Genomic DNA, 56187 nt, shown 5'->3' on the forward strand with positions numbered 1-56187 from the left:
GGCCTCCCGCCTGCCACCGCACCTGCATTTATAATCGCAGATGCGGCGTCAGGTAAGTTACAAGGGGCTCCGGGAGCCCTCGATAGCTCCCGCGCCCCTCACCAACTGCGACTAGATCGCTTCGCTCTCAAGTCTCCGTATCAGTTTTGACTGCAGACAGGTCAATCATGCCCCCGGGGGGCATTTCGACCTGCCTGCAGCCAAAACTCCCAAAGGAGCGGAAAAACCTCAAATGTCTGCCGTCAGGGCGCCGCCGGGTCGCGCCGCACCGGGGCCGGCGCGTCCTGCCAGCCGCCGCCAAGCGCCTTGAACAGGCTGATCTGCGCATCCGCCACCGCCGCATCGGACTGGGCGAGCGCCGCCCGCGCATCGGCCCGGTCGCGCTCGGCCTCGATCAGCAGCAGGAAGCTGTCGGCGCCGTAATCGAAGCGCAGCCGCGACAGGCGCGCCGCTTCGGTGCTCGACTGCGCGGCGCGGGCGAGCGCCGCATTGCGATCCAGCGCACCGGCATAGCGCGCCAGCGCCTGCTCGACTTCCTTCAGCGCGGTCAGCACCGTTCCGTCGAAGCTGGCGAGCGATGCGTCCGCGCCTGCCTCGGCCTGGCGGACGCGGGCGCGCGCGGCCGTCATGTTGGGGAAGCTCCAGGAGATCAGCGGGCCGAGCGACCAGGAAAAGCCCGCCGGCTTGAAGATGTCGCCCGGTTTCTGCGCGCCGAAACCGACCGAGCCGAGCAGCCGGATCGACGGATAGAGTTCGGCCGTCGCGACACCGACGCGGGCGGTGTCGGCGGCCAGGGTGCGCTCGGCCGCGCGGACGTCGGGGCGCCGCGCGAGCAGGGCCGCGCCGTCCCCGACCGGTACCGTCACCGTCACGCGTGGCGGGGCCGTGCACGTGTCGGCATCGGCGTCGATCGCTTCGGGCGTATGGCCGGTCAGCGCTGCCAGCGCGTAGAGCGACGCGCGACGTTCGGCCTCGAAGCTCGGGATCGACGCCTGGGTATTGGCAAGCAGCACATCGGCGCGTTGCACGTCGCGCTGCGTGCCCCGCCCGGCTTCGAACAGAGTCCTGGTCAGGTCGAGCGTCTGCTGCTGGAGCTTCACCGTCTCCAGCGCGACCGCGCGCTGCGCCGCGTTCGAACAGGCCTGGGCATAGGAGCGGGCCGTCTCCGCCGCGACCGAGACCCGGGCTGCGTCGAGCTGCGCGGCGGCCGCGTCGGTGTCGCCCCGCGCCGCTTCGATCGCCCGGCTCACGCCACCGAACAGGTCGATCTCATAGGAAGCGTCGAAGCCCAGCGAGTAGAAATCGGTCTCGAACGATTTGCCGGTCGGGCTCTGCGTCGCGGGTGTGCGGCTGCGGGTCGCCTGGGCGCTGAGATCGGTGCTCGGCAAGCGCGCGCTGCGCTGCTCGGACAGGACGGCCCGGGCGCGGGCGAGGTTCGCCGCCGCGGTACGGATATCGGTATTATGCGCCAGCGCGTCGGTGACGAGCCGGTCGACCACCGGATCATTGTAGAGCTGCCACCAGTGATCGGGCAGCGGCGTCGCCGCGACGCTGCTGGTCCGCGCGGTCTCGACGAAGCCGGCGGCAGAGCTGCTCGGCGTGGCGGGATGTTTATAGTCAGGGCCGACCGTGCAGGCGGAAAGGGCGAGGACGCTGGCCAACACCCCCATTACCTTCCCAACTGGTGCCCGGCCAACGCCGATAGGCGCTAGGGCAAGGCCGTTTTTGGCCCTCAACCAGACGATTGCTCCTCTCCAGTGGGAGAGGATAGAGAAGCTTGGCAGCTTGCTGCCTAGCGAAACTTGGAGAGGGGCTCCGGGAGTTATCGAGAGCTCCCGGAGCCCCTCACCACCTTCGCCTAATTCCCCCGGAACAAGTCCGGGGTCATAAGGCTCCGTATCCTCTCCCGCTGGAGAGGATATAAACGTTACCTTAGCGCCTATGCGGCCTATGCCGGGGAGCGGGGAGGTGAGGGCGCGACGGCGCATCATGCCGGCTCTCCCGCAGGCTCGGCATGCGGCGTCTCAGGCGTCTTCTTCCGCGGAATCTTGCTCGACACCCAGTCGCCGAACTTCCGGCTGATCACATAGAAGCTCGGCGTGAACAGCAGGCCGAAGGTGGTCACGCCGATCATCCCGAAGAACACCGCCACGCCCAGCGCCTGGCGCATCTCGGCACCGGGTCCGGATCCGATCACCAGCGGCAGCACGCCCAGGATGAACGCGATCGAGGTCATCACGATCGGGCGCAGGCGCTGCTCGGCGGCATGCTCCGCGGCGGCGTGCATCTCCATGCCGGCCAACTCGTTCTGCCGCGCGAACTCGACGATCAGGATCGCGTTCTTCGCGGCCAGGCCGATCAGCACCACAAGGCCGATCTGGGTGAGGATATTGTTGTCCCCGCCCATCAGGTTCACGCCCAGGATCGCGGCAAGCAGGCACATCGGCACGATCAGGATGACGGCGAGCGGCAGCACCAGGCTTTCGTAATTCGCCGCGAGCAGCAGGAACACGAACAGCACCGCCAGCCCGAACACCAGGCCCGCGGTATTGCCCGCCTGTTGCTGCTGGAACGCCAGCTCGGTCCATTCGAAGCGCATGCCCTTGGGCAAGGTTTCCTCCGCCAGCTTCGCCATCGTCTTCAGCGACTGGCCCGAGGAGAAGCCGCGCACGGTATCGCCCTGGAATTCGGCGGACGGATAGAGGTTGTAGCGCACCACCCGGTACGGCCCGCTGTCGTTCTTCAGGGTCATCACTGCATCGAGCGGCACCATCTCGCCCGCCGCGGAGCGCGTGCGCAGATGGCCGACGTCCGACACCTGGTCGCGATACGGCGCATCCGCCTGGGCGGTCACGCGATAGGTGCGGCCGAGGAAGTTGAAGTCGTTGATATAGGTCGAGCCGAGATAGGTGCCGAGCGTCGAGAAGACATTCTCCACCGGCACGCCAAGCTGCTCGGCCCGCTCGCGATCGATATCGGCGAACAGGCGCGGCGTACGCGTGTTGAAGGTGGTGAAGGCGCTGGTGATGCCCTCGGTCTGGTTCGCCTTCATCATCATCTGGAAGGCGGCGCCTTCAAGCGCCTTGAGGCCCAGATTGGTGCGATCCTCGATCAGCATCTTCCAGCCGCCGCCGGTGCCGATCCCGCGCACGGGCGGCGGCGGCACGACCAGGATGTTGCCGCCGTTGATCGCGCCGAACGCGTGGCGCAGCTCGTTGGCGATCGCATCGGCGTGCGGCCGTTCGGCATGCGGCTTCAGCGGGATGAACATCGCGCCGGCATTGGGCGCGGTGGAGAAGGTGGCGCCGTCAAGGCCGGCAAAGGCGACGGTCGCCTGGGTCGACTTGTTGGCCAGCGCGATCTTGCCCGCCTGGCCCATGATCTCGGTTGTCCGCTGCAACGAAGCCCCCGGCGGCAACTGGATGACGGCGATCAGATAACCCTGGTCCTGCGCCGGGATGAAGCCGGTCGGCGTCGCGGTGAAGCGCCAGCCGGCGAGCCCGATCAGCCCGGCATAGACGATGCCGACCAGCGCCAGCGCGCGCACAGCCCGCGCGGTATATTTGCCGAAACGCTCACCCAACCGCTGGAAGCCCTTGTTGAAGCCTCGCGCGAAACGGCCGGGCCAGCCGAGAATGCCCTGGCGCGGCTCGCTCTCATGGCTTGGCTTCAGCACGATCGCCGCGAGCGCGGGCGACAGAGTCAGCGAGACAAAGGCGGAGATCACCGCCGCCGAGACGATGGTCAGCGCGAACTGCTTGTAGAACTCGCCCGAGATGCCCGGGATGAAGCTGGTCGGGATGAACACGCCGCACAGCACAAGCGAGATCGCGATCAGCGCGCCGGACACCTCGTCCATCGTCTCATGCGCTGCCTCGCGGGGGCTGAGGCCCTTTTCGTGCATCAGGCGCTCGATATTCTCGACCACGACGATCGCGTCGTCGACCACGATGCCGACCGCGAGCACCATGCCGAACAGCGACAAATTGTTGAGGCTGAAGCCGAACGCGGCGAGCATCGCCAGCGATCCGACCAGCGACACCGGCACCGCGATCAGCGGGATGATCGTGGCGCGCCAGCTCTGCAGGAACAGCAGCACGACCAGGGCGACCAGGATGATCGCCTCGATCAGCGTGTGGTACACCGCCTCGATCGACGCCTGGATATATTCGGTCGGGTTGTAGGGGATGCTGTACGCCATCCCCTGGGGGAAGCTCTTCGCTGCCTCGGCGATGTCGGCGCGGACCGCGTCGGCGGTGGTGAGCGCGTTCGACCCGGGAAGCTGGGTGATCGCGATGCCGATCATCGGCTTGCCCGACAGGAAGGCGTTGATGCCGTAATCCTGCGCGCCGATCTGGACCCGCGCGACGTCGCGCAACCGGGTCAGCCGGCCCTGGTCGTCGCGCTTGACGATGATCTCGCCGAACTGTTCCGGGCTGGCGAGCCGGCCCTTGGCCTGGATGCCGAGCTGGAAGGCGGTGCCGCCCTGGTTGAACGGCGGCGCGCCGACCGATCCGACCGCGACCTGCGCGTTCTGGGCGCGGATCGCCGCGACGATCTCGTCGACGGTCAGGTTGCGCGAGGCGGCGCGATCGGGGTCGATCCAGACGCGCATATTATAGTCGCGCCCGCCGAACGCGCGCACGCCGCCCACGCCGGGAATACGCGCCATCCGGTCGATGATCTGCGTGGTCGCATAGTTCGACACATATTGCTGCGGCAGCGACCCGTCGGGCGAGGTAAGCGCGATCACCATCAGGATGTCGGGCGAGTTCTTCAGCACGGTCACGCCGACCTGGCGGACCTCGGCCGGCAGGCGCGGCTCGGCGGTGGAGACCCGGTTCTGCACCAGCACCTGCGCCTGGTCGACATTGACGCCCTGCTTGAACGTCACCGTGATCTGCAACGATCCGTCGCCCGTGGCGGACGAGGACATGTAGAGCATGTTCTCGACGCCGTTGATCGATTCCTCGAGCGGCGCGGCAACCGTCTCGGCCAGCGTTTCCGCCGTGGCGCCGGGGTAGTTGGCGGTCACCACCACGGTCGGCGGCGCGATCTCCGGATATTGCGCGACGGGCAGGCCGGGATAGGCGACCAGCCCGAACACGACGATCAGGATCGACATGACGGCGGCGAAGATCGGCCGCTCGATGAAGAAATGGGGGAATTTCACGGGATCAGTTCGCCGTCGCTTCGGACGCCGGCGGCGCCGTGTCCGGTTGCGATGTCGGGCCGGTGTCAGCCGCCTGCGGCTTCATCACGACCTTCTTCGCCTTCACCGCCATGCCGGGCTGAAGCGTCGTGATGCCTTCGATCACCACCGCGTCGGTCGGCGCCAGGCCGGTCTTGACCACGCGCAGGCCCTCGACCTGCGGCCCGGTCTCCACCGGCCGCGGCGATGCCTTGCCGTCCTTGCCGACGACATAGACGAGCTTGCGGGTCTGGTCGGTGATGATCGCCTCGTCCGGCACCAGCATCGCCTTGTAGGTGCCCGAACCGAGCAGCCGCGCACGGCCGAACATGCCTGGCGTCAGGAAGCCGTCGGGATTGGCGATCACCGCATGGGCGCGGATCGTGCCCGAATTGGTGTCGATCGCGTTGTCGACGAACTCCATCCGCCCGTGCCAGCGATAGCCGCTCTCGTCGGCCAGCTGGACCTGGACCGGATTGGCCGTGTCGCGCGAGGAGCCGCGCTCGCCCTTGCGGTCCTGGCGGAGATATTTGAGGTAGAAGCTCTCGGCGCCCTCGAACGAGAACCAGATCGGATCGGTCGAGACGACGCGGGTCAGCACCGTCGTGCCCTCGGTCGCGAAATTGCCCTTCGACACGCGGCGGTCGGAAACCAGGCCGGTGATCGGCGAGCGGACGGTGGTGAAGCCGAGGTTCAGCCGCGCATTGCTGACATTGGCCTGCCCCGCCGCGAGATCGGCCGCGGCGCTGCGCACATTGGCCTGCTTCGTCTCATATTCTTCCTTGCTGATCGCCTGGGCGGCGAGCAGCTTGTCGGCGCGGGCAAGCTCGGAACGGGCATTGATCAGCGCGGCATTCGCCTTGGCGACCTGCGCCTGGGCCTGGCCGAGCGCGGCGGCATAGGGGCGCGGATCGATGGTGAAGAGCGGCTGGCCCGCGTGGACGCGCTGGCCGTTGGTGAACAGCACCCGGTCGATCGTTCCCGAGACGCGCGGGCGAAGCTCGACGTCCTGGATCGCCTCGAACCGGCCGACATATTCGTCCCAGTCGACCACGTCGCGTTGCAGCGGGACGGCGACGGTGACTTGCGGGGCGGGCGGGGCGGGCGGCTTGCCACTTCCCGAGCAGGCGGACAGGGCAAGCGCCGCGGCGGAAATCAGGGAAGCGGCGGGCCAGCGAGAAACAATCGGCATCGGTGGCTCATCCCCTTAGAGGCCAGCTTCTTTTCCGAGCATCCCCGATCTGGTCCTGGGTCTCGCGCCCGGCGTATATCCATGGTGCAAGTGCGAACGTTGCGAGCCGTTTGCAAGACCGATCCAGCCGATTTCGGTGTCATTTTACCGCTAACATATTCAGACAAAAGCGGAACTTTCTTTCCACTTTATTGCTGCCACCCATGGTCCCGTATCCGGCTATTCGTCCAGCTCGCCGAGCGCCGGCACGGTGAAGCTGAACACCGCGCCGCCTTCCGGCCGGTTGGCGGCGGTGAGCGTGCCGCCATGGGCCTCGACGATCCGCCGTGAGATCGACAGGCCGATGCCCATGGCGGACCCGCTTTTGGTGGTGGCGAAGCGCGAATAAAGCCGGTCCGCCAGCTCCTTGGGCAGGCCGGGGCCGCTGTCGCAAACCGAAATCTCGACCATGTCGTCGGCCAGGCGCGATTCGATGACGATCTCGCGCTTGCCCCCGGTCCGGCCGCGCAGCGCATCCACCGCGTTGCGCAGCAGGTTGACCAGCACCTGCTGGATCTGGATGCGGTCGGCGAAGATCGTGTCGGCTTCGGGCTCCAGCGCATAGCTCAGCTGGATGTCGAACTGCGCGGTGCCGAACAGTACCAGCTCGACCGCCTCGCGCGCGACCACCTCCAGCGACTCCACGCGCATCTCGCCCTCGCGCTTGGCCAGGAAATCGCGCAGGCGCCGGATGATCTCGCCCGATCGCAGCGTCTGTTCCTCGCCCAGCTTGAGCAGCTCGGCGACGCGCCCGCCATCCTCGCCGCGCTGGATCAGAATGCGCGCGGTGGCCAGGAAATTGGCGGTCGCGCTGAGCGGCTGGTTCAGCTCATGCGCGAGGTCCGCCGCCAGTTCGCTCATCGCGCTCTGGCGGGAAATGTGCGCCAGCTCGGAATTCAGGTCGCTCATCCGCTGCTCCGCGGCGAGCCGGTCGGAAACGTCGCGGATCACGCCGGTGAAGATGCGGTCCTTGCCCAGCCAGGCCTCACCGATATTGAGTTCGACCGGGAACAGCGTCCCGTCGGCGCGGCGCGCGGTCAGTTCGCGCGTGCTGCCGATCACATGGCGTTCGCCGGTCTGCAGATAGCGTTCGAGCGACGCATCGTGCCCGGTCGCGATCGCCTCGGGCATCAGGAACTTCACGTTGCGACCGATCGCGCTCGTCGCCGCGATATCGAACATCCGCTCGGCGGCAGGGCTGAAGCTGCGGATGATGCCCCTGGCATCGATCACGACCGTCGCATCGGGGATCGTCTCGATGATCGACTGGAGCTGTGATCGTGCCTCGCGCTCGTTGCGCTCGGTCACGTCGACATGTGTGCCGACCAGCGTCTTCAGGGTGCCGTTCGCATCGTAATGGCAGGTCGACGATCCCTCGATCGTGCGGATCTGCCCATCGGGCTGCCGGAGGCGATAGGTATAGGCGATGTGTCTGTCGCGTTTGGTCGCGGCGGCCGCCAGGATCGCCATCACGTCGCGCCCGTCCTCCGGCTCGACCGCGGCGAACCATTGGTCGAAGGTCGCAAGGCCGCCCTCGGGAAAGCCCAGCCGCTGCTCGGAGCCCGGGGACAGCTCGAGCCGCCCGGTCACCACGTCCCAGTGCGATACGCTGATCTTGTGCGCATCGGCCGCTGCGGCAAGTCGCGCCTCGCTCAGTCGCAGGGCGCTCTCGGCCCGGACCCGTTCGGAGATGTCGAGCATCTTGAGCACGAACAGCGGCTCCTTGTCCGGGCGCTCGTGAACCTCGGTGCTCTCCATCACGCTGATCTCGGTGCCGTCGTGCCGCCGCTCGATCAGCTCGCGCTCGGCTGAGCCGATGGGTTGGGGCGGCTCGGCCGGGCCGCTCTCGCCGTGACGCGACTGGAGCAGCGCATATTTCTTGCGGCCGATCGCCTCCGCCGCGGACCAGCCGTAAAGCTGCTCGCACCCGTGCGACCAATAGGTGATCTCCCCGTCAGGCCGGGTCAGCGCGATCGCCGCGACATCGAGCGCCAGCGTGACTTCGTTGAGTTCTTCCTGCTGGCGCCGGAAACGATCGGCCGACAGCCAGAGCAGGAAACCCAGGATCGCGACATTGCCAAGCATCGCCAGCAGCTCGGTCTCGGGCAGCGCGACCGGCCCGCTGCCGGCGCCCCAGCGCGCGGCGAGGGTGGGCATGATCGGCAGGGCGATGACGAGCGGCAGGATCAGCCAGTAAAGCGGGCCGCGGGTACGGCTGGGGGATAGCAGCACCGTCCAGCCGGCATCGGGCCGCCACAACAGGAACGCGGCGGCCAACGCGATGGTGATCAGGCTGCCAGGCAGCGGCGCGACGAACACGCGCAGGATCGTGGCGTCTTCGCCCGGGGCGACGAACAGCAGCAGCAAGGCCGAGGCGACGCCGAAGCAGAAGGCGGCCGACGCGAACAGATTGGCCAGCTCCGCCCAGGCCTGGCTACGCCGCCGGGCGGCCAGCAGCGCCAGCCCGAGAAAGCCGAAGGTGGCGATCGAGTTCGCGACCGGGCGCCCGGGATAGGCACTGTCGAACCGGCTGACCTCTTCGGGGAAGAGCAACAGGTCGATACCCGGGGAGATGCCCGTGATATTCTCCGCCAGCACGCACGCCGCGATCAGGATGGGGACGGCGAGCAGGAAAGGGGCGGCGCGATGCCCGGCGATCGTCGCCCAGAAACCGGCGGCGAGAAAGATATAGCCCACCGCCGACAGCGGCCACATCGGATGGCCGCTGACGCCGAAGCTCTTGAGCGACGACGCGTCGAACACCCATCCGGCAAAAGGTATGCCGCTGAACAAACCGGCCGCGACGATAAGGGTGAGAACAATCTTCCGTTCCGTGGACCCACCGTGCCCTGGACGTGCATGTGATTGTTGTTTCAACCCTTTCGCACCTCCTGTGCCCGGCCGATACCAGCCGGGAGGCTAACACAAACCAAGGGTTCAGGCGAGCTTGGCGAGCCGTGCCGACAGGCTCACCGGAACCGATATGGTTGTTCTTCGCAAACGGCATAGACGAGCGATTCCACCGCCGACTCGCCTAAAGATAGTGAAGCGCCGATTAGGCCTCGCACCGGAATCCCGCCCGGACGCATCCGATAGGTCGGAATCGGTTCCATCTCGGTTTGAGACCACTCCGCATCTTCTGTCAGCATGCGCGGGGCGGTGTAGAGCCAGCCGTCGAACGGGGGCAAGGCGGCATGACGGACAGGGGCTCGGGCTACGCCGCGTTGGACGCGCATCCGGCGAGACGCGCAGCGTCGCGCCCGCTGCGTGACCGCCGTCACGCGTGCTCCTGCAATGACGGTGATAGTGAGCGTGATGGGATGACGGCCGGGGCGGCGGACAAAAATTGCGTAGTGTAGATCAATGATCAATCCGGAAGGCGCGCCCAACAACGCGCAATTGCTGTCGGTCATCGCCCATGCGCGGGCTGGCGCGCTCGACCGTGCCTGGGCGATCTATGGCGCGCTGGATCCCGCGAGCGTCGTGGCCGACCCCGCGGCGCTGGCGGTAAAGGGCCGGCTGCTCAAGGGCATGGCGTTGCAGGCGGAGGGCGCCGCCCGGCTGACGCTCTATGGCGATGCGGCGACGGCCTATCGCCAGGCCGCAGCGGCGGGTGGCGGGACCTATCCGCTGATCAATGCCGCGACGCTGTCGCTGCTGTGCGGGGCGGAGGATAGCGCGCGCTTGCTTGCCGGGGAGGCGCTCGCCCGGATCGCGGCGCATCCCGACGAACCCGAAACGCCCTATTACCGCGCGGCGACCCGGGCCGAGGCGCTTCTCCTGCTCGGTCGCGAGGACGAGGCACAGGCCGCACTGGCGGAAGGCATGGCGATCGCGCCGCGGGCCTGGGAAGATCACGCATCGACGCTCCGCCAGTTCGCGATCATCCTCGCCGCGCAGGGCCGGGACGCCGCCTGGCTCCAGGCCTATCGTCCGCCGCGCTCGCTCCATTTCGGCGGCCATATGGCCTTCCGCGCCGATCCCGCGCCGACCGGCCTGTCGCGCGAGGTCGCCGCGGTGCTCGAGCAGGAGCGCGTCGGCTTCGGCTATGGCGCGCTTGCCGCCGGTGCCGATATCATCGTTGCGGAGGCGCTGATCGACCGCGGTGCCGTGCTGCACGTCATCCTCCCCGGCACGGTGGAGGGCTTCGCTGCGGTGTCGGTCGATCCGCATGGCCCGATATGGCGGCGCCGCTTCGACGCCGCGCTTGCCGCGGCCGAGACGGTGCGGACGGTCGAGCCAGCCGAAGGATGTCCGGACGAGACGATGATCGCGCTGGCCGACGAGATCGCGATGGGTGGGGCGTTGATCAATGCGCGGCTGCTGGCGAGCGAAGGGGTGCAACTGCTCGTCATGCCCGATGATGCCAGCGGTACCGATGGCGCATCGGCCCGGTCTCGCGACGCCTGGGCGCGCGCGGGCCGTCGCCAGGCCATCCTTCGCGCTCCACGCGAGCATACCGATCTGCCGCCGGAGCCGGAAAGGACATCCGCCCGGCACCGCGCCGCCGTGCTGGCGATCCGAGTCGCGCGGGACGATCGGCAGGCCGGGCTCGACGCGCTCAAGACGGCGCTCGAGCAATGCCCCGTGCCCGACGTGGCGCCGAGCTTCACCGGGGAGGACGTTGTCCTCGCCTATGACGATGTCGCACAGGCCGCGCTGGGCGCGGCGATCCTGGCCGCCGACGCGCGGAGCGTCGGCGGCCAATATGGCATCGCGGAAAGGGTACACGATCCCTTTACCGGCCTTGTGCGGCTGGCCGGTCGCGCGCTGGATCTGGCGCGCGCCGCGGCGGCCTCCGCGCCAGCCGGCACCGCCTGCGTCGCCGAGGATTTCGCCGCGGCGCTGGCCGTGGCCGCGCCCGATGCTTTCCGTCCGGAATTCGTCGGGGAGCTTGGCTCAGCTACCGATGCGGCGCCGATCGGCCTGTTTGCGCTCAAGCCGCAGCGATGATGCCGCTCACAGGATCATTTCCTCCAGCCGCTGGGGTGCGACCACGCTCAGGCAGTCGTCGTCGCGACGGATGATGCCGCGCCGCTCGAGCGCGTTGATCGTGCGTGACGCCGTCTCCCGCGTGGTGGCAACGCGCAGCGCGAGGTCGGCGATCACCGGTGCCGGGCGGATCGTCATCGCATCGCCGCTGCGCGCCTGACGCAACAGTTCGGCATGGACTCGCCCAACCGCCGACAATGCGGTGCGCTCGTACATGCGCTCGGTCGTGCGCCGCAGCCGTCGCAACAGCATCCGCGACAGCGCCAGCCCGATACAGCCATATTGCTGCGCGAGCAGCGCAAGGTCACCGGCATCGAGCGTCAGCGTCCGCACCTCGTCGACCGCCACGACATCGGCATCCTGCCGCGCCGCCTCGGCCTCGCCCAGGGCGCCGAACAGGTCGCCGGGGCCGAATTCGTGCAGCAGCACCATCTGCCCTTCGGCGGCATAGAGCAGCGCATGAGCCCGCCCGACCAGCAGCAGGAAAGTCAGCGTCAGCCAGTCGCCCTGGCGCAGGATGATCGCGGTTCGCGCGAAGGAGCGCTGTCGCCCGCGACGGGTCACCTGCTCGGCCACGTCAGCCGGGCACGCGAACACCGCGCTGACGAACATCCGGGCCTCGTCCTGCTGCACCCCGCGCTTCCCCCCAGGCGATGGAGGTGATTGGAGCCCAAGCGGACGGACTTGGCAATCGGTAACGCGTGCTATCGCAGGAACAATCAGGCCAGCCGCTGGTTTCCCCTTTCCTGGACATTCGCCGAAGGGGTGACGGTGGAACAATGAAAAGCGCAGAGAACGGAACGCCGCAGACCAGCAGGTTCGAGTTGCTGGTCCAGAGCGTCACCGACTATGCGATCTACATGCTCGATCCGGCCGGCACGGTGATCAGCTGGAATGCCGGCGCCGAACGGTTCAAGGGGTATCGGGCCGACGAGATCATCGGCGACCATTTCTCCCGCTTCTACACCGATGAGGATCGCCGCGCCGGCGTGCCCGCCCGCGCTCTGGAAACCGCCCTGAACCAGGGCCGGTTCGAGGCGGAAGGCTGGCGCGTGCGCAAGGGCGGCACCCGCTTCTGGGCATCGGTCGTCATCGATCCGATCCGCGATGCCGACGGCAGCTTCATCGGCTTCGCCAAGGTGACGCGAGACCTGAGCGAACGGCGGGAAGTGGAAGAGGCCCTGCGCAGCAGCGAGGAACGATTCCGCCTGCTCGTCCAGAGCGTGACCGACTATGCGATCTACATGCTCGATCCCACCGGCAGGGTGGTCAGCTGGAACGCGGGCGCGCAACGCTTCAAGGGCTATACCGCGGACGAGATCATCGGCGAGCACTTCTCACGCTTCTATACCGAGGAGGATCGCAAGTTCGGTTTGCCCGACACCGCGCTCGACACAGCGGTGCGCGCGGGCCGTTTCGAGGCGGAAGGCTGGCGCGTGCGCAAGGACGGCGCGCGCTTCTGGGCGTCGGTCGTGATCGATCCGGTGCGCGATCCGGCGGGCAAGCTGCTCGGTTTCGCCAAGATCACGCGCGACCTGACCGAGCGCCGCGAAGCGCAACAGGCGCTGGACAAGGCGCAGGAGGCATTTTTCCAGTCGCAGAAGATGGATGCGATCGGCAAGCTCACCGGCGGTGTCGCGCATGATTTCAACAATCTGCTCGCAGTGATCATCGGCAGCCTCGATCTTGCGCGGCGGCGGATGGGAGAGGGGGCGGACATCGGCCGTTTCCTCGACAACGCGATGAGCGCGGCGGAACGGGGCGCGACCCTGACTCAACGCATGCTTTCCTTCGCGCGGCGGCAGGAGCTGAAGCTCGAAACGGTCGATGTGGGGGATCTGGTGCGCGGCATGGCCGAGCTTGTCCAGCGGACCATCGGTGCCGGGATCAGCATCGACACGGAATTTCCCCTTCGCCTCGCCCCCGTCCAGGCGGATGCCTCCCAGCTCGAACTGGCGGTGATGAATCTGGTGGTCAACGCCCGCGACGCCATGCCCGAAGGCGGCAGGGTGACTATCGAAGGCAGGGAGAAGCGGATCGGACGCGGTGCCGAGCTGGAGCCGGGCGACTATGTTCGCCTGTCGGTGATCGATCGCGGCGAGGGCATGGACAAGGCGACCCTGGCCCGCGCGATGGAACCGTTCTTCACCACCAAGGGTATCGGCAAAGGCACCGGTCTTGGCCTGTCGATGGTCCATGGGTTCGCCGAACAAGGCGGTGGTCGGCTGATCCTGAAGAGCCGCCCGGGCCGGGGCACCAAGGCGGAGCTGTGGCTGCCGATCTCGAAGGCGGTGGCCGGCGCCGATCCGGGCAAGCAGGCCGCGGCGTCCCATGTGGCGACGGAGCCGCTGGTCGTGCTCGCTGTGGATGACGACATCCTCGTCCTGACCAATACCGCCGCGATGCTCGAGGACATGGGCCACCGGGTAGTGCTCGCGACGTCGGCGCGGGAGGCGCTGGCGATCCTCGACAGGGAGGCGGTCGACCTGGTCATAACCGATTATGCCATGCCGGAGATGACGGGCGCCGAGCTGGCCGCCGCGCTCCCTGCATCCATGCCGGTCCTGATCGTGTCGGGCTATGCGGAAATTCCCGCTGGAGCAGAGGCCATGGGGGTCAGGCTCAACAAGCCGTTCCGCGACGAGCAGCTCGCCCGCGCGGTACGGGAGGCGATGCTGTTGCGCGAGGCGACGGCCGTCTCATAACGGGCGCAGACCGCGCCCCAGCTCCCCGTTACTTGGCGGTGGCGACCTTGCTCGGCTGGGCCCGGGCGCCCGACTCGGTCTGGACCTGGCCCGCGCGCTGCGACAGCTCGGTGCGCACCTCGTCGGCCCGGATCCGGTCCAGCACGAACCATACGGCGGCGGAAAGCAGGAAAAGCAGCGCAAAGGTGATCAACACCGGCACCGCCTCGTTCTCCTGCGTCGTGACTGCCTGTTCAGGCTGATCATTAGTCAGGTCGGTCATACGGTCCCCCAAACTATCAAGGGGCGCAACGTCGCTGCGTCCCACTGGTTCCCGACGGAAGTGGAGATCGCTCCGGCGGCGGGCGCGTTGGAACCTCTGCCACACCGGTGATCGTCCGCCCCCTAACAGAGCCATGATCGATATGGAAAGCCAAAGACGGTGGAATGGTACCGTTAGGAGACGAAAATGCGCCGAACCCGTCACCATGGTGGGGACATGACCCGTTTTGAAACTTCCGGCGGAAAGAATCGTTCGACCATGATGACCGCAACCGAATGCGACCGCCTGGCCGACCGCAAGTCCCTTCCCGACACCGCCGTGCACGTCCTTCGCGAATGCTGGTTCCTCGCCTGGAGCCTGATTCCTGCCGGCAGGACGCTGCGGCGGCGCCTTGCCAACCGGGGCGGCGCGCGCATCCTGCTGCTGCCCGGGCTGTTCGCGACCGACGCCGCGATGCGGCCGATGCGGATGGCGCTCCGCTATGCCGGCTACCGCGCCTATCGCTGGGGTCTGGGGCGCAACATGGGTGCCTCGGCCGATCTGCTCGACCGCCTCGACCGCCGGATCGATCAGCTGCAGCGCCGCGACGATCGTCCCGTCATCCTGCTCGGCTGGAGTTTCGGCGGGCTGATCGCGCGCGAATATGCCAAGGTCGCGCCGCACCGCGTCCGCGCCGTCATCACCCTCGGCAGCCCCTTTTCGGGGGATCTCAGCGCGACGATGCTCGCGCGCGTCTATGAATGGATCGCCGGCCACCGGGTCAGCGCGCCGCCGATCGACTGCACGCTTTCGGAAAAGCCGCCGGTGCCGACCGCGGCGATCTGGTCGCGCTGCGACGGCGTCATTCCCGTCTCCGCCGCGCGCGGTGCTGCGGGAGAGGCTGACTACCGGATCGAGACAAGCTGTTCGCATCTCGCTTATCCGTCGGACGGCGAGGCGCTCGCGGCGGTGCTGGACGCGATTGCACGCTGCTGCCCGGACGAGGTGATTGCACCGGCGGAGCCTCGGCCGGTCTTTGCGCGGGGCGATCTGCCCCGGGGTTTCCCAGCCTGATTTCCCGAACTGCCTCGATGTTAAGGCGCCGCACCTCGGTACCGCCTAAGCCCGGTCTTTATCGGCGCTTGCGTGCTGGTCCGGCGCGGCGAACAATGGAGCCGAAATGAACACCAGAAAGGCCGAAACCGGTGTTGCCGGGCTCGATGACATCACCGCGGGCGGCTTAACCCGCGGTCGCCTCTATCTTCTCGAGGGCAGCCCGGGCACGGGCAAGACGACGATCGCCAGCCAGTTCCTGATGGCCGGCGCGGCTGCCGGCGAACGCTGCCTGTACATCACCCTCTCCGAAACCGAGGAGGAGCTGCGGGAAAGCGCGGCATCCCATGGCTGGGTGTTCGACGACGCCATCGAGGTGTTCGAGCTGGTGCCACCCGAGAGTCTGCTCGACGAGGATCAGCAGCAGAGCCTGCTCTATTCCTCCGATCTCGAGCTGGGCGAGACGACCAAGCGCATTTTCGAAGCGTTCGAGCGAGCGAGGCCCGACCGCGTCGTGCTCGACAGCCTGTCCGAGATTCGCCTGCTGGCACAGAGTTCGCTGCGCTATCGCCGCCAGATTCTCGCGCTGAAGCATTATTTCTCGCGCCACGGTACGACCATCCTGATGCTCGACGACCTGACCACCGAGATGCTCGACAAGACGGTGCACAGTGTCGCGCACGGCGTGGTCCGGCTGGAAGAACTGTCACCCAATTATGGCGCGGAACGCCGCCGCCTGCGCGTGATCAAATATCGCGGCCAACGGTTCCGCGGGGGCTATCATGACTTCGTGATCGAGACGGGTGGCGTACGCGCTTTCCCGCGGCTCGTTTCGGCCGAGCACAAGAACAGCTTCAGCCGCGATCTGGTGGCCACCCGGCAGGGCGCGCTGAACGCGCTGCTGGGCGGTGGCTTCGAGCGCGGATCGAGTACCTTGATCATCGGCCCGGCCGGTACCGGCAAGTCGTTGCTGACCCTGACCTTCGTCGCCGATGCGGTGGCGCGGGGCGAGCATGCCGCGATGTTCATCTTCGACGAGGAGATGGGCCTGCTCACCTCCCGCGCAAAGGCGCTCGGCATCGATCTCGAAGCGATGGTGGCCAGCGGATCGCTGACGCTCGAGCAGGTCGATGCGGCCGAGCTGACCCCGGGCGAATTCTCCGAGCGCGTGCGCACCTGTGTCGAGAAGCACGAGGCGCGCACCGTCGTGATCGACAGCGTCAACGGGTATCAGGCGGCGATGCCCGAGGAGCAGGCGCTGATCCTGCACATGCACGAGCTGCTGCAATATCTGAATCGCCAGGGTGCGACGACCTTCCTGACCGTCGCGCAGCATGGCCTGGTCGGCGACATGAAGGCGCCGGTCGACGTGACCTATCTGGCCGACACCGTGATCCTGCTGCGCTATTTCGAGGCAGCCGGGCGCGTCCGCCGCGCGATCTCCATCGTGAAGAAGCGTACTGGCGCGCATGAGGATACGATCCGCGAGTTCCGGATCAGCGGCGACGGAATCACATTGGGCAAGCCTTTGACCGAATTCCAGGGCGTGCTCCGCGGCGTGCCGTCGCTGATCGGCGCCGCACACCACGATGTCGATTCGTTTGCTACCGAATGATCCCCGCGTGAATCGCACATCGGCCCAGCGCGCGATCGTCCTCGCCCCGCATGGCCGGGATGCGGCGATTGCCGCGGGCATGTTGCGCGAGGCGGGGATCGATGCAGTGCCCGCGGCCGATCTTCCTGCCCTGGTGGAGGCGCTTCGCGCCGGAGCCGGCTTTGCGCTCGTCACTGAAGAGACCCTGCGTGGCGCTGATCTCCATCCGCTCGATGCTTTCCTGAAGGAGCAGGAGGAATGGTCCGACTTCCCGTTCATCCTGCTTACCCAGCGCGGGGGCGGACTGGAGCGCAACCCGGCCGCCGTGCGCCTGCTCGAGACGCTCGGCAACGTCACCTTCCTCGAACGACCGTTCCATCCGACCACGCTGATCAGCCTGGCCAAATCGGCGGTCCGGGCGCGGCTGCGTCAATATGAGGCGCGGTCGCGGCTGGCGGAGATCAATGCCCGCGAAGCGCAGTTCCGCGCCTTTGCCCAGGCAATGGCCAACCATGTCTGGACCGCGCCGCCGAACGGCAAGCTCGACTGGTTCAACCAGCAGACGCTCGATTATAGCGGTCTGACGCAAGAGGCGCTTGCGGGGGACGGCTGGGCGACCATCGTCCATGCCGACGACTTGCCGGACGCTGCAGCATTGTGGGCGTCTTCTGTCACTTCGGGCACCGATTACGAAACAGAATTCAGGATTCGCCGTGCCGATGGCGAATATCGCTGGCACCTGGTTCGCGCGTTGCCGATCTGCGCCGATGACGGCAAGATCCTGCGCTGGATCGGTACCAATACCGACATTCACGAACAGAAGCTGTCCGAGGCCGAAAGCCAGCGCGACCGGGACCGGCTGTGGATGCTGTCGCAGGATCTCATGCTGGTGTGCGATTTCGACGGCGTCGTCACTGCGGTGAACCCGTCCGCGATGCGGCTGCTCGGCTGGCGTGAGGAGGAGATGGTTGGCCACAACATCGTCGACTTCCTCCACGCCGACGATGTTGCCACCACCGCGATGCAGTTCGCGGCGCTGTCGGCGGGTGCCACCACCCTGGCCTTCGAGAACCGCTACGCGTGCAAACAGGGCGGCTATCGCCTGCTCGACTGGACGGCGGTGCCGGATGCGGGGCGGGTGCATGCGATCGGCCGCGATATCACCAAGGAACGGAACCTGGCGCGGGACCGGGAGCGGATCTGGAATCTCTCGCCGGTGGTGAAGCTCGTCCTGTCCATCTCCGGTGAGATTCATGCGGTGAACCCGTCCTGGACCAAGGTGCTGGGTTGGAGCGCGGAAGAGACGATCGGCCGCAAGATCACGGATTTCGTCGCGCCCGACGAATTGCCCAAGAGCCAGGCCGCACTGACCGAACTGGCCGCCGGCGCGCCGCTGCTCGAGGTCGAGCGCATCTATATGAACAAGGACGGCAGCCGCCGCCGCCTCGCCTGGATCGCTGTGGCCGATGGCGGCACACTCTACAGCTTCGGCCGCGACGTGACTGCCGAACGCGAAGCGGCGGACGCGCTTGCCAAGACCGAGGCGGCGCTCCGCCAGTCGCAGAAGATGGAAGCGGTGGGTCAGCTCACCGGCGGTATCGCGCATGATTTCAACAATCTGCTGCAGGGCATCACGGGCAGCCTGGAGATCGTCCAGCGCCGCCTCGATGCCGGGCGGCTCGACGGGGTCGATCGTTTTCTCGACGGCGCAGCCAATGCCGCCAATCGCGCCGCCGCGCTCACGCACCGGCTACTGGCTTTCTCCCGGCGCCAGCCGCTCGATCCCCGGCCGGTCGACGTCAATCCGCTGATCGTCTCGATGGAGGATCTGATGCGCCGAACGCTCGGCGAGCAGATCGATCTCGATCTGGTTCTGGTCGACGATCTGTGGCTGACCCTGTGCGACCATAATCAGCTCGAAAACGCGATCCTCAACCTCGTCATCAACGCGCGCGATGCGATGCCTGATGGCGGCCGGCTGACGATCGAGACCTCGAACGCGGATTTCGACCGGACGTCAGCGGCGCGACACCGGGATCAGGAGCCGGGCCAATATGTCTGCATCCGCGTGACCGACACCGGCAGCGGCATGGACGCGGACACCATCGCCCGCGCGTTCGAACCCTTCTTCACCACCAAACCGCTCGGCCAGGGCACCGGTCTGGGCCTGTCGATGATCTATGGTTTCGCCCGCCAGTCGGAGGGTCATGCCACGATCGAGAGCGAGCCGGGTATCGGCACCAGCATCAGCCTGTGCCTGCCCCGCCATGTCGGTGCGATGGCGGTCGATGACCCTGCGCCTGCAAACGAGGATCGCACGGCGCCGGCGGGTACCGAAGAGGTCGTGCTGGTGGTCGAGGACGAGCCGGTCGTGCGGGGGCTGATCGTCGAGGTCCTGACGGAACTTGGCTACCGCGCGATCGAGGCCTGCGACGGACCCGAGGGCCTGGAAAAGCTGCGGGCGCGTGGCCGTATCGACCTGCTCGTCACCGATATCGGCCTGCCAGGGCTCAACGGCCGGCAGATCGCCGATGCCGGCCGGGAGCTACGCCCGAATCTCAAGGTCCTGTACATGACCGGCTATGCGGAGAATGCCGCGCTCGCGCCGGGCTTTCTCCAGCCCGGCACCGCGATCATCACCAAGCCCTTCGCGATCGAAGCACTCGCCGCGCGGGTGCGATCGATTCTCGAGGCACCTATCGGGCAGGAGACGGAAACGATGTTCGACCCAGTGCCCTAGGCGCTGGCGCGCTTCGCCCCGGCGGCACGCGGCTTCGTGGCGCGCGATGCCTGGCGGCGGGCGGGCCGGGCAGGGGGCGTTTCCGCTTTCCTGCGGGCATAGAGCAGCGCGCCGGCGATCGCCGCGACGCCCAGCCCGATCGCAGCCCCTATCATGACGGTGTTGGACGACAGCGCATCGGACAGCGAGAAACGCTCGGCAAAGATATACTGCGCCCTGTCGTCATCCTCCCCATGGTGCGAACTCCTGGTGAAGAAGGCGGGCTCCCGCGTCTCGTCATGGGGCTCGGGGTGCAGCGGATAGGGCGGGACGGCTGAGTCGGGAAGCGGGCGTTGATGCGTCATGACAGGCCTTTTGCGTCGGGCGTGGAACACCCATCAACGCGTCGCGACCGCTCCGGTTGCCCGCCTCATTTGGGCTGGTCGATCCACACGATCCAATATTTCGCCAGCGCCGCCCGCGGCCCGTTGACCGAGGCGAACACCTGCTTCGCGGCGTCACCCTGGCCGCTCAGCGCCAGCGCCGCGCCCATCCGCGTGTTGACGATATTGGCGTCGACGCCACCCTTCGCCAGCGCGACCTTGTACAGCTCGATCGCCGGCGCATAATCGGCATAGCCGAAATAGGCATCGGCCATCGCCAGCGCGACCGTTCCCGTGCCGTTGGGTCCTTTGGCCTGTGTCGCGCCGGCTGGCAAGCTCGCGCGGTCGCTCGCGATCTTGGTCTTGACCACATCGTTGAACTCACGCGCGGTCATGTTGGTCGCCAGCACGATATCGCCGCTCTTCACGCCCTCGGCCAGCACGGCCGAGGCCTCGCCCGGCAGCTTCTGATAGGTGTTCTCGACATAGGACAGATAGTCGCCCTGCCCCTTCATCGCCTTGGCGGCGCGCAGCAGGCGCATCAGGTCGATGACATATTGGGTGTCGATATCGTTCGTGTCGCGAAAGCCGATCAGCGCGTCGCGCCAATGAGTGGCGCTGGGATAGGCGGCGACCCGCGCCCGGCCGGCCCGCTCGACCCCTGAACCCATTTTCGCCTGATAGGCGACACCGAACGCGCGGGCATACCAGTCGTCGGGTACGGGCACGCCGCCGGGCTTTGCGGCGATGGCCTGCTCCAGGACCGTGACGGCTTCGTCCGGTTTCTTCTCGGCGATCTTCGCTTCCATCAGCAGCGCATAGACGTTCGCGTCGCTGGCCCCCGCGGCAATGGCGGCGGTCAGATATTTGTCCGCCTTCGCCATATCCTTGTTGTTATAGGCGATTTGACCTGCGGCCAGGTTGAACGTCACCACATTGGCGGCCGGCAGGAACCCGCTGGCGAGCACCGCCTCGATGCCCTGCGCCTGGATGTTGAGGTCCTTCTGCGCCTTGCCCAGATCGAGCCGGAGCGATCCGATCATGAAGCGGTCGTCATTGCTTTGCGCCAGGCCGTCCGCTTCGGTCAGCTTGGCGGCGGCCGTGGCGAAATCGCCTTTCTTGATCGCTGCCTGCGCGTCGGCCAGCGCCGGCCGGGCCTCCTTGGAAATCTTGGGCGCCGCCGGGGCCGGCGGCTTCTGGGCCATGGCGGCGGCGGGGGCCGCGCCGATCAGGGCAAGACAAAGAACGGACCGTATGGCAACGTATCTCATATCAACCTCTCCTTGATCGTGCCGGCCGTTATCCGCCGTGCCCCGGGAGGTTGTCTGGACCGTTTCGGGCGATTTTTCCAGTAGGCGCCCCTCGCGTCAGGCGATCGGGCACATCCCGCCGCGCATCATCACATTGCCATTCGAGAACCAGCGGCTGGAATCCTGCATGGTGGCGGTGTCGTGGTAACAGGCCTCGCCGCTCTTCGTTGCGGGGTCGAACAGGAAGGCCCAGTTCCGCCCGCTGCAATCCTGCGCTTCGCAACCCGCCGCGGCGACCTTGCCGGCGCGGGCATAGATCGGCTTTTCCGGCCCCCGCGATTCCCGGAAATGCGCCCGGGTCACATTGTCGTGCACCGCTTCCAGCAGCGCCTTGGACACATCCGTACGGTCGAAGAACAGTACGCCGCCGACCGGATCGTTCGGAAATTTCCCGACATAGGCAGTGGCCGGTGTGTCAGGCGTCTGCCCGGGCATCGGCGTCGCGGCGACGTCGCGCGGCGGCACGAAACCGGCGGCATTGGCGGGCGGCATGTCCTTGCTCTCGGCACCGCCGCAGCCGGCGAGCAGGAACAGGGCGACGAAGGCAGGCGCGGTACGGTTGGTCATGACCGGTCAACGCGCCGGCCGCCTCGTCGGGCCCGGGAATTCGTCGTCAGACCGCGCGCACGCCGCCGGCCAGCCAGCGCGCGCAGATCGGACCGAGCTCGGCCACGCTGCGCGTTTCATAATCGATCACGTCGCGCAGGCTCAGCGCGTCGCGCCAGCGGCCATTGGTGCCCTTGTTGATGAAGGTCTCGGCGCCGCCGTCCCAGAACACGCCGCCCAGCGGCGCCGCCTTGCTCGCGTTCGCCTTCATCCAGGGGAAGGAGCAATGCTCGAGCATCAACGGGAAACGCTCGCGGTCGATCTTGATGTCGAGGAACTCGGCAATGCGCCGCATCTCGCCCGCCAGGTCGCGCTTCAGGTCCTCGAAATGAACGAGCATGACATTGGGCTGGTCCTTGATCGCCCACCAGCTCCGCACATTCTCCCAGAACGGCCAGAAGGGATCGCCGTCGCGTTCAAGCCAGTTGCGGAAATAATGGGGCATATCGGGGTCGGCGCTCATGATCGGCGGGCCGACCCGGCCGGGCGTGTCGTTGAGCGCGGCGAACCACGCGGCATTGGCGTTGGCATGGTGGTTGTGCATGCTCCAGATCACGTCGCGGCCATCGCGGGCGACATAGATATATTTGGCCTGGCCGCTGAACACGAGCGCATCGACCGGCAGATGCGTCTTCAGGAAGCGCCGATGCTGCTGGGCCTCGACCGCCTCCAGCTTCACTGCCTTGGGCGGCACCCGCAGGTCCATCCAGGGCGACAGGTCGCAGACGCTCACCTCGGGATCGCCGCCGAAGATCAGCTGGCCGACGATCTGCTGCATCCACGTCGTGCCGGACTTGCCATAGGTCGCGATGACGATGTCGTCGTCGCGGAAGGCGAAGTCGTTCCAGATCGTCGAATCGAAATGATGGTTGTGGAATTCGCGCGTCTTCAGGGGGGCGCGTGGGGCGAGTTGCGTGGCCATGGGTGCTCCGGCAGCGGAAGAAAGTCGCGCCCGGGTGCGGGAAGTGGCGGGTCACGCCAACGTCGTTGCGCTCAAGAATCGACCAAGCGACCAGGGCGCAGATCGTCGCGGGAACGGCGCGTCACCGTTCCCGCGACAGGTTTACCGCGCGGTGTCCCGCAAGGCGACGATCGCCGCTTTCTCCGCAGGGCCAACGGGTTCCCATTTGGCGCCGCGCGCCTCGTCGGTGGTGAAGGGCTGGCCGGGTCGGTAGAGCACGCCGCCGGTATAGACGTCGTGCGGCGCAGTGTAGGTACGGGGCTGTTTCATGGTCATGGCTCCAGTCACGGGTTGGTCTGGTTGCCCGCGGTCACGCCGGCGGTGATCTTGCCGAGCGTCGGCGCGGTGCCGGCGACGGTGTATTTCAGCCGCAGATAGCGCTCGTCGGTGCCGACCGGCAGCTCATCGGGCAGCAGCAGTTTCGCGCCGACGGCCAGGTCCGCCAGCGCATAGGCGGGCGAGGTCCACACGGTCTTGGCCGAGGCGAAGCCGACATTGTCGTCGGTCTCGATGCCGATGGTCAGCGAGGTCAGGTTGTTGAAGCTCTCGACCACGCTCGCGCGGATCGAGACTTCCTTGCCCTTGCCGACATCGCGGGTGAGGGCGGCCGCGGCGCCGAACACGGTGCCAGTCGCACCGAGGTCGATGATATTGGTCGAGGCTGCCGTGGCGGTCACCGCCTGGGCGTTCGAGAACAGGGTGGTTGCGTCGAAGATCATGTGTTTTCTCCTGGGATATCGGAATCTTTGCGAAGGGAATTGGCCGCAAGGGCGGTCCACTCCCTTCCGTCGCCCCGGACTTGTTCCGGGGTCCACCGTCCCGCACATGCTCTGGCCGGAGATTTCGCGGATCGGTGGATGCCGGAACAAGTCCGGCATGACGGGTTGAGATGGGCGCGCCTAGCTGACCACGCTTTCCGCATTGATCAGCGCGTCGGTCTCGCGGATCGGCATGCCGCGGTACGACAGCACCTCCTCGCCCTGCAGCTCCATCGGCTTGAGCATCAGCGCGCCGTTCGAGGCGTTGGTGCCGGCCGCGTCGAGCGCCTGCAGCATGTCGCGGTTCATGTAGATGACGGTGCGGCCCTGCGCCGCGACGTTCGCCGCCATCTTGGCCGCGCGCCGGCCCTGCAGCTTGTAACAGGCCTGACGCATGAAACCGTAGAGATCGACCGAGCCCGCCTGCACGTTCGACACGTCGATGTTCGCGATGCGCGCATTGTAGCGCCAGTCGCGCACCGCCACGCCGATATGCTGGCGGAACAGCTCCTCCTTCACATAATAGATGTTGCCGTTGCCGTCGGAGGTGCGCTGCTCGCCCTTGTCCTCGCGCGTCACGCCGGCCTTGGTGCCCTTGGGATGGATCAGCGTCGTGTAATCGTCGCCCCAGGTGACGAACCAGATCGAGGTATTGTCCGAGCCGACACCGCCGGCATTGATGATCTGGCCGCCCGCGCCGCTGCCGCCAAGCGCCGAATACCGCGCGGCGAGGCCCTTGAACCGCTCCGGGGTGGTCGTGGTGTTGTGGTAGAAGAAGCCGCGCGACACCTCCTGCGCCATCGCCTCGAGATAGGCGCGGCCTTCCGACAGGCGCACGCCGCCGGGGTTGTCGGAGATTTCCAGCAACCGCGTGTCGACGGTCGACAGACCCTCGACGAAGCCGGTGGTGTCGTCGACCTGCTGCGTGGTCGACTTGGACTGGGGGATGCCCTGGTAGAGCCGCCCCCAGGTCACGTCGGGCAGGCCGGTGCGGATGGTGTGGCGGTGGACGGTGCCCATGTTGCAGGGCGCGGTCACCGCGTCCTCCATGATCGGATTGAGCTGCCGCAGCACCTCCACCACTTCGCCGAGCTGGCCGTCGGCGCCGCCGGCGCCCTTGTAGAGATCGATCAGGTTGAGGAATGAATTGCCGATGGTCGCCATGTCTTATCGTCCTTTGGGTGTGTCTTCGGGGTAGAGCGTCTCCGCCCTGTCTCGCTTCGAATGATGGATGCCCGACGAGCGTTCGAAGCCGTCCTCGCCGATGGCCTTGCCGACCCGCTGGAAGGCGCGGATCATCTCGGGGTGGTTGCCGAGGCCACTCTCGTCGAGCAGCGTGCGGAACGCGCTGCCCTTGCCGAAGCCGAGCGCGTCGAGCGCCCTGGCCGCGGTGCCGATGGTCGTCGCCCATTGCTGGCCGCCGATCTCCGGATCGTTCCGCGCGCTGTCGAGCCACGCTTTCCGCTCGGCCTGGACCTGGCCGAGGAACTGGCGCTGGTGCCGGTCGAGCAGCCCCTGGGCGAACTGCCCCGCGACCGGCATCAGCTTGTTGGCCTGTTCGTTGGACAGGCCGAGCTCGCGGAATACCGGCGTCGCCAGTTCCACCGCGACGGGGTCGAGGGTCAGACCCTCGGGCACGGTGAGTTGATAGTGATCGGGGATCCCGGCATCGGCTTCGGGCGGTTCGCCCTCATCGTCTTCCGGAAGGTCCTCCGCGCCGTCGGCGACATCGTCGCCCAGGGCCGAGGGTTCGAAATCGTCGAAGCCTTCGTCCGCCTCAGGCGTCGTCGTCTCCGAGTTCTGCGTATATATTTCGTCGTTCAAGGACATTCTCCTTGCGCCCGGAATGCGCCAGTTCGTGCAAGGTTTGAATCAAGGTGGCCGCGGGGATTCCGTCAGGCAGGGCCACGGGCTGCGCCGAGTCGAAATCGCGCAGGATTTCGAGCGCGAGGCTGCGCCGGCCTTCGAGATAAAGATGGCGGCCATCGGCGACATTGGCGGTCGTCTCGAACACGCCTGCGCGCTGCACCAGTGACAGCAGGAAGCGCCGAAACGGGGCGCTTTCGAGCAGGATGAGCTTGTCGGTCTTTTCGATCATGGGAGGCTACCTTCTTTCCCTCTCCCAGCGGGAGAGGGAGGGGCCCAAGCGAAGCTTGGGAGGGTGAGGGTGAACGGCGAGCGATGCGCTATCATCACCCTCATCCGGCGCTATCGCGCCACCTTCTCCCGATGGGAGAAGGGAAGAACGGCGCTACTGCCCGAGGCCAGGCCCAGGCCCAGCCGGCCCGCCCTGCGCGCCCGCCATCTGCCCAAGCATCTGCATCGCCGCCGCGCCGTCCTTGGCCGGCCCGGCCATCGCCGCCACCTTGGCCATCTGCGCTTCCTGCGCGCGTCCCTCACGCAGCTTGCCGGCATCGTCGACCGACCGGATGATCCTGGGCGGCGCCCCGGCGCGATCGGCATAATCGTCGACGATCGCATCGACATCCAGCCGGTCCGCCGCCTCGGGGAAGCGCCCCGCGAGATTGCCCACGAACGCGACCGTCCGCTCGATCTGGCCAAGCCCGACCATCCGCTGCATCTGCGCCAGGATCGACACGAAATCGACCTTGACCGGCTGCCCCTGGAGATGCTCCGGCGCCGGCGGCAACATCCCCTTGCGCGCCATGATCCCGAACGTCCGGTCGATCGCCACCTCGAGTTTCTCGTTGTTGACGCGCTCGATCACCGGGCCGAGCTGAGTCAGCTTCTCCTCGTTGCGGCTGGCGATCTCCTCGACATTGCGCGGCTGGATGCCGTCCATGTTGGTGATCGCCATGAACAGGTCGGCATAGGTCAGCCGGTCGACCGCTTCGGCGCAGCGGCCGACATCTTCCATGATCGCGCCGATCGCCGCCGGGTTGATCGTGTAGGGCACGATCACCCCCGCTGCGTCGACCGCGCTCGCCGACACCACATTGCCCGCCTTGCCCGTCAGCTTCACTGTCGCCGGCACGATCTTCTCGGGACTGATCAGGAACTCGGTCGCCTTGGTCTTGCGCCTGGTCTGCGTCTGCAGCTCGCGCATGTCGGGCAGAGCGTCGAAGCCGGGTGAGGTGCCATAGGTGTCGCCCCCGGTCGTGTCCCAGCGCGGCGCCCAGAAGGGCTGTTCCTCATAGCCGGAGACGCGCAGCAGCCGGTCGGCGCGCCCGTCATTCTCGTCCCAATAGACTGACCGCCACGGCTTGCCCCGCGCGGTCATCACGCCGGATACCCGGTCGTCGTTCGGCTCGATCGCATGGATCACCGGGATCTGCTCGTCGTACCGGCCATTGGCGTAGCAGTTGCGCACGAAGTCGCTGGCATGCTCCAGGCCGAAGGACTGGACGAGCTGATGCACCGACATGGAGCAGCGACGGTACAGCGTGTCCGGCACCATCGCATCGGACAGCGCCGTCCAGTATTCGCCCGCGGTCAGCGCGTGGCACACGGCACCCTCGCGGTCATGCTCGACCATCACGCAGGCATCGGTGCCGAACAGCCCCATCTCCGCGTACCCGGCCTTCACCGCGCCGTAGAAATTGGTGTTGGCGAGGAAGGCATATATGCGCTGCTCGACCTCGCTCAGCCAGGTCTTCACCGCGCCGTCCCCGGCCAGGTCCGCCTCGAACGGCGTCAACCGGAACCAGGGCCGCGACGGCGAGGAAAGCCCGCTCGTCATGCCCCCGGTCAGGGTGCGGAAGCTCAGGATCGGATGCGAATTATAGATGCCGGGATTGCCCCGCCGGAAATTGCGGCTGTTCTCGGAGAAGAGGAAGCGCGAGCGGGAAGGCTGCGCATATCCCGCGATCTCGGCCCATTCGGCTTCATAGGGCTGACGCGCCGCTTTCAGCGCGGAAAGGCGGCGGTTGCAACGCTCCTTGAGGGAGGTGCGGGGGAGCGAGGGGGGCGCCATCAGCCGCCCAATACCGTCGTGGTCGCCGGCCCGGATCCCTGGCCGAGGACACCTTGAAAGATCGACGCCATCATCGCGCGTCGTCGGCGGACATCATCCTCGACGCGCGGCGCGGTGGCGCCGCCATCGGGCAGCTTGAGCGCCTGACGCTCGGGAATGACTTGCGGCTTGGGGGGCTTTGGCGTGCACATGCAGTGCGGAATAGGGCAGGCGGGGCAAGGTTTGAATCGACGCCGACCCGTCGCGCGACTCAGCGAATGTCGAGCCGAAGCGTCTCCGCGATGCTGCGCACGAATCCGGGTTTCACATCGGCGTCTGCGGCATATTCCCCCCAGCGCGAGACGACTCCGGTCACCTCGTCCACCATGGTCTCCACCCGGCGCCGGGAAAGGTCGGCCGCCAGTCCGCCGGTAATGAGGTCGGCAAGCGTGAAGCCGTCGCGCTTGCCGGCAAGCGACATCTGATGCTGCGACGTCCAGTCGCCGCCGGGATTGTACGAATAGGAAATGTCGAAGGCGGGCGAGAGGCCCCACGCGCCCTGCCGATCCATGAGAAAGGCGATATTCTTGACGTGATCGTCCTGGTTGCGGGCGACGATGTTGAACACCGCTCGGCGGAATTGCTGGGTGACCTGGCTTTGCGGCAGGCCAAGCTCGCGCATCACGACGAATGCCTGCTCATAGCTGTTGGCGCGCGGATCGTTGAAATCGAGATGAGCGATCGCGGCCAGGGATTGCATGTGAAGCTTGTCGCCATCGTCGAGCCGGTCGAAGCGGCGAGTCATGAAGTGGCGCCGTCCGCCCTCCTCGAACAGGCGGCATTCGGCCATATCGACCCCCGCATCGGCTGCCATCTTCGAATAGGCATATTCGATCGCGCCGAAGCCCTTCGGGTCGGCAAGCTCATGGTCCTTGTTGTTCTCCACCCCGTCGAATTTGATGAGCCAATATTGGAAGCCCTCCGGCGCCGTCACCTGACCGGAGCGGACCTGGTTGGTGACAGGGTTCCAGGCGATGATCGCCTTGGCGCGCGCACCGCCCGCCGAGGTCCCGACGCGCAGGATCTCGCGCAGCACCTCCGCCTTGTCCTCGCCGGCGAACGTGACGTTCAGGTCGGATCGATGGGTCAGCACTTCGGACGCAAGCTTGACGAGGGCGTCGATCTCGACCTTCTCGGTTCTCGGCGACGCCGGCCCCTGGGACGGCCTGAACTCGAGCGCACCCATGCCCCGGGAGCCGGTATAGCATAGCCGTTCGACCGCATTGAAATCGCCGGGGAGGCGCCCCTGGGTCGCCAGCCAGGCATCGATCAGCGCATTGCCATATTTGTCGGGCAGCGAATCCGCGAGCAGCCCCGGCAGTCCGTGGAAACTCTCGGGCGGCAGGGAGGGGAAGCGATAGACCCGCCGGCCGAGGGGCATGGTGATGGGCGAGAGTTCGATGCCGCTCGGCATGAATTCCGGATCATATTCGAAGCTGGTGAAACGCTCGTTTGCCGGGAGCGTCACCGCGCCGATGCGCGTGCCCCACAGCCAGACCTCGGCGGTGGTCATTTCTTGTCGCCCCACACCCAATGCCGTCCCTTGGGGTGGCCCTGGATCTTGCGCGTATAGGCGCGCTGGCGGAGGCCCGATTTCGCGTTGACCAGCTGGAGCGGACGAACGCCGGCGTCGGGGATGAGCTGGTCGAGATTCTCGGACAGCTTCAGTGCGCGGAGGATCCGGAGCAGCTTGTCGACCTGGATGGAGGTCCCGGCCTCGAGGCGCTCGATCGTGCGCGCCGAGACGCCCGATGCTTCGGCCAGCTGGGACTGGGTCAGATTCATGCCCACCCGCTGCTGCTGGGTACGGTGGCCCAGTTCCTCGAGCATCGTTGCTTCGGGCATGGTGGCCGTGATCTTCATCTCGCCATATATGGCGAGTAATATATTAAAATCAACCATAATTCGCCAAGTTTGGCGAATTGTAGGAAAAGCAGCAGAGTCACATATCTCGCCAAATCTGGCGATTCATATCCAGATCATAAGCATAAATCGTCAGATTTGGCGAGTTTCAATCAAATACAGGATATTCCCTGCCCACAGGCATGCGGCTATGCCGGTACCAAACGCGGCAATGCGCTCTCGTTGGCTGATATGGGGCTTGGCCTGGGAAAGGCGTTGAAAGGGCGCGCCGTCGCGGCGCGCCCCGTTCGCAATCAGCTTACATCTTCACCCGCGCCGTCACGCCGAAGGTGCGGGGGTTGCCCGGATAGCCCTGGATGATCCCGGTCGATTTCGTATAGCCGAGCAGGTTGATGTAATAGGTCTTGTCGAACAAATTCTCGACCCAGAATTGCAGGTCGAGCTTGTCATCCATCAACAGCGCGCCGACGCGCACGCTGGCGAGCGCATAGCCCTTGATCTCCGCCGCCGGATCGAGCGTGATCGTCGTGTTCTGCTTCGAGCGCCAGTTCACATCGACCAGGCCATAGAGCTTCGCGTCGTTGGTGATCGCCCTGGTATAGTCCGCCGTGAAATCGGCGGTCCATGTCGGTGCCCAGGCCACCTGCCGGCCGGTCAGGTCGCAGGTCAGCGCGGTCGACTGGCCCGGGCAGACCGAATTGTGGAACGACGAATAATAGGCGTCGTCATAGGCGATGAAGCCCTTGGTGTGGAAACCCTCGAACAGCCAGGTCTGCGCCTCGACCTCGACACCCTTCGACGTCAGCGAACCGACATTGGCGAGGAACTTCAGCGCGGTATTGCCGACGCCGACCGCCTGGTTCGCCTGATAGTCGCGGACCTTGGTGTGGAAGGCGGTGACGTTCAGCAGGATCTTGCGGTCGAAGAACTCGCTCTTGAAGCCGATCTCGAAATTGTCGGCGGTCTCGCCCTTTACCGTCTGCGCGGCGCCCAGCGCGATCGCCGAGGCGACGCCCGAATCCGGGTTGGTCGAATTGTACGGCAGCAGGTTGAAACCCGCCGATTTGTTGCCGCGCGCATATTTGCCGTAGACGAAGAAGGTCGGCGTGACCTTGTAATTGACGCCCACTTCGCCCGACAGCGAGCTGTCGGTCAGGCTGGTGTCGACATGGCCCAACTGCGCGTTCGCGCCGCTCGGCGAGAGCGCGTTGAGCTGCGCGGTGGTGAGCCCGCCCGGGTTGGAGGCGACCACGCCGTCATAGAGCTGCGATCGGTCCTCCCAGGTCTGGCGCAGGCCGACATCGATCGACAAATTGCGTGCGGCATCGGGGTGCCAGGTGACGTTGCCGAACAGCGCGTTGGTGTCGGTGTGGAACACCGCCTGGCTGCGGAAGCCGGCGCCGGTCAGCTTCGCGGCATAGGCGCCCTGCGCCCAGGTCTTGCCGTTCAGGGTCGGGAACTGGGTCGCCGAGGGGTTGGCCGCCCAGATGTGATATTGCGTGCCGAAACGGACGCGCGAATCCACCTGCAGCCGCTGCCGGCTGAGGAAGCCGCCCACGGTCGCTTCGATCGGCCGGTCCTTCGGGCTCGACCAGCGCAGCTCCTGCGAGAATTGATGCTCCTTGTTGCACGAACCGTAATCGGCCAGCGCGTCGAGCTGGGTATAGTCATTGTCGTTGTTGGTGAAGCACGACCATGCCTCATAGGCCGTGATCGAGGTCAGGTCGCCAAGGCCGCCGAGACCCAGGTTGATCTCGCCGCTGGCGGAATCCAGCTTGGTCTGCGCGTTGAGCGGGCTGTCGATGTTGATCAGCCGGTCCTTCGCGTTGCTGGTCAGCAGCGTATAGCCCGCTGCCGTCATGCGCGCCTGAAGCGCTGCCGGGTTGTACACCGACAGGATCACCGGCGAGATGGTCGGGAAGGATTGCCGGCCATGCGTGCCGATCAGCCGGATCGTCAGATTGTCGGTCGGGGTCGCCAGCAACTGGCCGCGGATGCCCCAGCCCTGCCGGGCATTCTGGTCGTTGCCGTTGAAGATGTTGTGATAAGTACCGTCGCGATCGCTGTAGAAACCCGACAGGCGGATCGCGAGCTTGTCGGCGATCAGCGGGCCGGTGACGCTCGCCTTGAATTCATGGAAATTGAAATTGCCGACGGTCGCCTCGGCAGTGGCGCCGAGATCGAAGCTCGGCTTCAGCGTGTTGATGATCACCGCGCCGGCGGTGGTGTTCTTGCCGAACAGCGTGCCCTGCGGTCCGCGCAGCAGCTCGACATCGGCGATGTCGTTGAAGTCGCTCGACACCATGCCCTGGCGGCCGGTGTAGACGCCGTCGACGAAAATGCCGACCGACCCGTCGATACCATCGGTGTTGAAGCCGTTATTGCCGATGCCGCGAATGCCCAGGTTGAGCTGCTTCGGATTGGTCAGATAGACGGAGAAGGACGGGAATTTGGTCTGGAAATTGGTGAAGTTGACCAGGTTCTGCCGGGTCAGCTCGGCCGCGCCGATCACGGTGATGGGGATCGGCACCTGCTGCGCATTTTCGGATTTCTTGCGCGCGACGACGGTGATGTCCTGCTGCTGCTCGGCATCTGTGGTGTCGTCCGCAGCGCTTGCCGCCGGAGTCTCGGCGGGGGCAGGGGGCGTGGTTTCGGCCCGCGCCATCGCTGCGAGCGACAAGAGGCTGGCAGACAGCATCAAGTATCCGCCGTTCTTCGCGAACGAGCGTCCAGTAAATGTCGAGCGCATGAATTCAGTCCCCCAATAATATGAATAGCGCGCAGGCATGACTCTTCGCCCCGCAAAGGCGAGGTCGGCGTTTTTCGAGTCTCCGATTATCGTTATCGTTCTGGTACGCTTGCGCTGAAGCGCCGGTAGGGGGGATTCATGTACCTATTGTGACAAGATGTTGCCCGGAAAAATTATGTCGTCATGCTATGGAGGCCGGGCTTGCCGGGCTCGAGCGCAAAGCGGGCGATGTCGGCGATGGCCGAATCTTCCTTCAGCGCATCGGCCAGGCCCCGGAAGGTGACCTCGCCGCCGGATGGCCTCAGGTCGACCCGGCCATAACCGCGCACTTCACTCTCGGCGAAGCCAAGGCCGTTGGCGCCGGCGAGTTGCTTCAGGCTCGGGTCGTGCAGCAGCGAGGTGATCGATCCGCCGACGAACTCGGCAGCGATCGGCGGGCCGTCGGGCCTGGCCGGATCGCTGATCGCGCCGGCGGCAAAGGCATGGATGTCGCCGCCCAGTGCCAGCGGATTGCTGGTGCCCGCCTCGACCCAGCGCCGGAAGATCCGGTCGCGCGCCGCGGGAAAGCCCGACCAGGTATCGGCTGAATATTGCCTGCCGCGCTCGGGATGGTCCTCGTCGATCCGCAACTGCTGGTGCATCAGCGTCTGCTGGGCCAGGATATTCCACCGCGCCCGGGTCGATCCCAGCCGTTCGTCCAGCCAGCGTTCCTGCCGCGCACCCAGCATGGATCGGCGGGGATCGCCCAGGTCCGGGCACGCGTCGATCATGCTCTGGTATTTCCGGTGCGCCTCGGCCAGGCCGGGCGGCTGGCAGGCGGGCAGCCCGCGATATTGCCGGTCGTCGAGGATCTGGAACTGGGCGAGCCCACCCCAGTCGAGCGTCCGGTAAAGCTGCATGTCCGCCCCGTGCGGGCGAGTCGCGGCGCGCAGCGGCTGATGCTCGTAATAGGCCTGATAGGCGGCGGCACGGCGGAGCAGCATTTTGGCCGGATCGCCGTTCTTCTCGTCGCGCGCATTGCCGTAATCGTTGGAGACTTCGTGATCGTCCCAGGTCAGCGCCCAGGGCGCGGCCTGGTGTGCCGCCTGAAGCAACGGATCGAGCTTGTAGGTGGCGTAGCGCACCCGGTAGCCGGCCAGGTCGACCGGCTCGGCATTGCGGTGCAGCCGCACCGCGTTCTTCGAACCGGGATCGCCTTCATAGATATAGTCGCCCAGGAACAGGATCAGGTCCGGGTCCTCGGCGACCATATGGCGATAGGCGGCGTAGAAACCCGCTTCGTATTTCTGGCAGGAGCTGAAGCAGACGCGCAGCCGCTCCACCGCCGCGCCGGGTGCGGGCGCGGTACGCGTGCGGCCGACCGGACTCTTCTCGCCGCCCGCGATGAAGCGGTAGAAATAACGCGATGCGGGCCGCAGGCCGGTCACGTCGACATGCACCGCATGGCCCCAGAGCGGCTCGGCGCGGGCCGTGCCCGACCGCACGATGCGCGCAAAACCTTCGTCCTCGGCCACCTCCCAGCGGACCGGCACCGCGACCGGCGGCATCCCGCCATCGCCCGCCATCGGCGTCGGTGCCAGCCGGGTCCAGAGCACGACCCCATCGGCGGCGGGGTCGCCTGAGGCGATGCCGAGCGTGAACAGCCCCTGCGGCAGGCGCTGCGCCCCGCGCGCACCGACCGATAGGAGCGCGGCCGATCCGCCCGCGGCGGCAAGAACCGTGCGGCGGGTGAGGGTGATGTCGTTCCTGATCATGCCCGGCCTATCGGACCCCCATGTTGCGACGCTGTGACAGTTCATGGCCAGATGACCGGAGCGTCGCCGGGCGCCCAGGGTTTCAGTCGTATCATCGCTCGCTCGAACAGCGGCGAGGCGATGTGCTGCGCCAGCCAACGCTGTACCTGCGGTATCGCCTGCGCGTCGAACCATGGCCGGTCGACAGAGGCGAATTGCCGCACGAACGGGAAGATCGCGATATCGGCAAGCGACCGTGCCTCGCGGCGGAGGTTTCCGTCGGGAGCCAGCCGTGCCTCCAGCTCGCTCAGCATCGCGAGTCCGGCGAGGCGATGCTCGATCGGGTCCGCGCCGTGCCGGTCGGCATATTTGTAGCGGTCGAGATGATGCTTGAACTGGTCGTCGAAGATAGCGATCAGCGCAGCATCGTCCCCGGCCAGCCAGTCCTCCGGGTCGTTCCGCCCAAGTGCCCAGCGCATGATATCGATGCTCTCGTCGATCACCTGCCCGTCGGCCAGGACAAGCACCGGCACCGTCGCCTTGGGCGACGCAGCGATCATCTCCGCCGGCTTGTCGCGCAGCACGATCTCGCGGATCTCGAACGACACACCGCTCACCAGCAACGCCATGCGCGCCCGCATCGCATAAGGGCATCGGCGAAAGCTGTAGAGGATCATGCGTGCAGCCGGGCGAGTGCGATCCCGGCCAGATTCTGTGACCGTTTGATGTGCCGGACGCGCGGCGCTGCCGGGGCGAGAGCCAGGAAAGCCTCGAGATGCAGCGCATGCGCGCCATGACATCTCGCATCGCCATTGGCCTGATTTACCACCGCGAGGGAATCGCCGAGGAACTGCGGATCGATCAAGCCAAGCTCCCGAGCGAGGTCCGCCGCGTGGATCAGCGCAAGCCACTCCGCCTCCATGCCCGTCCCCGGCCCGAGATCGCGCTCGATATGCGCCTTGCCGCCGATCACGACCGCGGTCTCCATGCCGGCCGGGCGGCACCCGCCATCGAAGAAGATTTTGACGCGCGATGACATGGTCTCGGCTTAGCCGGGAACGTGCCGCCGGGAACAGCGCCGATCAGATCGTAGGCCAGAAACCGGAAGGAAGTCCGTCGTCAGGATTTCAGTCGCTCGTGGGCTTCGAACACATCCACGGGATTAAAGACCCGCTCCCCTGCGATGATCCACGCGCCCTTTCCGTGGTAGCCGTCCGCAGTCGAAGCGTATCCGACTGCCTCGCGGAAAGTGGGCCATGACTGGGGATTTTCCTCCGGTGGCGAGTTAACCCACGACCACTCGAAATCGTCCTCATCGAGATTATCGCCGGGGAATAGCCAAACCAGAGTTGCGGCAGAGTCCCACGGGTATGGTTCATCGTGCATGACCGAAGCGTAACGGCCCGCGAAATCTCCGCAACTGAGCGATTGCAAAACGACTGTTTTAACGACTGTTTTAGTGAGTCGACGACCCTAACAAGGCGCCCGCAGCACTGCCGGCGGCTCGGGCGCATCCGTCGGCACCACGGCGAACCGGCGCACCACCACCCGGTTGCGGCCCTGCTGCTTGGCGGCATAGAGCCCCTGGTCGGCCAGCCGGAACAATTGCTGGAAATCGCTCGGCGCCTGCGTCTCCGCCACGCCGATGCTCGCGGTCACGATGCCTTCGCCGATCGCGTCGCCATGGTCGCATGCGGCGATCTCCAGCCGCACGTTGTCGGCAAAGCGGGCGAGCGCGAACCCCTCGAGCCCCGCGATCATCAGCCCGAATTCCTCGCCGCCCAGCCGGGCGACCGCGCACATCGGGCCTTCCCAGCGTTCCAGCCGCCGGGCGATGCAGCGCAGTACCATGTCGCCCGCCTCATGCCCATGGGCGTCGTTGATCGACTTGAACCGGTCGATATCGATCAGCAACAGGCCGGCCGGCATCTTCTCCGACCGTACATGCTCGAGCAGCGGCTCGATCGTCTCGACGAAGCCGCGCCGGTTGCGCAGCCCGGTCAGCGGGTCGCGCCGCGCCAGCTCGTTCGCCCGGGCTTCGGCGGCGCGGGCATGGTCGCGCTCGATGCGGAAATGGCCGAACCGCCCGCTCGCGGCGATCGACAGCCACAGGGTCTGCCATGCCGCCGCGAGCAGCACGATGATCTTCGATCCGCCGCCCCAGAAAGCGCCCTCGACATCGACGAACTGGATAAAGGCGAGCGTCGCCATCGGCAGCGCCCAGGCCCCGGCAAAGTCGCGCGCCGCGGCGCTGCCCTGGCGCCATGCCCAGGTCAGGCAGGCGGCGACGAGCACCAGATCGGCAAGGATGAGTATACCCGTGACACTCGCCAGCATGTCGATCGCGGCGCTCCGGATGAGCGCGAGCGGCACGCCGAGCAATCCGACAGCCCCGCCCAATGCGAGCATCGCCCGGCCCGCCCAGCGCGGCAGGGCAGCGCGGTCGAGCGAGGTGGCGACGCTCGCCGTCGCCAGCGTCACGGCCAGGCAGGCAAGGAAGGTGCAGGTCTGGGCCGAGGCCGTCCCGGCCATGCCGGGGACGGCGATCAGGTGCATCTCCGACCAGATCAGCCCCCAGAACAGCATGCACCCCGCCCATGCGCCGTGCCAGGCGAGGAACTGGCGGCGCACCGCGACGGCTAGTGACAGGTTATAGACCAGGCCGATCAGCAACAGCGTCAGCGCCGCACCGATCACCGCGCCAAGCGCGGCTGACTGCAGCCCGCTCTCGCCGCGCGGCAGCAGGCGCGCGCGGAGCAGATTGTGGCTGGCAAACTTGTCGAACCGCATGGTCACCGCGACGAGCGGCGCATTCCGCACCGGCGCCTCGAAGGCGATCTGCCCGCCCGCGCGCCAATGCGATCCGTAATCGCCGCTGCGCACCTGCTGCCATTGCTGCGAGCCGTCGGCATAGGAGAACAGCACGGCCAGCCGGTCGAACCGGGAGTGATGGATCATCAGCACCAGGTCGTTGCGATCGACCGGCAACCGCGTGACGTCGGCGCGCAGCCACAGGCTGGCCTGCTGATAGCCGCTGGGCGCGCCGCTACAGGCGAAGCGCGACGGAAGCGCGGTATCGGCCTGTGGTTGCGGCGTGACGGCATGACACAGGGAGGCGTTGAGGTGCAGTGCCTCCGCACCGGCCGGAATCGACCAGCACGCGACGGCGAGACCTGTCAGGGCAAGCAGCAGTCGAGCCACTACGGCCCGGTATGATTCCCCAATCCCCGTCATGGTTTAGGCTATGCACCGATCCGGTGTGAAAAGTCTTACCCGCACGGCCCCGCCAGGCGCCGGACCATAAAAAAGGCCGCCCCTTTCGGGACGGCCTTTCCATTGTCAGCCGATCGGGGCTGGAAATCAGGCGCGCAAGGCCTCCGCGCTGGAGGTCATGCTCACAAGGTCCGCCGTGCCCGGCTTATGACAATGAGACATCAGACCACCTCCTTTCCGTTGTTGAACAGGGGTTTGCATATGGGGTGGGGGTCAAGACGATCAAGGTCCTGCGCCGAGCGACGGTCGGGCTTACGCCTTCGACGCCGGACGGCGGCAGCCGTTGCGCGTGACACGGCAAGGCGGCTGTGAAAGGATGGTGCGGCCATGAAGCGCCAGGAGAGTCGTCATGACGATCGGCATATGCCCCAGCGCGACGCGCCGATGATCGCCGCCGTCGCGGCAGGTGCGGCGGTGCTCGCCGGTGGGCTCGCGCTGTTCTCGCGCTTCGCCGCGCGCCGGATCGAGCGCGACGTGCCGCCCGACGGCCAGTTCCTCACCATCGACGGCGTCCGCCTGCATTATACCGATCGTGGGCATGGTCCAGCCATCGTGATGATCCATGGCCTTGCCGGGCAGATGCGCAATTTCGGCTATGCGCTGGCCGACCGGCTCGTCGCCGATCACCGCGTGATCCTGATCGACCGTCCAGGCTCGGGCTATTCGGCTGCCGCGCCATCGGCCGGAATCGCGGCACAGGCGAAGCTGATAGCCGGGCTGATCGAGGCGCTCGATCTCGATTCCCCGCTGGTCGTCGGCCACTCGCTCGGCGGCGCGGTCGCGCTGGCGCTGGCGCTCGATCATCCGGGCAAGGTCGGCGGCCTCGCGCTGATCGCCCCGCTGACCCAGCCGCAGGACAGCGTGCCGGCGGCGTTCCGCGGCATCGCCATCGGCTCGCCGGCGGTGCGCCGCGCGGTCGCCTGGACGCTGGCGACGCCGGTCGGCCTGCTCTCCGGCCGCAAGGGCGCGGTCGCGGTGTTCGCGCCCGAACCGGTGCCGGCGGATTTCGCCACGCTCGGCGGCGGGCAGCTCGTGCTGCGCCCCGGTGCCTTCCACGCCGCCTCGACCGATCTCGCCGCCGCGCGCGCCGATATGGCGGCGCTGGCCGCGCGCTACGGCGATCTCGCGGTGCCGGTCGCGATCCTGTTCGGGCGGGAGGACAAGATCCTCGATCCAACGATCCATGGCGGCCGGATCGCCGCGGATGTGCCGCGGGTCGAACTGACCCTGATCGATGGCGGCCACATGATCCTCGTCACCGCGGCGGAGACGGTCGCGCTGTGGATCCGCGGGCGGGTCGGCGCCGCCTGAGGCGCCGCCGATATGGAGGATTCGTTAATCTATCGGACGTAATTTGAGGCCCCATGAAGTTCGTGCTCGCCGCCATCCTCATGCTGGTTCTGGGTGACCTTGCGTTTGCGCACGGCGCCAATACGGCCATGGCCACCGGCGCCGTGCTCCGTTTCTTCCATTCCGCCGGAGCCGAGGGCCGCTCGTCGATCTTCGCGCACTAAGCAGCCCCCGCGCTACTTCATTGCGGTGCGGTCGCCACCGCCTGGCCGAGCTGCTGGCCCACCAGGGTGATCTCGACACGACGGTTCTGCTGACGGCCGGACGCGGTCTTGTTGTCGGCGACCGGTTCGCTTTCGCCATGCCCGACCGCTTCGATCCGTGCGCCATCGACGCCCATTCCGCCGAGCGCGGTGCGCACCGCGGCGGCGCGTGCCTGGGATAGCCGCTGGTTCGACGCGTCGGACCCCTGCGCATCGGTATGCCCGTCGATGCGGATCTTCACCGCGGTATTGGTCTGCAGATATTGCGCGAGCGGGCGCAGCCGCGCCTCGGCACCGGGCTTCAGATCGGCCTTGCCCGTCTCGAACACCACATCCTGCAGCACCAGGGTCGCGCCGAGGGCGGTCTGCTTGAGCTGCAGATCGGCAAGCTGCTTGCGCGCGGCCTCGGCATCGGCCTGCGCCTTGGCGGCATCGGCCTGGGCGACAGCCGCATCCTGTTGCGACCGCGCCGCATCGGCGCGCGCCTGCTCGGCCTGGGCCTGGCTGTCGGCGAGCCGCTCCTGGTTGGCGACGGCAGCATTGGCCGCCCGGTCCTTGGCGATCGCGGTCTGCGCATTGGCGCGCGCGGCGGCGATCAGCGAATCGATCCGCACGATCGAGGCCCTGGCCCGCTCGGCCTTGTCCTTGTCGAGATCCTCGGCCAGCGTCGGCAGTACCGAGGTCGCCTCGTCGAGCTGTGCCGCGCCATAGCGCGCGATCAGCGGATCGGCCCGCGCCGCCTCGATCTTGGCGCGGTACTGGTCGACCACGATCTGGTCGGTCTTGTCGGCGAAAGCCGGGGTGGCCACGGCCATCGCGGCACCGGCCAACAGCGTCGTCATCAAAATACGCATCATTCTCTCCTGAAACCTGGTGTGGGGCGTGGGGCCCTTATTGCGGCACGGGCGCGGGCGGCAGCGGGGCCAGCGCGGTTTCCTGCGCATGCGCCTCGTCCTGCGCGGCCTGTTTCTGCTGGGTGGCAGCCGCCAGATCGGCCAGCGCGCTCGCTTCGGTCGCCGCGGCGATCGTCTTGTCTTCCTTGCTCAGGCTCCATTGCAGCCGCGCCTCGGCCAGCGCGGCGCTGGCCCGCGCCTGGATGTCGGCCGCGCGGCCGTCCATCGGCACCTTGTCGTTCATCTCGATTTTCGCTGCGGCGGCGGCCATCGTGGTGCGGGCGGTATCGCGCTTGCTGGCCAGGGCCGGCGATGCCGACAGCAGGGCCGTCACGGCAAGCGCCGCGCCGATGATCTTCGCGTTCATGGCAAACTCCGTTGTTCGCCCCCGCGCTTTCCGACCACCATAATAGTCGAAGGGGGTGGATTGTTCCGCCTGCGGGGCGAAGCGAGCCGGGCGGCTAGTCGGAATCGGGTGTTGGATCGGCCCTGGGCTGATGCGTGATCTGGCGGTGGAGGCGGCGGCCCATCACCCAGTCCCACGCATGCTGATAGGATTTTTTCTGCAGCCGGCGGCTGGCGCGGATGCGGCGCTCGCGGCGGAGCAGCAACAGGCGGATCGCGATGACGAGCAGGACCAGGCCGATCTGGGCCAGGAGCAACAGGGCATAGACCATGGACTGCATCACCCCAAAGACTCGAGGGCCCATTGTGCAGTGCAATATGAGAAGGTCAAGAGGAGGGCCGGGGGTGCGGTCCTACCCCCGGCCCAAGCCCCACCACCGGAAAAGAAGTGCACTCCAAATCGGTCGGCCCGGCGCTGTTACCGCCATAATGGTTGTACCGCGCATACGTAGATTCCCTGATCGCGGACGAGCCGTTCCCAAGTCGGGACAGGTCGCATTCCGTCGCTTCGCACTTGCCCTTCCGCACCTCGATCCGCCAAGGGCAGGCGATGACGTTTCAGGTAGATATGGGGACGGACGGCACGGGCAAATCGGTCTTTGTCGATCTGGAGGAGCTGCTCGCCACGCGCCTGCTCGTCCAGGGCAATTCCGGCTCGGGCAAATCCTATCTGCTCCGCCGCCTGATGGAGCGCAGCGCCGGCCAGGTGCAGCAGATCGTGATCGACCCCGAAGGCGATTTCGTCACGCTCGCGCCGTACGGCCATGTCGCGATCGAGGCTGTCGATTATGCGGTGGGCGAGATCACCCGCTTCGCCGCGCGCTGCCGCGAGCATCGCACCTCGGTGGTGCTCAGCCTCGAGGGGCTCGAGATGGAAGGCCAGATGCGCTGCGCCGCGGCTTTCCTGAACGGCCTGTTCGATGCCCCGCGCGAACATTGGTACCCAGCGCTCGTCGTGGTCGACGAAGCGCAGATCTTCGCCCCCGCCGCCGGCGCCGAAGTGAGCGAGGAAGTCCGCCGCGCCTCGCTCTCCGCGATGGCGAACCTGATGTCGCGCGGGCGCAAACGCGGCCTGGCCGGCATCATCGCGACGCAGCGGCTCGCCAAGCTCAGCAAGAATGTCGCGGCCGAGGCGAGCAATTTCCTGATGGGCCGCACGTTCCTCGACATCGACATGGCGCGCGCGGCCGACCTGCTCGGCATGGAGCGCCGCCAGGCCGAATCGATCCGCGACCTCTCGCGCGGCACCTTTCTCGGCCTCGGCCCCGCCATTTCGCGCCGCCCGGTGATGGTGAAGATCGGCGCGGTGGAAACCAGCGCGCGTAGCTCCAGCCCCGTCCTGACCCCGCTGCCCCAGGCCCCGTCCGAGGACATGATGACCTTCCTGCGCGAAGGCATCGAGGAGCCGCCCAGCACCCTGTTCCCGATGCTCCCGCCCGGCGTCTCGCCCGCGCCGCGCACCCCGCCGGTCGCGCAGCTTCTCCAGGATCTCGCCGCCACCCCGCCCCGCGAGCACGACAGCGCGCCGGAGCAATCGCCCGAGGAGCTGGAGGAGGTCACCGTCCAGGTGCTCCGCGCGATCATGGACGATCCCGAGGCGACCTTGCGCAGCGCCGCGGTGCTGTTCCAGGATTTCCAGGTCCGTTGCCGCATGGCCGGGGTGAAGCGCTCCCCGCTCGACCCCTCCGCCTTCGCCCGCCGCCTCGCCGCGGCGCGCGCGGGCATTTTCGACCGGCTCGACGGGGAATGGCAGCAGGCGCTGGAGCAAGCGACCGACCTGCCCGACGACATGCTCGGCGCCTTCCTGCTCGTCGCCCGCGCCGCGCGCGAGGGCGAACCATGCCCGAGCGATGAGGAGGTCGCGCGCACCTACGGCACCAGCTCGCTCGGCCGCGCGCGGCGGGTGATGAGCTATATCGAGGGCCGCAACATCTTCGTGACCCGCGTCGACCTGTCGGGCAAACGATCGATCACCATCCCCGGGCTGGGCTGGACGACGGCCGCGGCGGAGGTGGGGTAGCGTTCGATTTACCATGACAGGATTGTCATGCGGCCGTCACCGCCACGGCGGCGCCCCGCGCCTAGCCTCCTCCGCAGCCGACCAGATCGGCAGGAGGAATGTCATGATCCGCACGTCACTGTTCGCCATCGCCTCGCTCGCGTTGCTCTCCAGCGCGCCCGCGCTCGCGGCACCCTGCAAGGACGCCAAGGGCAAGTTCGTGAAATGCCCGACCACGCCGGCTCATCTCGCCGTTGCCGCCGGCGTGACGAAGGACGCCAAGGGCAAATGCCATATCGCGTCGGGGCCGAAAAAGGGTCAGTTCACCAAGTGCTAGGGGCCTGATCCGAAAAGGAAGGCGCTCATCATTTCCGTCATGCCGGACTCGTTCCGGCATCCACTGGTCCGCAGGCGTCGAAGCCTGTCGGTACGCGGCACGGTAGACCCCGGAACAAGTCCGGGGTGACGATCAGGGGTGAGGGCGCCTCATCACTTCTTCACCCCACACCGCGCCACCACATAGTCCAGCCCCAGCCGGCTCGGCCCGCTCGCGCAATCGGGCGGGCTGTCGATGCGCAAGGTCATCACGCCCTTCTCCGCGGGCAGCGGCGCGGCACCCGGCGCGAGCAGCCGGCGCAGCACCGCGCGGCCCTCCGGCGTCTCGATATGCGTGCTGTGGCCCAGCGGCTTGCCCGGGATGTCCGACCCGTCGATCACGGTCAGCGCGCCGGGGCCCCCGCGCGGATCGGGGTAGCAGCGCGGCTCGGCGATGAGCGGCCCCTTGCGGCGGCGCAGGCGGAAGGTGCAGCCGACATCGCCCACGCGCGGATTGCCGTGCACCGCCCAGCTGCTGCGCAGCGCCAGGTCCCGCCCCGAGGCGAACAGCGCGATGCGCCGCCCCGGCCGGACGATATCGGGCGCCATGTCGCGGTCGAACAGCTCCCGGTCGATATCGGGCGCGGCGAGCACCAATATCTTCACCCGCGCCGCCAGATCGGGCGCGCCGGGCTTTTGCGACAGCGACTGGAGATGGCGCAGCCCGTCGATCGCGATGCGGTTGCCCATGCTGTGCGCCACCAGCACCAGCTCGGGCGACTGCGCCGCCAGATCGGCCAGCACGGTATCGAAATAGGCCTGGGTCCAGGCCGCATTCTCCTCGTCCCAGGTATATTTCGCCAGCGCATGCTGGGACGGCCAGATGAACGCCACCACCGGCCCGTCGAAGCGCGCGGCCATGGCGATCTGGTCGGCCTGCGACAGCGCCTCCGCCACGCTGTTGTTATAGCCATGGACGTAGAGCAGGATCCTGCGGGGAGGCGCCTGCAGATCGCGCCGCAACCGATCATGCCAGGCCGCATCGCCCGCCAGCTTGAGGTTGGGCAGCTTCGGCGTGCCCGGCGTGGCGAAGCCATAACGGATCGGCACGGGCGCGGGCGCGCCATAGGGGCGGAAGGTGCCCCGCCCGACCGACATGGCGAGCGGCTGATCCGCCAGGCAATCGGGCATGCCGGTGACGACGAAATAGATCGGGCCCTGCGCGGTGGCGGGATCGGCGGTCTGCTTCGCGCAATCGCCCGCGACCGGGCCGTACGCGGGCGGCACGGTGATGCAGCCGGCCAGCGGCAGGGCGGCGAGGGCGGTCGCCAGGGTCAGGAGTCGTTTCACTCTGTCGTCACTCCAGCCCGCCGCGTCATCTGTGGCTCCTGTGGCATTGCTTTGTGTCGCGGAGAAGGGTGGATTGCGGCACAGGCAACCCAAGTGTGCGCCGCGGCGGACAAAAGGGCTCGACAGGATCGAGCGGCCTTCTACTCTCCGTGTCCATGTCCGTCGTGGGGGAAGCCATCGCTGCCGTCGTGGAAGGCGGGTTGGAGCTTGTCTTCCACCTGGTCGATGCCGCCGTGGATCCGGTGCGCAAGCGCTATGGCCGGCTTGCCGCGACGCTGATGGTGCTTGCCGTCATCGCGCTGCCGATCGGGCTGGTCGTGTTCCTGCTATGGGGGACAGGTTAGCCGCCGCGCCCGCTCCCGAAGCGCTTCATGCAGGCGCGGGATTTGTCTTCGGTCTCGACCGCGTTGACGCCGATGCCGCCCGTCGCGGGGTCGTGAAGCCTGGCACGGATCGCGCCGATCCGTTTGACGATCTGCCGGTTGACGCGCTCGCCGGGGATGCGCAGCGCCGCCGCGTTGATCCAGAGGCTGGCGTACAGCCCCCGCCAGACCTTGCTGTCCTGCTCGAACATGTCGTCGGGAGTATAGGACTGGTCGATATAGTCGTGGCGCACATGTTCGTTGGCGACGCAGTCGACATTGGCGTTGTATTTCTGCTTCTCGGCATAGGTACAGGCGGAAAGGGCGAGGCAGGCGGCGCCGAGGCTCAGGATTTTCATGCGTCCCCTGTTGCCGCGTTGGCTCACCGGTATGACCCAAATCGCGTGAAGCTCAACTCTTGAAGCGCTCTTCCCGGTGCCATTGCAGGAAATGCGGGTGCGGCCGATCGGCCGGACGCAGCGGCGGCAGGGCATGGCCGCTCTTGTTGATCATCGCGTTCACGCCGTCGGGATCGTTGATCTGGCGGGAGACGAGGATCTTCAAATCATCGTCCAGGCTGATCAGCCCGCGATCGAACATCCAGTGCACCGTGTCGGGCAGCGTAAGGCCGCAATAGCTGATGCGATCGCATTCCTGCCCGAACTGGCGAGCCGACGAATAAATGACAATATTGCCCTGCTACTTTTTAATGGACGTGGTCACGGTCAATATGCTGTCACCCTGGGGCTGTATTAAGCTGGAGGATGTGGTAGATGCTATCTTGGCCTTGGCCGCATCGATTTGCGGGTCATTTAGAACATTGTCGGCTTTCAGCTGGCTAATTAACGACTTGATGTCTTTGAGCTCCGCCTCGGCCTTGGAGCCTGTTGAGGGAGGCTCTTCGCCGTTGATTGAGGAAACGACCTTGCCGGTTGCGATGGCGCCGCTGACCAGTTGCAAAATATGGCCCGGTGAACAAATAGCCTGATTGCTGATGAGATGGTTGACCGCCTGAGCGTATGTTAGCTTATCCTTACTCAACCGCTCGACTTCCGTGGCATTGTCATTGAGAGCCTTCTGTATAAGTTCGCGAACTGAATCTACATTTTCTGCTCCAAATAAATAACGTTGTTCATATATTTTGAATCCAGCCGTAGCCGCGCTAGTACCCAAGGAAATTGCTGTGAGAATGTCGTTATTCGTGTCCTCTCCCTTGGAAGCAAGCGCGAGTGCTCCTGTAAGTAACGCAGTAACGGGGGCAAATGTATCTCGCCAAACATTTACTCTTCTTTGGCTATCGGATTTCCCCAAGATGTACATGTTGCAACGAGCTTTTATCAAATGAAGTCCCGTGTTTAAAAATCGTTGCTGCGCCGCTAGGTCTTCTTTGGCGAGGAGTTTTCCAGTTTTTGCATCGTAAGGCCTGGCTGCCTTCTCGGTGAGTTGAAATTGATAAAGGAGGCCATCTCCAAGAGGGGCGCTACCATTAGCGTTTATGACCTCCGGAGTTACGCCGCGATCGGTAATGAAATTGGGGCGGGTGCTACCTGCGCAGGCGGTAACAAAGAGCGCGCATCCCAAAGGTGCTATAAAAGTGAATAATTTTTTCACGACTCGGCTCCATTAGTTTGGAGTATGATTCCATACTTGCAATAGTGATGCAAACATTTGTCCGTGAGGCTTGAAGATCGATAAGAGAATCCAATAAATTGTTAGAATTCAAAGGTGAGCGGGGGCTTTCTAATGTTAACTCCGCGCTGATCAACATCTAAATTTGTTAGATGATATGAAGGCCTAAGTACCCGCCCCCGCGCGGCGCGTTAGCATCTGTCAATAAAATGACGTGATCTGCCTAAAAGTTAAGGGTGAATTCTCTGGGGTGCTGTACTAAATCGGCTGTTAGCCGAGGCGGACGGCACGGTCGCCTCACATCTCGCCTGTGTGGACGCCGGAGTTTATTTTAGCCTACCCGATTCGCCCGGCCAGCGCTAAGTTGGCCACTTCAAGGGGCGGCAAATAACCATGAATCGCTGGACCGATGCCGAGACAAAGCGAGCGTTGTATCTCTATTTCCAGCTACCATTTGGTCAGATTCACTCCCGCAACCCCGAGATAATCGCCCTAGCCCGATCATTGGGGAGGACGCCCTCGTCGATCGCGATGAAGCTGGCGAATTTCGCCAGCTTGGATCCGAAGATCAAGGAAAGCGGGCGCAAGGGGTTGGACGGCGCCAGCGTGCTGGACCGCCATATGTGGGCAGAATTCCATGAAGATTGGACGACGCTCGTTCTGGAGGCCGCGACCCTCGAAAATGCTACTTTCCCAAGCATGCAGACCGTTCATGAAACGTCGAGCCCCTTCTTCCATCGCGACTTTACCGGCCCGACGACTGTCTCGGTGACGGTCGAGCAAAGAATCGGGCAGGATTTTTTCCGACGCGCGGTGTTGGCAAACTACGATGGAAAATGCTGTCTAACAGGCATCGCCGATGCGCGTTTGCTGAACGCCAGTCACATCCTGCCTTGGGGTAGAGACGAGAAGAACCGCCATAATCCGCGGAACGGGCTCTGCCTTTCGGCGACCTTCGATCGCGCGTTCGATCGGGGTCTGATGGGCGTGAACCAGGCGGGGCGCGCAGTTTTCTCTCCCAAACTTCTGAAGAGCGATAGCGCCGAAACTCGCTCGTTTTTCGAACCTTATCACGAAAAGGAACTGCTCGGAGCGGTGCGGTTCGATCCTGATCCAGCCTTTTTGAAGTGGCATCATGATCATCGTTTTGAGCGTGCCTGATCCGCTGATATGCACCCCACGAAAAAACGGCGCAGGGTCGCCCCCGCGCCGCTCTTTCAATCAGCCTCTCAGCCGATCAATGCTTCTTTTTCTTCTTCTTCCCCGCATCCGCCGTCTCGTCGGGCGCCGGGGTCGTCGAGCTGGTTGACGGGTCGCTCGGCGGCGGGGAATTATAGTGACAGCGCATTTAATCCGGCGAGACAGAATAATCGACTGCGCTCAGCCGAGCAATAAAATGCACCGTCGCTGCAATTCTGTCGCACAACTTTCAATTTTATTATCAATAATGAATTGTCACTAACTCCATTATCAATGGCGCTTCTACATTGTTAGAGCGGTAGTTCCTCAATTATTCTCGCAGCAGACGATCATCTTCCACCGGATCGCGCCCTGCTGTGGCGAATGTTGACTATGATTTTGCGATGGCAGCTGTACGCCTTTATTTGATGCGATCTCATCACCGCAACCCTGGCACTCGTAGATGCCATTGTCCGGTGGTGTCTCTCCGGGTTTCCAGATTTTATCAAAGTTAGCATGCTCGTTCTTTGATAATTTATCTCCGTCTTTATACCAAGCCATGGTCATCATCCTCAAAATGCTGTTCTAGCGTTAGTTTAGGTTTGATTCAGCCTTGAATCTAGAATTGAGACGCAGTGCTAATTTGCATGACGGGAGGGGTAGGTTATATTTTGCCGAACGATAAAGTGTGCTGTCACGGTAATTTCCGCTCCTCGCGACCATCAACTTTGGCTCAAAGTGAACCGTCGTGGGATTTGGTAAGATGACCTCGAGGACGGCCTACCTCCGTGATTTGCCTCGTGCTCGCTGGACCGGCGTGCCGGTCCTTCCCTCCAGTCCGTGGGCTGTGCGTTGGAACACGGTCTGGACCATTCGCTCGGCAAAACCGCCTAGGAAACCGAGAAGGGCCGCCCCTTGCCAACCCTCTAGCGTGTTTGGGTGAATGAGAGCAGCGCCTAGGCTGCTCTTCACCAAAAGGAAGAAAGCGAACCCCCCGATCAGGCCGATCATGACGCGAATGAGCGCCATCCACTTGTTCATATTGGATTGCTGACACGGCTTCATCTCAAATGACTGCACGCGGGTGATAATCGAGAAGCAAGCGCCCACGACACCATAGAAGCAGGCGATCAGAAAGAACGGGCTATGCTGAGCAATACCGCTGATCGGGATAATTTCGAGCGCAAGATAGAAGGTGCCCAGCCCGACCATGATCAGGACGGCCCAGATGAGTGCCCAGCGTAGATATCGGATGGTGTTGTCGTTGGTTGTACGACTGACCGCCATATCGAGCGCCGCTGTGGCGATTTCCTTGGCCTCCTCGACCTTATTTTCCATCAGCAACATAATCGACTGCGCGATATTGTGGTTGAAGAGGGAGCGATCAGTCTCATCGCTTAAGAGCGGGCGCCCGGTCAGCAGGTTCCACAGATGCCAGCGATGCGCGTACATTTCATTCGTCAGAAATCGGAGTTCACAAAGCTCAGGACAGATCGTCGTGAACGCGGTGCGTTGTTCCTGCTCCTTTGTCTTGTTGTCAGAAAAATGTACGAAGATCCCTGGCGGGGTCCGGTAGATCGCATAGTCGGGCGACAGCCACAAAATCTCGAGAATGGGATTCCCGAGCTTATCCTGCCTGTTGACTTGGATGCCCTTGAGCGAAAAATCTTCATGCGTAGCTTCGCCCTGCGAAGACGCTAGAGTCACGACCTTGGTTGCCATATGACGAGTCCCCTGAAGCCGAGACAGTGTAACTCTGGTAGAATGTTAATGCAAAACTCTATCGTACAAGCCGAACTCGTCAACATTCTTCGCTCGGCACGCGACGACGATTCTTCGCGAAGTAAGAATTCTGCGGTTCGATATTTAGCAGAAAGCGTGTGCATTCGGGTTGGCCGTCTATGCGATTTTACACGTTGTTGGTTGACCCACGCCGACAAGGGCGCTCATCGCGCTTAGCTCACGCCGTTTGCGGCGCGTCAACTTTCAGCTCTTTGCAGCCTAGCGACGGGTTTCGGCCAATTGCAGCCCGACACCCCACAAAAAAACGGCGCAGGGTCTCCCCCGCGCCGCTCTCTCAACCAGCTTTTCAGCCGATCAATGCTTCTTTTTCTTCTTCTTCCCCGCATCCGCCGTCTCGTCGGGCGCCGGGGTCGTCGAGCTGGCTGACGGCTCGCTCGGCGGCGGGGTCGTGGTCGCGCTGTCCGGGGCGGGTGCCGGGGCCGTCGTGTCGGCCGGCGCAGGCGGGGCCTGGGGGACCGGGTCCGACGGCGGGATGGGGGTGGTCGATGGCGGCGTGGTCGGCGGCGTCTGCTGCTGCGCAGTGGCGGGCAGGGCGATGGCCAGGGTAGCGCCGACGATGGCGGTGCTCAAGATCTTGATATTCATGCTATTCCTCTCGGGTAAATCAGGCCCCTGTGCCCAAGCAGATGGCGCAGGCGAGCGGCCGTTTCGACCCTGACTCGATGGAATGAGCCTCTTGCGGGACGTGCGGAATTGACCGGATCGGTTCGTCCTGCGAGCCGGTTCGGCTCGTCGCAGGGCCCGACTCAATAGTCTCTCAGGTCGCGGTACAGATCGTCCACCGACTCTTCGCGCAGTTCCCGGTAGATATCCTCATCCTCCTCCGGCCGGCGGCGCTCGCGGCGGATATCCTCCCACATGTCGATCTTCATCGACCGGAAATTGGCCAGGCACACCGCGTCGCCGGCATCGGGCGAACGGCCGAGCAGCGTCTTCATTTCGTCCTTCGACCGCACCAGGATGCCGCGCGCGGACGCGCTCCATTGATAGGCCGCCAGGTCGGCGCGCAGCGCCGGGTCGTTGGGCAGCGCCACCGGCTCCGGCCCCTGCGGGTCGAGCGCCTCGCGCAGGCGCCACACCATTTCCGCGCGGACGTTGACGAATTTCAGCCGGCCGTCCGCCGTACCGCTGCCGCTCGCCGAGGCAGCGTTGACCGCGATCGTCTGCACCCCGTTCTCGGTCAGGAAATTGGCGGTGGTCAGGCCCCATCCGATCACGTCGACATGCACCACCGCCCGGTCGCGCCGGTGGCGGATGACATGGCCGGCGGTGATCGGCCCGCCCGCATCCTGCGGGATCTCGCGGCCCGGCACGCGGATCAGCGGCGCGAACCAGTTGCCGTGCCGGCAGGAGATGACGAAGGCGTCGCGGCCGCCCACCGCCACGTCGACGCCCATTGAATCCATCTCCGGCACCCATTCGCGCGGCTGCCAGCGCGCCATCGCCGCGTCGATCCAGGCCGTGGGGATGACCTGCCAGTCGTCATCCTCCACGCCGGCCGCGAAATCGCCGTCGAGCATCTGCGATCGCAACGGCTCCGGCATGGCCTGCAGCGTGTCGATATAGCCGGTGCGCATATAGAAGAAATTGTCGGTCACCCGGCTCGGCACGAAGGTGCGCGATCGCGGCGTCACGATCTTCTCCGCGCCGAATTCCGCCGGGTCGAACTCATAAAGCGGCTTGTGGTTGAAGATCACGAACGGATCGGCGCGCGGCACCTCCACGTCGCGGCCGCGCAGCGTAGTGAACCAGCGCAGCTCGCCCGGCTCGGCCGGCCTGGGATGTTTCGGGTCGAGCCAGGGCGCGAAGAAATCGAGTACCCAGCGCCCCTCGGCATTGGTCGGCGGGTTGAACGTCATCAGCACGCGGGCGCGCTGGCCTGCATCGCTGGTGCGCGCCCAGCCCATGGTGAAGCGCACCTGCGCCTCGCGCATCTCGGTCACTTCGTCATAGGCGATCAGGTCGTGCGCGCGGCCCTGCCATTTGTGATGGTCCTGCGGCCCGTCGAGCCCGCCGAATTCGATCAGCCGCTCATAGGCGGCGCCGGCGCCCGCGCCCGCCACGCGCCAGGTGCACCGGCTGCGGTTGAAGCCCATCATCGTGCCCATGATCTCGCTGATGCGCTGGACGATGCCGTCGGTCTGCGCCTTCTGGCGGCGCAGGATCAGCGACCGGCGATGCCGGGTGAGCGCCAGCCCCGCGATCAGGTCGGATTTGCCGCCGCCCGCCGCCCCGCCATAGCCGGTGATGTCGGCCATGCTCTCCAGCGCCAGGGCCTGCGCGCCCGGTTGCGCCCGCCATCGCTGCGCGATGCTGTCGGTGGCGGTCAGCCCCAATATCTCGGCGCGCTCGCTCGGCGTCGCGCGGCGCAGCAGCGCGTCGAGCATCGCGGGATCGGTCTCGATCATGAATCCTCCTCCGGCCCGATGTCGTCATGCTCGATCAGTGTTCCGTCCCACTCGGGTCCGTCGTCCTCCAGCCGGTCCTCGGCCGGATCCCGCGCCGCGATGGTGGAAAGGATCGAGGAAAGCCGCACCGCGATCGCGGTCGTGTCGATCGGCGCCCCGCCCCCGTCTCCGCCGGCGCCCGCGCCGGACATCCGGCCCGGTGTTCCCACGATGCCGGCAATCCCGCCCATGCCGCCCATCCGGTCCGCCATCCCGCCGAACCGCATCGGATACCACCGCGCCAGGATGCGCATGCGCGTCTCGATGCGCAGGCGGGATCGCGCGACATTCTCCGGGTTGCGCACGGGCGGCGCGTCCGCCTTCGCATCCCGGCGCACCAGCCAGTCGTTGCGGCTGTCGTCGGCGATCTCGATCATCTCGTCGACCAGCGCGTCGAACCCCAGCGCGCGGGCCCGCGCCATGCGCGCGGCGAACGGCTCGTCCTGCATCCATCCCCACACGGTCGTGTACCCGACCTTCAGGTCGCGACACAGTTCCTTCAGGGTGATGCCGCGGGAAATCCCGTCGACAATGGCGTCTTCGATGGCGGGGCTGCGGCGTTTCATCCCGCCGGATTAGGGCAGGGCGGGGCAAGGTTGAATCGACGGGATTCGAAAACAAGCGCCGCTATTGCCGGTCAGGCCACCGCGGTTACTGGAATGCGCGTCGCACGAAGGTCTTTCGGGTGTCGAAACCAGGGCCGCTCACTGAGACGCGATATTCCTTTCCTGCCTCCATTTTCGCCTCGGTCCAGCCCCGGTAATGCGGAGGAACTTCCGGATAGACGATCTTGCTTCTGCAATTCTCCGCGTCCTCCACGCTGCCCATCTGGGAGACGCTCCATATATCGGTGCGTTCAAAACCGGATTCCCCGGGGACGACAAGAGAGATATCGATACTGTGAATGCACGGCGGGTACTTACCCCCGTCGTCCGTTTCGATGCTTATGCGGCCATCGTCGAGCTGCACTACGATGATGTCCACCGCGAGTTCGCAGGAAGAAAGGCACAACGGCGCTACTGCGGAAAACAGCGAAAGCCAAAATGCTCTGGAAGCCATAGATGCCGGACCCCTTTAGGTGCGCTTCGAGCTGGCGCCGTTCAGCTGCATAAAGGGTAATCCGGGCGTTGGCGTTGCGATGACAGTGTACCATATCGCAAAAGGCCACATCTGCAATGAAGACGCGATCCGATATGTACCACAGTCAGTTGACTGTTGCCGCAATCCCAAATCATTCCAGATGATCATTGATCTTCCGTATCATCGCGTTGATCGCCGCTTCGTGGTTCTCGCCGAAGCGCTCGACCAGTATCTCGGGTGGAATGTGGAACGCGGTGAGCGCGCCGAGGGCTTGCTGGACGATCAGAAAATCGCGTGGCTGCAGTGCGTTGTCGGTGCGCAGCTTGTCGAGCGTTTCTTCGAAGTCCTCCCGCTCATAGCCGGTGATCGTCTGAATCTCGCCCTTCGACACGAAGATGGGCTGAGTCAGCATGATGTCCAACGCGTTTATTGCGTCGAGCTCGTCTATCATTGTCCACCTATTTCAACGGGTCCCGCGGGTTCCGGTGACAGTTCCGGTGACAGTCCACTTAATGCAAACCAGCGGGTTTCGGTCTGGACCCTGAATGCACTGTCGCCGGAACCACGGAACGGAATTCGGTCATGCCTTTACAAAGATCTTCACCCAGAGGCGGGCTCTGCCGCTGCTCTCGACAGTCATGACGGCCTGGACCGATCTGCCATTGATGTCCGAATTGCCGGCAAAGGCCCCTGGCGGCGCGGATTTGATCCACCAATCCAGGTCCTGGCAGCAATATTGCGCGAGCGGTGTCTTGCCCACGCGCAGTTCCTTCTTGAGCAGGCCTTCCGCGAACTGTCGCGTCTCGTCCAGCGGCCCATCAAATCTGATGTTCTGCATCGCACCCTTACGATGGACTTCGCGAAACCATATATTGGACGCCGATGCCGGCAATCTCTCGCCACCCGCCGCGATCCGGATCGCGGCTGCTTTCTCAGGCGTGAGTGGCTTCTCGCTGCAGGACGTCATCAGAGATCCGGCCATCAGGATGGCATAGGCTATATTTCCCAGCGTCGTCGACATGCCGTCCCCTCGTTCTCGGCGATATAGAATGGAATTGCGGTTATCTGATCCCTCCTTCCCCCGATATTGGAAGGGTCGCGCTTGCCACGGCTTTTTGATCCTCTTTTGTTCCTGATTCGTCAAGTGATTGGATTGCCATCTCGGCCGAGGCCATCCTTGCCATGGAAATAGTGGATCATGTCATTTCAGCGACCCGTAGCCAAAGCCGGGCGCGGTTTCCGCTAACGGTCATCGCAACCGTGAACGCCCTGCCGCCAATGACGGAATCTGCGGTGTACGTTCCAGGCGGGGCGGATTTGATCCACCAGTCCAGCTGCTTGCAACAATCCAGGGCGTCAGCATCTTCGCCTTGATGCAGCTTTTTGTTGAGCAGGTTTTCGGCGAACCGTCGCGTATCGTCCACTGGTCCGTCAAATCTGATATGCTGCGTCGAACCCTGGAAACCGTCTTCGCGGACCCAGATATCGGAAGCCGACGCCGGCAACCTTTCATCCCCATCCAGTATCCGGATCGCCGCCGCCTGTTCAGGCGCAATCGGCCTGTCGCCGCAGGATGTAGCCAGCAATCCGCTCATCACGATGAGGTTTGCCGCATTCGCAAATGTCGCCGACATGCGATCTCCCCATCCCGCACGATGCAGATCGAACAGTGCCCTTGAACCGCTATCGCTCGATATCCGCGAAGCGTGAACTTTCCGCAATGATCACCCTTTGTTCCGATTCGTCAAGACCCGACGGCATGAAGATAGCGAGGGTGCTTTTGCAGCGCTTACCTGCGTCCCCTCTCTTTGGGCGGCTGCGGGATAGATGGTGAGCGGGGTCGCGCCTGTGGCTCTTGGTACTTGGACGGGTCGAAGCTGAAGCGATAGGTCGGCAGCTCCAGCGAACCATGCATGTCAAATTCGCGAGCCATGCCAACCTCCTGCAGCCTGCCCATCTGCGCGTCTGAAACCGAAACGATACGCCCCACGCGTACGCCCTTTCCGCCGTCCCAGTTGTACCGGTCGAACATGTAGAGGACTGGCCGGACGGACACGTTCACTGTTCCGTCGGTGCCGGGGGAATATTGAACGATCGCGGCGTGCGCTACGGAAAAACCTCCGACGGTATAATACCAGTCGGAGTTCCATTCCGATTGAACGTTACTCCAACCTCCGGTTACCGAAAAATACCCATCCTCGCCGCGGTAATTTCTTTTTATGTATCGTTTCGTTCCGGCGACGATGAAATCGTCGAAGTTCTTTTTCTGTTCGGCTCTGAGCCGGGGAATGGTATTCATCATATCGCGCAGGTCGATCTCCAACGGAGTTCCTGAGCCATCAAGATAGTGTGCGAGGTTACGAGCGGCCCTTTTGTAGCCGAGCGTCGCTGCGCGCTGCGCCATCGACCAGGCACGACCAAACTCATACCGGTCATGGAGTGTGGGCGTCGTCGACGCATATGGTCCGGCAGCTTGCCTATCTCCTCTCGCGAGGGCGGCGGCGGTGGCCGCTCGGGGCGCGGGCGGGCGAGGTGCTGGTTCTCCTCCAGGAAACGCAGGATCCATTGCTCGTCCGTCTCCTTCTCCGGCGCCGGTTGAGTGTCGAACGGGACGTCCGCGGCCGCGTCGTCCGGCGCGACAGCGGTGCCGGGCATGTCGGTGGCAACATCGTCTTGCGGCTCGGTCGGGATCATCGGGCACCTCCTGGAACGGGAGGTCATCTGCGCAGGGTCGCGGCCTTTTTTGAATCGATCCGGCTACCCCGCCAGCCGCCCGATCATCGCGAGCAGCTCGATGCGCGCGGTGAAGCCGCCGGGCTGGTCGGGCGTGGCGGTCGTCTGGAACTGGGCGAAGGTCACGCGCCTCTTGCCCTTATCCCCCCAGCCGACGAACCAGCCGAGCTGGCGCGTCCGGTCCTCCTTGCCGGCGGCATCCTTCAGCCAGCCGCTCCCGGTCTTGCCGTGCACCCGCCAGCCGCCGCTGCCCTCGAACACCGGCAGGATCGCTTCGGTCCGCGCACACGCCTGCGCCGACAGCAGCGTGCGCGCGAGCATCCGCCGCAGGAACGCGACCTGCTCGTCGGGCGAGATCATGAGGGACGAGCCGAGCCAGGCATTGCTCAGCCCGTTCGCCTTGCCGGGATCGCCGCTCACGTCGCGATTGCCGTAGTTCAGCCGGTCGACATAGGCTTTGAACCTGGCCGCACCGAGCCGCTTGGTGATCTCGCGCGAATACCAGATGACCGAATCCTTCTCCCAGCGGGTCGGGTCGGTGCGCGCCTTGTCGATGTCGCGGACTGCCTCATGGGTGCGCGGATCATAGTTCCAGGCGGGGGTATGCGCGTCCTTCAATATGCCGGCGTCATAGCCCATCAAGGCCAAGGGAATCTTGAAGGTCGAACAGGGCGAGAAACGCGCCGCGCACTGGCCCGAGCGGTGGAGGATGCGGCCGGTCGCCTGGTCGACCAGCAGCGTCGCGCGCGGCGGCCGGGCGATGATCGCCTCTGCAACCTCCGGCAATCCCCCGGCTATCCCTGCCATTCCTGCGCCCGCGCCGAGCAGCAGGCTGGTGGTGAAGGTCCGCCGGTCGATCGTCATGGTCCCGCTCTCCTGTGTCCGATGGTCCGCAGGCTAGGCCACGCACCCGGGGCCGCGCAAAGGATCAAAGCTGGCGGGAGACCCTAGATTATCTTATGGCGCGGCCATGGTCCGCCCGCATCTGCCGCTCAATGCGCTCCGGGCGTTCGAGGCCTCCGCGCGGCATTTGTCCTTCACCCGCGCCGCGATCGAGCTCTGCGTCACGCAGGCCGCGGTCAGCCATCAGGTGAAGGGGCTCGA

Annotated in this window: 55 protein-coding genes (1 of these 55 only partly in view); 12 read left to right on the forward strand and 43 right to left on the reverse strand. The window is 65.5% G+C overall.

All coding sequences use genetic code 11. From position 1 onward, the window contains the following. Window positions 1–242: 242 nt before the first annotated feature. From AC1RT8_RS06040 to AC1RT8_RS06055, 4 genes are all read right to left on the reverse strand, one after another. On the reverse strand, window positions 243–1670 hold the full coding sequence (locus tag AC1RT8_RS06040) for an efflux transporter outer membrane subunit (protein WP_493074689.1): 1428 nt from the start codon (window positions 1668–1670) through the stop codon (window positions 243–245). Between the two features lie 317 nt (window positions 1671–1987). Next, window positions 1988–5173, reverse strand: a complete 3186-nt coding sequence (locus AC1RT8_RS06045; RefSeq protein WP_493074690.1) for an efflux RND transporter permease subunit — start codon at window positions 5171–5173, stop codon at window positions 1988–1990. A gap of 4 nt (window positions 5174–5177) precedes the next feature. Beyond that, window positions 5178–6383, reverse strand: a complete 1206-nt coding sequence (locus AC1RT8_RS06050) for an efflux RND transporter periplasmic adaptor subunit (protein ID WP_493074691.1) — start codon at window positions 6381–6383, stop codon at window positions 5178–5180. 219 nt (window positions 6384–6602) lie between these two features. Next, window positions 6603–9185, reverse strand: coding sequence for a PAS domain-containing sensor histidine kinase (locus tag AC1RT8_RS06055; RefSeq protein ID WP_493074692.1), 2583 nt, complete (start codon window positions 9183–9185; stop codon window positions 6603–6605). Between the two features lie 600 nt (window positions 9186–9785). Between AC1RT8_RS06055 and AC1RT8_RS06060 the strand changes: the two genes are divergently transcribed. Beyond that, window positions 9786–11375, forward strand: a complete 1590-nt coding sequence (locus tag AC1RT8_RS06060) for a tetratricopeptide repeat-containing protein (protein WP_493074693.1) — start codon at window positions 9786–9788, stop codon at window positions 11373–11375. A gap of 6 nt (window positions 11376–11381) precedes the next feature. On the opposite strand, the gene AC1RT8_RS06065 is transcribed toward AC1RT8_RS06060, so the two are convergent. After that, window positions 11382–12047, reverse strand: a complete 666-nt coding sequence (locus tag AC1RT8_RS06065; protein WP_493074694.1) for a Crp/Fnr family transcriptional regulator — start codon at window positions 12045–12047, stop codon at window positions 11382–11384. A 146-nt stretch (window positions 12048–12193) separates the two neighbouring features. Here AC1RT8_RS06065 and AC1RT8_RS06070 point away from each other — a divergent pair, with 146 nt between their 5' ends. Beyond that, a complete protein-coding gene (locus AC1RT8_RS06070) occupies window positions 12194–14119 on the forward strand; it encodes a hybrid sensor histidine kinase/response regulator (RefSeq protein WP_493074695.1) in 1926 nt (641 codons plus the stop codon). Window positions 14120–14147: 28 nt separating this feature from the next. On the opposite strand, the gene AC1RT8_RS06075 is transcribed toward AC1RT8_RS06070, so the two are convergent. Continuing rightward, the gene (locus tag AC1RT8_RS06075) at window positions 14148–14381 is read right to left on the reverse strand and encodes a hypothetical protein (protein ID WP_493074696.1); all 234 of its coding nucleotides are present in this window, start codon (window positions 14379–14381) and stop codon (window positions 14148–14150) included. 261 nt (window positions 14382–14642) lie between these two features. Here AC1RT8_RS06075 and AC1RT8_RS06080 point away from each other — a divergent pair, with 261 nt between their 5' ends. The 3 genes from AC1RT8_RS06080 (at window position 14643) to AC1RT8_RS06090 (ending at window position 19747) form a co-directional block, all read left to right on the forward strand. Next, window positions 14643–15434 (forward strand): alpha/beta hydrolase, encoded by a 792-nt coding sequence (locus tag AC1RT8_RS06080; RefSeq protein WP_493074697.1) that lies wholly within the window; start codon window positions 14643–14645, stop codon window positions 15432–15434. A 106-nt stretch (window positions 15435–15540) separates the two neighbouring features. Further along, window positions 15541–17028 carry an ATPase domain-containing protein gene (locus AC1RT8_RS06085; protein WP_493074698.1) on the forward strand — a complete coding sequence of 496 codons (1488 nt, stop codon included), beginning with the start codon at window positions 15541–15543 and terminating at the stop codon, window positions 17026–17028. 79 nt (window positions 17029–17107) lie between these two features. Beyond that, the gene (locus AC1RT8_RS06090) at window positions 17108–19747 is read left to right on the forward strand and encodes a PAS domain S-box protein (protein ID WP_493075561.1); all 2640 of its coding nucleotides are present in this window, start codon (window positions 17108–17110) and stop codon (window positions 19745–19747) included. Here the strand turns inward: AC1RT8_RS06090 and AC1RT8_RS06095 are convergent. From AC1RT8_RS06095 to AC1RT8_RS06180, 18 genes are all read right to left on the reverse strand, one after another. Beyond that, complete coding sequence (locus tag AC1RT8_RS06095; protein WP_493074699.1) at window positions 19744–20091, reverse strand: hypothetical protein; 348 nt, start codon at window positions 20089–20091, stop codon at window positions 19744–19746. The genes AC1RT8_RS06090 and AC1RT8_RS06095 overlap by 4 nt on opposite strands. A gap of 65 nt (window positions 20092–20156) precedes the next feature. Continuing rightward, entirely contained in the window at window positions 20157–21380 is a 1224-nt protein-coding gene (locus AC1RT8_RS06100; protein ID WP_493074700.1) for a hypothetical protein, read from the reverse strand. 96 nt (window positions 21381–21476) lie between these two features. After that, entirely contained in the window at window positions 21477–21986 is a 510-nt protein-coding gene (locus AC1RT8_RS06105; protein WP_493074701.1) for a hypothetical protein, read from the reverse strand. 46 nt (window positions 21987–22032) lie between these two features. Further along, entirely contained in the window at window positions 22033–22947 is a 915-nt protein-coding gene (locus AC1RT8_RS06110) for a sulfotransferase domain-containing protein (RefSeq protein WP_493074702.1), read from the reverse strand. Between the two features lie 141 nt (window positions 22948–23088). Continuing rightward, complete coding sequence (locus AC1RT8_RS06115) at window positions 23089–23256, reverse strand: hypothetical protein (protein WP_493074703.1); 168 nt, start codon at window positions 23254–23256, stop codon at window positions 23089–23091. Window positions 23257–23270: 14 nt separating this feature from the next. Next, complete coding sequence (locus tag AC1RT8_RS06120) at window positions 23271–23705, reverse strand: Bbp16 family capsid cement protein (RefSeq protein WP_493074704.1); 435 nt, start codon at window positions 23703–23705, stop codon at window positions 23271–23273. Between the two features lie 180 nt (window positions 23706–23885). Further along, window positions 23886–24908, reverse strand: a complete 1023-nt coding sequence (locus tag AC1RT8_RS06125; RefSeq protein WP_493074705.1) for a major capsid protein — start codon at window positions 24906–24908, stop codon at window positions 23886–23888. A 3-nt stretch (window positions 24909–24911) separates the two neighbouring features. Further along, window positions 24912–25568 (reverse strand): hypothetical protein, encoded by a 657-nt coding sequence (locus tag AC1RT8_RS06130; protein ID WP_493074706.1) that lies wholly within the window; start codon window positions 25566–25568, stop codon window positions 24912–24914. Continuing rightward, entirely contained in the window at window positions 25522–25842 is a 321-nt protein-coding gene (locus AC1RT8_RS06135; protein WP_493074707.1) for a Bbp19 family protein, read from the reverse strand. The genes AC1RT8_RS06130 and AC1RT8_RS06135 overlap by 47 nt, the downstream gene beginning before the upstream one ends. 153 nt (window positions 25843–25995) lie before the next feature. Continuing rightward, complete coding sequence (locus tag AC1RT8_RS06140) at window positions 25996–27678, reverse strand: portal protein (protein WP_493074708.1); 1683 nt, start codon at window positions 27676–27678, stop codon at window positions 25996–25998. After that, the gene (locus AC1RT8_RS06145) at window positions 27678–27869 is read right to left on the reverse strand and encodes a hypothetical protein (RefSeq protein ID WP_493074709.1); all 192 of its coding nucleotides are present in this window, start codon (window positions 27867–27869) and stop codon (window positions 27678–27680) included. Before AC1RT8_RS06145 ends, AC1RT8_RS06140 begins: the two co-directional genes overlap by 1 nt. 59 nt (window positions 27870–27928) lie before the next feature. Further along, window positions 27929–29230, reverse strand: coding sequence for a type II toxin-antitoxin system HipA family toxin (locus tag AC1RT8_RS06150; RefSeq protein ID WP_493074710.1), 1302 nt, complete (start codon window positions 29228–29230; stop codon window positions 27929–27931). Beyond that, complete coding sequence (locus tag AC1RT8_RS06155) at window positions 29227–29580, reverse strand: helix-turn-helix domain-containing protein (protein WP_493074711.1); 354 nt, start codon at window positions 29578–29580, stop codon at window positions 29227–29229. Before AC1RT8_RS06155 ends, AC1RT8_RS06150 begins: the two co-directional genes overlap by 4 nt. 298 nt (window positions 29581–29878) lie before the next feature. Next, window positions 29879–32278 (reverse strand): TonB-dependent receptor, encoded by a 2400-nt coding sequence (locus AC1RT8_RS06160; RefSeq protein ID WP_493074712.1) that lies wholly within the window; start codon window positions 32276–32278, stop codon window positions 29879–29881. A gap of 224 nt (window positions 32279–32502) precedes the next feature. Then, a complete protein-coding gene (locus AC1RT8_RS06165; protein ID WP_493074713.1) occupies window positions 32503–34083 on the reverse strand; it encodes an alkaline phosphatase D family protein in 1581 nt (526 codons plus the stop codon). 41 nt (window positions 34084–34124) lie between these two features. After that, window positions 34125–34739 carry a glutathione S-transferase gene (locus AC1RT8_RS06170; protein ID WP_493074714.1) on the reverse strand — a complete coding sequence of 205 codons (615 nt, stop codon included), beginning with the start codon at window positions 34737–34739 and terminating at the stop codon, window positions 34125–34127. Next, the gene (locus AC1RT8_RS06175) at window positions 34736–35101 is read right to left on the reverse strand and encodes a reverse transcriptase-like protein (protein ID WP_493074715.1); all 366 of its coding nucleotides are present in this window, start codon (window positions 35099–35101) and stop codon (window positions 34736–34738) included. Before AC1RT8_RS06175 ends, AC1RT8_RS06170 begins: the two co-directional genes overlap by 4 nt. Window positions 35102–35535: 434 nt before the next feature. After that, window positions 35536–37263 (reverse strand): GGDEF domain-containing protein, encoded by a 1728-nt coding sequence (locus tag AC1RT8_RS06180; protein ID WP_493074716.1) that lies wholly within the window; start codon window positions 37261–37263, stop codon window positions 35536–35538. Window positions 37264–37662: 399 nt separating this feature from the next. On the opposite strand from AC1RT8_RS06180, the gene AC1RT8_RS06185 reads away from it, so the two are divergent. Continuing rightward, entirely contained in the window at window positions 37663–38646 is a 984-nt protein-coding gene (locus AC1RT8_RS06185; protein WP_493074717.1) for an alpha/beta fold hydrolase, read from the forward strand. 53 nt (window positions 38647–38699) lie between these two features. Further along, window positions 38700–38849 (forward strand): hypothetical protein, encoded by a 150-nt coding sequence (locus AC1RT8_RS06190; protein ID WP_493074718.1) that lies wholly within the window; start codon window positions 38700–38702, stop codon window positions 38847–38849. Between the two features lie 17 nt (window positions 38850–38866). Here the strand turns inward: AC1RT8_RS06190 and AC1RT8_RS06195 are convergent, their stop codons facing one another. The 3 genes from AC1RT8_RS06195 to AC1RT8_RS06205 all read right to left on the reverse strand — a co-directional run bounded on the left by AC1RT8_RS06195 (window position 38867) and on the right by AC1RT8_RS06205 (window position 40467). Continuing rightward, entirely contained in the window at window positions 38867–39742 is an 876-nt protein-coding gene (locus AC1RT8_RS06195) for an OmpA family protein (RefSeq protein WP_493074719.1), read from the reverse strand. A gap of 37 nt (window positions 39743–39779) precedes the next feature. Next, entirely contained in the window at window positions 39780–40148 is a 369-nt protein-coding gene (locus tag AC1RT8_RS06200; protein WP_493074720.1) for a hypothetical protein, read from the reverse strand. A gap of 94 nt (window positions 40149–40242) precedes the next feature. Then, entirely contained in the window at window positions 40243–40467 is a 225-nt protein-coding gene (locus AC1RT8_RS06205; protein ID WP_493074721.1) for a hypothetical protein, read from the reverse strand. Between the two features lie 269 nt (window positions 40468–40736). On the opposite strand from AC1RT8_RS06205, the gene AC1RT8_RS06210 reads away from it, so the two are divergent. Both AC1RT8_RS06210 and AC1RT8_RS06215 read left to right on the forward strand, forming a co-directional pair. Further along, window positions 40737–42206, forward strand: a complete 1470-nt coding sequence (locus AC1RT8_RS06210) for an ATP-binding protein (RefSeq protein ID WP_493074722.1) — start codon at window positions 40737–40739, stop codon at window positions 42204–42206. A 103-nt stretch (window positions 42207–42309) separates the two neighbouring features. Next, a complete protein-coding gene (locus AC1RT8_RS06215) occupies window positions 42310–42522 on the forward strand; it encodes a hypothetical protein (protein WP_493074723.1) in 213 nt (70 codons plus the stop codon). Window positions 42523–42674: 152 nt separating this feature from the next. Here the strand turns inward: AC1RT8_RS06215 and AC1RT8_RS06220 are convergent, their stop codons facing one another. Continuing rightward, window positions 42675–43850 carry an alpha/beta hydrolase gene (locus tag AC1RT8_RS06220; protein WP_493074724.1) on the reverse strand — a complete coding sequence of 392 codons (1176 nt, stop codon included), beginning with the start codon at window positions 43848–43850 and terminating at the stop codon, window positions 42675–42677. Window positions 43851–44005: 155 nt separating this feature from the next. On the opposite strand from AC1RT8_RS06220, the gene AC1RT8_RS06225 reads away from it, so the two are divergent. Beyond that, entirely contained in the window at window positions 44006–44194 is a 189-nt protein-coding gene (locus AC1RT8_RS06225) for a hypothetical protein (protein ID WP_493074725.1), read from the forward strand. On the opposite strand, the gene AC1RT8_RS06230 is transcribed toward AC1RT8_RS06225, so the two are convergent. The 3 genes from AC1RT8_RS06230 to AC1RT8_RS06240 form a co-directional block, all read right to left on the reverse strand. Continuing rightward, window positions 44191–44571 carry a hypothetical protein gene (locus AC1RT8_RS06230; RefSeq protein WP_493074726.1) on the reverse strand — a complete coding sequence of 127 codons (381 nt, stop codon included), beginning with the start codon at window positions 44569–44571 and terminating at the stop codon, window positions 44191–44193. The two genes, AC1RT8_RS06225 and AC1RT8_RS06230, sit on opposite strands and share 4 nt — an antisense overlap. 52 nt (window positions 44572–44623) lie before the next feature. Next, window positions 44624–44821: a hypothetical protein gene (locus AC1RT8_RS06235; RefSeq protein ID WP_493074727.1), complete on the reverse strand. Its 198-nt coding sequence runs from the start codon at window positions 44819–44821 to the stop codon at window positions 44624–44626. Between the two features lie 90 nt (window positions 44822–44911). After that, window positions 44912–45823 carry a hypothetical protein gene (locus AC1RT8_RS06240; protein ID WP_493074728.1) on the reverse strand — a complete coding sequence of 304 codons (912 nt, stop codon included), beginning with the start codon at window positions 45821–45823 and terminating at the stop codon, window positions 44912–44914. Window positions 45824–46234: 411 nt separating this feature from the next. On the opposite strand from AC1RT8_RS06240, the gene AC1RT8_RS06245 reads away from it, so the two are divergent. Then, the gene (locus tag AC1RT8_RS06245) at window positions 46235–47002 is read left to right on the forward strand and encodes an HNH endonuclease (protein ID WP_493074729.1); all 768 of its coding nucleotides are present in this window, start codon (window positions 46235–46237) and stop codon (window positions 47000–47002) included. Between the two features lie 345 nt (window positions 47003–47347). Here AC1RT8_RS06245 and AC1RT8_RS06250 read toward each other — a convergent pair whose 3' ends face one another. From AC1RT8_RS06250 to blaOXA, 12 genes are all read right to left on the reverse strand, one after another. After that, window positions 47348–47581 (reverse strand): hypothetical protein, encoded by a 234-nt coding sequence (locus AC1RT8_RS06250; RefSeq protein WP_493074730.1) that lies wholly within the window; start codon window positions 47579–47581, stop codon window positions 47348–47350. A 219-nt stretch (window positions 47582–47800) separates the two neighbouring features. Further along, window positions 47801–48742 (reverse strand): hypothetical protein, encoded by a 942-nt coding sequence (locus AC1RT8_RS06255; RefSeq protein WP_493074731.1) that lies wholly within the window; start codon window positions 48740–48742, stop codon window positions 47801–47803. Window positions 48743–49117: 375 nt separating this feature from the next. Next, a complete protein-coding gene (locus AC1RT8_RS06260; RefSeq protein WP_493074732.1) occupies window positions 49118–49408 on the reverse strand; it encodes a hypothetical protein in 291 nt (96 codons plus the stop codon). Between the two features lie 161 nt (window positions 49409–49569). Further along, entirely contained in the window at window positions 49570–51231 is a 1662-nt protein-coding gene (locus AC1RT8_RS06265; RefSeq protein WP_493074733.1) for a terminase, read from the reverse strand. After that, on the reverse strand, window positions 51228–51836 hold the full coding sequence (locus tag AC1RT8_RS06270) for a terminase small subunit-like protein (protein ID WP_493074734.1): 609 nt from the start codon (window positions 51834–51836) through the stop codon (window positions 51228–51230). Before AC1RT8_RS06270 ends, AC1RT8_RS06265 begins: the two co-directional genes overlap by 4 nt. Window positions 51837–51921: 85 nt before the next feature. After that, window positions 51922–52254 carry a hypothetical protein gene (locus AC1RT8_RS06275; RefSeq protein WP_493074735.1) on the reverse strand — a complete coding sequence of 111 codons (333 nt, stop codon included), beginning with the start codon at window positions 52252–52254 and terminating at the stop codon, window positions 51922–51924. A 247-nt stretch (window positions 52255–52501) separates the two neighbouring features. After that, window positions 52502–52771 (reverse strand): hypothetical protein, encoded by a 270-nt coding sequence (locus AC1RT8_RS06280; RefSeq protein ID WP_493074736.1) that lies wholly within the window; start codon window positions 52769–52771, stop codon window positions 52502–52504. A gap of 159 nt (window positions 52772–52930) precedes the next feature. Continuing rightward, the gene (locus AC1RT8_RS06285; RefSeq protein WP_493074737.1) at window positions 52931–53371 is read right to left on the reverse strand and encodes a hypothetical protein; all 441 of its coding nucleotides are present in this window, start codon (window positions 53369–53371) and stop codon (window positions 52931–52933) included. A 175-nt stretch (window positions 53372–53546) separates the two neighbouring features. After that, a complete protein-coding gene (locus AC1RT8_RS06290; RefSeq protein WP_493074738.1) occupies window positions 53547–53984 on the reverse strand; it encodes a hypothetical protein in 438 nt (145 codons plus the stop codon). Between the two features lie 155 nt (window positions 53985–54139). Then, window positions 54140–54673 carry a hypothetical protein gene (locus tag AC1RT8_RS06295; RefSeq protein WP_493074739.1) on the reverse strand — a complete coding sequence of 178 codons (534 nt, stop codon included), beginning with the start codon at window positions 54671–54673 and terminating at the stop codon, window positions 54140–54142. Next, a complete protein-coding gene (locus AC1RT8_RS06300) occupies window positions 54649–55044 on the reverse strand; it encodes a hypothetical protein (RefSeq protein ID WP_493074740.1) in 396 nt (131 codons plus the stop codon). Before AC1RT8_RS06300 ends, AC1RT8_RS06295 begins: the two co-directional genes overlap by 25 nt. A 63-nt stretch (window positions 55045–55107) precedes the next feature. Beyond that, entirely contained in the window at window positions 55108–55947 is an 840-nt protein-coding gene (gene blaOXA / locus AC1RT8_RS06305) for a class D beta-lactamase (protein WP_493074741.1), read from the reverse strand. A 106-nt stretch (window positions 55948–56053) separates the two neighbouring features. Here blaOXA and AC1RT8_RS06310 point away from each other — a divergent pair, with 106 nt between their 5' ends. Continuing rightward, window positions 56054–56187, forward strand: the start of a protein-coding gene (locus AC1RT8_RS06310; protein WP_493074742.1) for a LysR substrate-binding domain-containing protein. The gene runs 736 nt beyond the window's last position; only the first 134 of its 870 coding nucleotides appear in the window; it begins with the start codon at window positions 56054–56056; its stop codon lies off the right edge, out of view.

It is taken from the genome of Sphingomonas sp. GW821-FHT10F11 (assembly GCF_058809095.1).

Excerpts from the sequence above, each read along its gene's own strand:
- AC1RT8_RS06125 (WP_493074705.1), bottom strand. The coding sequence starts at position 24,908 with ATGGCGACCATCGGCAATTCATTCCTCAACCTGATCGATCTCTACAAG.
- AC1RT8_RS06060 (WP_493074693.1), top strand. The coding sequence starts at position 9,786 with ATGATCAATCCGGAAGGCGCGCCCAACAACGCGCAATTGCTGTCGGTC.
- AC1RT8_RS06075 (WP_493074696.1), bottom strand. The coding sequence starts at position 14,381 with ATGACCGACCTGACTAATGATCAGCCTGAACAGGCAGTCACGACGCAG.
- AC1RT8_RS06090 (WP_493075561.1), top strand. The coding sequence starts at position 17,108 with ATGTTGCGCGAGGCGGGGATCGATGCAGTGCCCGCGGCCGATCTTCCT.
- AC1RT8_RS06100 (WP_493074700.1), bottom strand. The coding sequence starts at position 21,380 with ATGAGATACGTTGCCATACGGTCCGTTCTTTGTCTTGCCCTGATCGGC.
- AC1RT8_RS06115 (WP_493074703.1), bottom strand. The coding sequence starts at position 23,256 with ATGAAACAGCCCCGTACCTACACTGCGCCGCACGACGTCTATACCGGC.
- AC1RT8_RS06160 (WP_493074712.1), bottom strand. The coding sequence starts at position 32,278 with ATGCTGTCTGCCAGCCTCTTGTCGCTCGCAGCGATGGCGCGGGCCGAA.
- AC1RT8_RS06190 (WP_493074718.1), top strand. The coding sequence starts at position 38,700 with ATGAAGTTCGTGCTCGCCGCCATCCTCATGCTGGTTCTGGGTGACCTT.
- AC1RT8_RS06140 (WP_493074708.1), bottom strand. The coding sequence starts at position 27,678 with ATGGCGCCCCCCTCGCTCCCCCGCACCTCCCTCAAGGAGCGTTGCAAC.
- AC1RT8_RS06070 (WP_493074695.1), top strand. The coding sequence starts at position 12,194 with ATGAAAAGCGCAGAGAACGGAACGCCGCAGACCAGCAGGTTCGAGTTG.
- AC1RT8_RS06245 (WP_493074729.1), top strand. The coding sequence starts at position 46,235 with ATGAATCGCTGGACCGATGCCGAGACAAAGCGAGCGTTGTATCTCTAT.
- AC1RT8_RS06210 (WP_493074722.1), top strand. The coding sequence starts at position 40,737 with ATGACGTTTCAGGTAGATATGGGGACGGACGGCACGGGCAAATCGGTC.
- AC1RT8_RS06255 (WP_493074731.1), bottom strand. The coding sequence starts at position 48,742 with ATGGCAACCAAGGTCGTGACTCTAGCGTCTTCGCAGGGCGAAGCTACG.
- AC1RT8_RS06185 (WP_493074717.1), top strand. The coding sequence starts at position 37,663 with ATGAAGCGCCAGGAGAGTCGTCATGACGATCGGCATATGCCCCAGCGC.
- AC1RT8_RS06215 (WP_493074723.1), top strand. The coding sequence starts at position 42,310 with ATGATCCGCACGTCACTGTTCGCCATCGCCTCGCTCGCGTTGCTCTCC.
- AC1RT8_RS06205 (WP_493074721.1), bottom strand. The coding sequence starts at position 40,467 with ATGCAGTCCATGGTCTATGCCCTGTTGCTCCTGGCCCAGATCGGCCTG.
- AC1RT8_RS06200 (WP_493074720.1), bottom strand. The coding sequence starts at position 40,148 with ATGAACGCGAAGATCATCGGCGCGGCGCTTGCCGTGACGGCCCTGCTG.
- AC1RT8_RS06175 (WP_493074715.1), bottom strand. The coding sequence starts at position 35,101 with ATGTCATCGCGCGTCAAAATCTTCTTCGATGGCGGGTGCCGCCCGGCC.
- AC1RT8_RS06105 (WP_493074701.1), bottom strand. The coding sequence starts at position 21,986 with ATGACCAACCGTACCGCGCCTGCCTTCGTCGCCCTGTTCCTGCTCGCC.
- AC1RT8_RS06195 (WP_493074719.1), bottom strand. The coding sequence starts at position 39,742 with ATGCGTATTTTGATGACGACGCTGTTGGCCGGTGCCGCGATGGCCGTG.
- blaOXA (WP_493074741.1), bottom strand. The coding sequence starts at position 55,947 with ATGACGATCGACCGGCGGACCTTCACCACCAGCCTGCTGCTCGGCGCG.
- AC1RT8_RS06120 (WP_493074704.1), bottom strand. The coding sequence starts at position 23,705 with ATGATCTTCGACGCAACCACCCTGTTCTCGAACGCCCAGGCGGTGACC.
- AC1RT8_RS06165 (WP_493074713.1), bottom strand. The coding sequence starts at position 34,083 with ATGATCAGGAACGACATCACCCTCACCCGCCGCACGGTTCTTGCCGCC.
- AC1RT8_RS06040 (WP_493074689.1), bottom strand. The coding sequence starts at position 1,670 with ATGGGGGTGTTGGCCAGCGTCCTCGCCCTTTCCGCCTGCACGGTCGGC.
- AC1RT8_RS06270 (WP_493074734.1), bottom strand. The coding sequence starts at position 51,836 with ATGAAACGCCGCAGCCCCGCCATCGAAGACGCCATTGTCGACGGGATT.
- AC1RT8_RS06230 (WP_493074726.1), bottom strand. The coding sequence starts at position 44,571 with ATGAAAATCCTGAGCCTCGGCGCCGCCTGCCTCGCCCTTTCCGCCTGT.
- AC1RT8_RS06150 (WP_493074710.1), bottom strand. The coding sequence starts at position 29,230 with ATGACCACCGCCGAGGTCTGGCTGTGGGGCACGCGCATCGGCGCGGTG.
- AC1RT8_RS06170 (WP_493074714.1), bottom strand. The coding sequence starts at position 34,739 with ATGATCCTCTACAGCTTTCGCCGATGCCCTTATGCGATGCGGGCGCGC.
- AC1RT8_RS06265 (WP_493074733.1), bottom strand. The coding sequence starts at position 51,231 with ATGATCGAGACCGATCCCGCGATGCTCGACGCGCTGCTGCGCCGCGCG.
- AC1RT8_RS06285 (WP_493074737.1), bottom strand. The coding sequence starts at position 53,371 with ATGTCGACGACGCTGGGAAATATAGCCTATGCCATCCTGATGGCCGGA.
- AC1RT8_RS06110 (WP_493074702.1), bottom strand. The coding sequence starts at position 22,947 with ATGGCCACGCAACTCGCCCCACGCGCCCCCCTGAAGACGCGCGAATTC.
- AC1RT8_RS06155 (WP_493074711.1), bottom strand. The coding sequence starts at position 29,580 with ATGAAGATCACGGCCACCATGCCCGAAGCAACGATGCTCGAGGAACTG.
- AC1RT8_RS06080 (WP_493074697.1), top strand. The coding sequence starts at position 14,643 with ATGACCGCAACCGAATGCGACCGCCTGGCCGACCGCAAGTCCCTTCCC.
- AC1RT8_RS06225 (WP_493074725.1), top strand. The coding sequence starts at position 44,006 with ATGTCCGTCGTGGGGGAAGCCATCGCTGCCGTCGTGGAAGGCGGGTTG.
- AC1RT8_RS06250 (WP_493074730.1), bottom strand. The coding sequence starts at position 47,581 with ATGGCTTGGTATAAAGACGGAGATAAATTATCAAAGAACGAGCATGCT.
- AC1RT8_RS06135 (WP_493074707.1), bottom strand. The coding sequence starts at position 25,842 with ATGATCGAAAAGACCGACAAGCTCATCCTGCTCGAAAGCGCCCCGTTT.
- AC1RT8_RS06085 (WP_493074698.1), top strand. The coding sequence starts at position 15,541 with ATGAACACCAGAAAGGCCGAAACCGGTGTTGCCGGGCTCGATGACATC.
- AC1RT8_RS06290 (WP_493074738.1), bottom strand. The coding sequence starts at position 53,984 with ATGTCGGCGACATTTGCGAATGCGGCAAACCTCATCGTGATGAGCGGA.
- AC1RT8_RS06300 (WP_493074740.1), bottom strand. The coding sequence starts at position 55,044 with ATGATCCCGACCGAGCCGCAAGACGATGTTGCCACCGACATGCCCGGC.
- AC1RT8_RS06145 (WP_493074709.1), bottom strand. The coding sequence starts at position 27,869 with ATGTGCACGCCAAAGCCCCCCAAGCCGCAAGTCATTCCCGAGCGTCAG.
- AC1RT8_RS06050 (WP_493074691.1), bottom strand. The coding sequence starts at position 6,383 with ATGCCGATTGTTTCTCGCTGGCCCGCCGCTTCCCTGATTTCCGCCGCG.
- AC1RT8_RS06095 (WP_493074699.1), bottom strand. The coding sequence starts at position 20,091 with ATGACGCATCAACGCCCGCTTCCCGACTCAGCCGTCCCGCCCTATCCG.
- AC1RT8_RS06260 (WP_493074732.1), bottom strand. The coding sequence starts at position 49,408 with ATGAATATCAAGATCTTGAGCACCGCCATCGTCGGCGCTACCCTGGCC.